The 57,671-nt window shown below is 51.7% G+C and carries 46 protein-coding genes, 1 tRNA gene and 2 pseudogenes (2 of these 49 running past the window's edge); 22 read left to right on the top strand and 27 right to left on the bottom strand.

What is annotated here, in order from left to right; all coding sequences use genetic code 11:
* Positions 1-262: the beginning of an amidohydrolase family protein gene (locus C233_RS0102760; protein ID WP_018665958.1), read on the bottom strand. It extends 662 nt beyond the left edge of the window; only the first 262 of its 924 coding nucleotides appear in the window; its start codon is at positions 260-262; its stop codon lies beyond the left edge, outside the window.
* 11 nt (positions 263-273) lie between these two features.
* Positions 274-1,206 (bottom strand): aldo/keto reductase, encoded by a 933-nt coding sequence (locus C233_RS0102755; RefSeq protein ID WP_018665957.1) that lies wholly within the window; start codon positions 1,204-1,206, stop codon positions 274-276.
* A 170-nt stretch (positions 1,207-1,376) separates the two neighbouring features.
* Between C233_RS0102755 and C233_RS0102750 the strand changes: the two genes are divergently transcribed.
* Positions 1,377-2,393 (top strand): LacI family DNA-binding transcriptional regulator, encoded by a 1,017-nt coding sequence (locus tag C233_RS0102750; RefSeq protein ID WP_018665956.1) that lies wholly within the window; start codon positions 1,377-1,379, stop codon positions 2,391-2,393.
* A gap of 6 nt (positions 2,394-2,399) precedes the next feature.
* Here the strand turns inward: C233_RS0102750 and C233_RS0102745 are convergent, their stop codons facing one another.
* The 3 genes from C233_RS0102745 to C233_RS0102735 form a co-directional block, all read right to left on the bottom strand.
* Positions 2,400-2,834 carry a Fur family transcriptional regulator gene (locus C233_RS0102745; protein WP_018665955.1) on the bottom strand — a complete coding sequence of 145 codons (435 nt, stop codon included), beginning with the start codon at positions 2,832-2,834 and terminating at the stop codon, positions 2,400-2,402.
* Positions 2,835-2,848: 14 nt separating this feature from the next.
* Positions 2,849-4,804: a heavy metal translocating P-type ATPase gene (locus C233_RS0102740; RefSeq protein ID WP_018665954.1), complete on the bottom strand. Its 1,956-nt coding sequence runs from the start codon at positions 4,802-4,804 to the stop codon at positions 2,849-2,851.
* A gap of 78 nt (positions 4,805-4,882) precedes the next feature.
* Positions 4,883-5,767, bottom strand: coding sequence for a hypothetical protein (locus C233_RS0102735; protein WP_018665953.1), 885 nt, complete (start codon positions 5,765-5,767; stop codon positions 4,883-4,885).
* Between the two features lie 199 nt (positions 5,768-5,966).
* Here C233_RS0102735 and C233_RS0102730 point away from each other — a divergent pair, with 199 nt between their 5' ends.
* The 8 genes from C233_RS0102730 (at position 5,967) to C233_RS0102695 (ending at position 14,694) form a co-directional block, all read left to right on the top strand.
* Positions 5,967-7,358 carry a DUF5690 family protein gene (locus C233_RS0102730; protein ID WP_018665952.1) on the top strand — a complete coding sequence of 464 codons (1,392 nt, stop codon included), beginning with the start codon at positions 5,967-5,969 and terminating at the stop codon, positions 7,356-7,358.
* Between the two features lie 111 nt (positions 7,359-7,469).
* The gene (phnX, locus tag C233_RS0102725) at positions 7,470-8,267 is read left to right on the top strand and encodes a phosphonoacetaldehyde hydrolase (RefSeq protein WP_018665951.1); all 798 of its coding nucleotides are present in this window, start codon (positions 7,470-7,472) and stop codon (positions 8,265-8,267) included.
* Positions 8,264-9,352 carry a 2-aminoethylphosphonate--pyruvate transaminase gene (locus C233_RS0102720; protein ID WP_018665950.1) on the top strand — a complete coding sequence of 363 codons (1,089 nt, stop codon included), beginning with the start codon at positions 8,264-8,266 and terminating at the stop codon, positions 9,350-9,352. The genes phnX and C233_RS0102720 overlap by 4 nt, the downstream gene beginning before the upstream one ends.
* A gap of 455 nt (positions 9,353-9,807) precedes the next feature.
* Positions 9,808-10,836 (top strand): L,D-transpeptidase, encoded by a 1,029-nt coding sequence (locus C233_RS0102715; RefSeq protein WP_025068605.1) that lies wholly within the window; start codon positions 9,808-9,810, stop codon positions 10,834-10,836.
* A 100-nt stretch (positions 10,837-10,936) separates the two neighbouring features.
* Positions 10,937-11,647 (top strand): murein L,D-transpeptidase catalytic domain family protein, encoded by a 711-nt coding sequence (locus C233_RS0102710; RefSeq protein WP_025068604.1) that lies wholly within the window; start codon positions 10,937-10,939, stop codon positions 11,645-11,647.
* A gap of 83 nt (positions 11,648-11,730) precedes the next feature.
* Positions 11,731-13,077, top strand: coding sequence for an MATE family efflux transporter (locus C233_RS0102705; RefSeq protein ID WP_025068603.1), 1,347 nt, complete (start codon positions 11,731-11,733; stop codon positions 13,075-13,077).
* A gap of 32 nt (positions 13,078-13,109) precedes the next feature.
* The gene (dinB, locus tag C233_RS0102700) at positions 13,110-14,207 is read left to right on the top strand and encodes a DNA polymerase IV (protein ID WP_025068602.1); all 1,098 of its coding nucleotides are present in this window, start codon (positions 13,110-13,112) and stop codon (positions 14,205-14,207) included.
* 112 nt (positions 14,208-14,319) lie between these two features.
* Positions 14,320-14,694, top strand: a complete 375-nt coding sequence (locus C233_RS0102695; protein WP_025068601.1) for a YccF domain-containing protein — start codon at positions 14,320-14,322, stop codon at positions 14,692-14,694.
* Positions 14,695-14,866: 172 nt separating this feature from the next.
* Here the strand turns inward: C233_RS0102695 and C233_RS24395 are convergent, their stop codons facing one another.
* Positions 14,867-15,007 carry a hypothetical protein gene (locus tag C233_RS24395; RefSeq protein WP_164835485.1) on the bottom strand — a complete coding sequence of 47 codons (141 nt, stop codon included), beginning with the start codon at positions 15,005-15,007 and terminating at the stop codon, positions 14,867-14,869.
* 311 nt (positions 15,008-15,318) lie between these two features.
* On the opposite strand from C233_RS24395, the gene C233_RS0102685 reads away from it, so the two are divergent.
* Positions 15,319-18,021: a transglutaminase-like domain-containing protein gene (locus C233_RS0102685; RefSeq protein ID WP_026314704.1), complete on the top strand. Its 2,703-nt coding sequence runs from the start codon at positions 15,319-15,321 to the stop codon at positions 18,019-18,021.
* A 19-nt stretch (positions 18,022-18,040) separates the two neighbouring features.
* On the opposite strand, the gene C233_RS0102680 is transcribed toward C233_RS0102685, so the two are convergent.
* The 5 genes from C233_RS0102680 to C233_RS24390 all read right to left on the bottom strand — a co-directional run bounded on the left by C233_RS0102680 (position 18,041) and on the right by C233_RS24390 (position 21,747).
* Positions 18,041-18,796, bottom strand: coding sequence for a copper homeostasis protein CutC (locus C233_RS0102680; protein WP_018665942.1), 756 nt, complete (start codon positions 18,794-18,796; stop codon positions 18,041-18,043).
* A 128-nt stretch (positions 18,797-18,924) separates the two neighbouring features.
* Positions 18,925-20,463 carry a ribonuclease Y gene (gene rny / locus C233_RS0102675; protein ID WP_018665941.1) on the bottom strand — a complete coding sequence of 513 codons (1,539 nt, stop codon included), beginning with the start codon at positions 20,461-20,463 and terminating at the stop codon, positions 18,925-18,927.
* Positions 20,464-20,590: 127 nt separating this feature from the next.
* Entirely contained in the window at positions 20,591-20,881 is a 291-nt protein-coding gene (locus tag C233_RS0102670; protein WP_018665940.1) for a cell division protein ZapA, read from the bottom strand.
* Positions 20,882-20,895: 14 nt separating this feature from the next.
* A complete protein-coding gene (locus C233_RS0102665; protein ID WP_018665939.1) occupies positions 20,896-21,189 on the bottom strand; it encodes a hypothetical protein in 294 nt (97 codons plus the stop codon).
* Positions 21,190-21,492: 303 nt separating this feature from the next.
* The gene (locus tag C233_RS24390; protein ID WP_018665938.1) at positions 21,493-21,747 is read right to left on the bottom strand and encodes a hypothetical protein; all 255 of its coding nucleotides are present in this window, start codon (positions 21,745-21,747) and stop codon (positions 21,493-21,495) included.
* A gap of 61 nt (positions 21,748-21,808) precedes the next feature.
* Here C233_RS24390 and C233_RS0102655 point away from each other — a divergent pair, with 61 nt between their 5' ends.
* Positions 21,809-22,393 (top strand): 5'-methylthioadenosine/S-adenosylhomocysteine nucleosidase family protein, encoded by a 585-nt coding sequence (locus tag C233_RS0102655; protein WP_018665937.1) that lies wholly within the window; start codon positions 21,809-21,811, stop codon positions 22,391-22,393.
* Positions 22,394-22,434: 41 nt separating this feature from the next.
* Here the strand turns inward: C233_RS0102655 and C233_RS0102650 are convergent, their stop codons facing one another.
* Positions 22,435-22,794 carry a YbaN family protein gene (locus tag C233_RS0102650; RefSeq protein ID WP_018665936.1) on the bottom strand — a complete coding sequence of 120 codons (360 nt, stop codon included), beginning with the start codon at positions 22,792-22,794 and terminating at the stop codon, positions 22,435-22,437.
* A 121-nt stretch (positions 22,795-22,915) separates the two neighbouring features.
* Between C233_RS0102650 and queD the strand changes: the two genes are divergently transcribed.
* From queD to C233_RS0102625, 5 genes and pseudogenes are all read left to right on the top strand, one after another.
* Entirely contained in the window at positions 22,916-23,248 is a 333-nt protein-coding gene (gene queD, locus C233_RS0102645; RefSeq protein ID WP_025068599.1) for a 6-carboxytetrahydropterin synthase QueD, read from the top strand.
* Positions 23,235-23,780, top strand: coding sequence for a 7-carboxy-7-deazaguanine synthase QueE (locus C233_RS0102640; protein ID WP_018665934.1), 546 nt, complete (start codon positions 23,235-23,237; stop codon positions 23,778-23,780). Before queD ends, C233_RS0102640 begins: the two co-directional genes overlap by 14 nt.
* 233 nt (positions 23,781-24,013) lie before the next feature.
* Positions 24,014-24,499: pseudogene (locus tag C233_RS0102635) on the top strand (cupin domain-containing protein); the annotation flags it as partial.
* A 62-nt stretch (positions 24,500-24,561) separates the two neighbouring features.
* Positions 24,562-25,122, top strand: a complete 561-nt coding sequence (locus C233_RS0102630) for a flavodoxin (RefSeq protein WP_018665932.1) — start codon at positions 24,562-24,564, stop codon at positions 25,120-25,122.
* Between the two features lie 22 nt (positions 25,123-25,144).
* A pseudogene (locus C233_RS0102625) lies at positions 25,145-25,972 on the top strand (carboxymuconolactone decarboxylase family protein); the annotation flags it as partial.
* A 289-nt stretch (positions 25,973-26,261) separates the two neighbouring features.
* On the opposite strand, the gene C233_RS0102620 reads toward C233_RS0102625, so the two are convergent.
* The 6 genes from C233_RS0102620 to C233_RS0102595 form a co-directional block, all read right to left on the bottom strand.
* Positions 26,262-26,334 (bottom strand) — tRNA-Trp (locus C233_RS0102620).
* Positions 26,335-26,408: 74 nt separating this feature from the next.
* Complete coding sequence (locus tag C233_RS0102615; RefSeq protein WP_025068597.1) at positions 26,409-26,984, bottom strand: uracil-DNA glycosylase family protein; 576 nt, start codon at positions 26,982-26,984, stop codon at positions 26,409-26,411.
* A 127-nt stretch (positions 26,985-27,111) separates the two neighbouring features.
* Positions 27,112-28,818, bottom strand: a complete 1,707-nt coding sequence (locus tag C233_RS0102610) for an acyl-CoA dehydrogenase family protein (protein ID WP_018665929.1) — start codon at positions 28,816-28,818, stop codon at positions 27,112-27,114.
* Positions 28,819-28,824: 6 nt separating this feature from the next.
* Positions 28,825-29,844 carry an electron transfer flavoprotein subunit alpha/FixB family protein gene (locus tag C233_RS0102605; RefSeq protein ID WP_018665928.1) on the bottom strand — a complete coding sequence of 340 codons (1,020 nt, stop codon included), beginning with the start codon at positions 29,842-29,844 and terminating at the stop codon, positions 28,825-28,827.
* Between the two features lie 4 nt (positions 29,845-29,848).
* Positions 29,849-30,742, bottom strand: a complete 894-nt coding sequence (locus C233_RS0102600; protein ID WP_018665927.1) for an electron transfer flavoprotein subunit beta/FixA family protein — start codon at positions 30,740-30,742, stop codon at positions 29,849-29,851.
* A gap of 462 nt (positions 30,743-31,204) precedes the next feature.
* The gene (locus C233_RS0102595) at positions 31,205-32,389 is read right to left on the bottom strand and encodes a C1 family peptidase (protein WP_025068596.1); all 1,185 of its coding nucleotides are present in this window, start codon (positions 32,387-32,389) and stop codon (positions 31,205-31,207) included.
* Positions 32,390-32,484: 95 nt separating this feature from the next.
* On the opposite strand from C233_RS0102595, the gene C233_RS0102590 reads away from it, so the two are divergent.
* Positions 32,485-33,357 carry a patatin-like phospholipase family protein gene (locus tag C233_RS0102590; protein ID WP_018665925.1) on the top strand — a complete coding sequence of 291 codons (873 nt, stop codon included), beginning with the start codon at positions 32,485-32,487 and terminating at the stop codon, positions 33,355-33,357.
* A gap of 324 nt (positions 33,358-33,681) precedes the next feature.
* Here the strand turns inward: C233_RS0102590 and C233_RS22185 are convergent, their stop codons facing one another.
* Genes C233_RS22185 through C233_RS0102565 form a run of 5 tightly spaced genes read right to left on the bottom strand, consistent with a single transcriptional unit; the run spans position 33,682 to position 43,206 of the window.
* Positions 33,682-35,307 carry a fimbrillin family protein gene (locus tag C233_RS22185; RefSeq protein WP_025068595.1) on the bottom strand — a complete coding sequence of 542 codons (1,626 nt, stop codon included), beginning with the start codon at positions 35,305-35,307 and terminating at the stop codon, positions 33,682-33,684.
* Positions 35,308-35,337: 30 nt separating this feature from the next.
* Complete coding sequence (locus C233_RS0102580; protein WP_018665923.1) at positions 35,338-36,942, bottom strand: glycoside hydrolase family 32 protein; 1,605 nt, start codon at positions 36,940-36,942, stop codon at positions 35,338-35,340.
* 10 nt (positions 36,943-36,952) lie between these two features.
* A complete protein-coding gene (locus C233_RS0102575) occupies positions 36,953-38,344 on the bottom strand; it encodes a DUF4960 domain-containing protein (RefSeq protein WP_026314703.1) in 1,392 nt (463 codons plus the stop codon).
* A 25-nt stretch (positions 38,345-38,369) separates the two neighbouring features.
* On the bottom strand, positions 38,370-40,103 hold the full coding sequence (locus C233_RS0102570) for a RagB/SusD family nutrient uptake outer membrane protein (RefSeq protein ID WP_025068594.1): 1,734 nt from the start codon (positions 40,101-40,103) through the stop codon (positions 38,370-38,372).
* Between the two features lie 22 nt (positions 40,104-40,125).
* Positions 40,126-43,206 (bottom strand): SusC/RagA family TonB-linked outer membrane protein, encoded by a 3,081-nt coding sequence (locus C233_RS0102565; protein WP_018665920.1) that lies wholly within the window; start codon positions 43,204-43,206, stop codon positions 40,126-40,128.
* 327 nt (positions 43,207-43,533) lie between these two features.
* Between C233_RS0102565 and C233_RS0102560 the strand changes: the two genes are divergently transcribed.
* From C233_RS0102560 to C233_RS0102545, 4 genes are all read left to right on the top strand, one after another.
* Positions 43,534-45,390, top strand: a complete 1,857-nt coding sequence (locus C233_RS0102560; protein ID WP_026314702.1) for a glycoside hydrolase family 32 protein — start codon at positions 43,534-43,536, stop codon at positions 45,388-45,390.
* A gap of 13 nt (positions 45,391-45,403) precedes the next feature.
* The gene (locus C233_RS0102555; protein ID WP_018665917.1) at positions 45,404-46,573 is read left to right on the top strand and encodes an MFS transporter; all 1,170 of its coding nucleotides are present in this window, start codon (positions 45,404-45,406) and stop codon (positions 46,571-46,573) included.
* Between the two features lie 155 nt (positions 46,574-46,728).
* Positions 46,729-47,616, top strand: a complete 888-nt coding sequence (locus C233_RS0102550) for a carbohydrate kinase family protein (RefSeq protein WP_025068593.1) — start codon at positions 46,729-46,731, stop codon at positions 47,614-47,616.
* Positions 47,617-47,664: 48 nt separating this feature from the next.
* Positions 47,665-50,403 (top strand): substrate-binding domain-containing protein, encoded by a 2,739-nt coding sequence (locus C233_RS0102545; RefSeq protein ID WP_018665915.1) that lies wholly within the window; start codon positions 47,665-47,667, stop codon positions 50,401-50,403.
* 227 nt (positions 50,404-50,630) lie between these two features.
* Here the strand turns inward: C233_RS0102545 and C233_RS0102540 are convergent, their stop codons facing one another.
* The 3 genes from C233_RS0102540 to C233_RS0102530 form a co-directional block, all read right to left on the bottom strand.
* Positions 50,631-50,822, bottom strand: coding sequence for a hypothetical protein (locus tag C233_RS0102540; protein WP_018665914.1), 192 nt, complete (start codon positions 50,820-50,822; stop codon positions 50,631-50,633).
* Between the two features lie 89 nt (positions 50,823-50,911).
* Positions 50,912-54,469 (bottom strand): pyruvate:ferredoxin (flavodoxin) oxidoreductase, encoded by a 3,558-nt coding sequence (gene nifJ, locus C233_RS0102535; RefSeq protein ID WP_018665913.1) that lies wholly within the window; start codon positions 54,467-54,469, stop codon positions 50,912-50,914.
* A 121-nt stretch (positions 54,470-54,590) separates the two neighbouring features.
* Positions 54,591-55,769 carry an ATP-binding protein gene (locus tag C233_RS0102530; protein ID WP_018665912.1) on the bottom strand — a complete coding sequence of 393 codons (1,179 nt, stop codon included), beginning with the start codon at positions 55,767-55,769 and terminating at the stop codon, positions 54,591-54,593.
* 160 nt (positions 55,770-55,929) lie between these two features.
* On the opposite strand from C233_RS0102530, the gene C233_RS0102525 reads away from it, so the two are divergent.
* Entirely contained in the window at positions 55,930-57,111 is a 1,182-nt protein-coding gene (locus C233_RS0102525) for a hypothetical protein (RefSeq protein ID WP_018665911.1), read from the top strand.
* Positions 57,112-57,189: 78 nt separating this feature from the next.
* Here C233_RS0102525 and C233_RS0102520 read toward each other — a convergent pair whose 3' ends face one another.
* Positions 57,190-57,671 carry the 3' end of a glycoside hydrolase family 10-like protein gene (locus C233_RS0102520; RefSeq protein ID WP_018665910.1) on the bottom strand. 994 nt of this gene lie beyond the right edge of the window, so only the last 482 of its 1,476 coding nucleotides appear in the window; its start codon lies beyond the right edge, outside the window; it ends in the stop codon at positions 57,190-57,192.

The raw sequence follows: 57,671 nt of genomic DNA, 5'->3' as shown, positions 1-57,671 counted from the left end.
CAACCTCTTTCAGGTATTCGTTCTGTATGCCGTCGATAAATTCTTGTGTGATTACTGCGGCAGATACTTGTGCGTAGTCCATGTTCGAGAGGAAAACCTCCGCACTGTTCACTCCGTCCACCATGAAAGGCGGAACCATTTGGCGTATTTCGCCCATGAACAAAGAGCGGCCGTTCTCCAGTGTCCGGATAGGCAGGCCGTCTACTGTCGTGTCCTGGCGTAGCCACAAATGGGCATGCGCATCGATGATTGTGTAGTTCATAAGGAGTCTGATTAAGAGTTTGCCCAGCTTACCCGTTGTTGGTCTCCGATAATTTCTCTGACTTCACGCACCAGTTCCTCGTCCATTGGAGCTTCGATGAATTCAATGTTGTTCTTTACGTTTTGAGGATTTGCCGTACTGAACAAAGTGGTGGCGATACGCGGATTGCTGACGGAGAACTGCATGGCAAGCTTTTCTATCGGATAATTCTTCGACTTGCAATGCAGCATCGCTTTACGGCAGGCGGCAGCCAGTGATTCGGGAGCAGGATGCCAGGCGGGTGCTCCACGCTCTGTCAGTAACCCCATGGATAGCGGAGAGGCATTGATTATACCTATTCCTTTTTCCTCGAAGTAATCCAGGAAGTCTGTTAATTTGTCATCGCAGAGGCAGTAATGGCAGAAATTGAGTACGGATTCTACCGTTCCTGCGGGAGAATGGTCGATAACCCATTTCAGGTTCTCCAGCTGTAAATCCGTGATGCCGACATGTCCCACAACTCCTTTTGCACGTAGTTCCACCAGTGCCGGCAGCGTTTCGTTGACTACCTGGTTCAGGTCGGCAAACTCGATATCGTGTACATTAATCAAATCGATGAAGTCGATATTCAGCCGCTCCATACTTTCGTAAACGCTTTCTGTGGCACGTTTGGCAGAATAATCCCAGGTATTGACACCGTCTTTTCCATAACGCCCTACTTTGGTAGAGAGGTAGTAGCGGTTGCGCGGAATTTCTTTCAGTGCCTTTCCCAAGACGGTTTCGGCCTTGTAATGTCCGTAGTAGGGCGATACATCGATGAAGTTGATTCCCGATTCGATAGCGGTGAATACAGATGCGATGCCTTCTTTTTCTTTGATGTCATGGAAAACCCCTCCTAAGGAAGAGGCTCCGAAACTGAGGGAAGAAACTTTCATTCCCGTTTTTCCGATTTCATGGTATTGCATAACTTTGTGTTTTAAGATTATACGGCAAATGTATGCAGCGGATGAGCCGGATTGTTCTTAAACGGCTCTGAAAAAGCACGTAACGGTTTACGTAAGAAATATTTCCCGGAATGCGTTTATTTGCGGGAAATATGCTTCCTTTGTAAAGTAAACCTAATGATAATCTTTGAATGGAACACAAAAAACATACTTCGCTGAAAGATATCGCCAGTGTACTGGGCGTTTCCATTCCAACCGTGTCGAGGGCTTTGAAAGACAGTCCGGAAATCAGCCGCGAGCTTTGTGCCAGAGCCAAGCAACTGGCAAAGGAGATGAACTACCGTCCCAATCCTTTTGCCATGAGCCTCCGGAAAAACGCTCCGCGCATCATTGGGGTGATTGTTCCGGATATCGTGACCCACTTCTTTTCTTCTATCCTGAGCGGTATAGAAGACATGGCTATAGCCAACGGGTATTTTGTGATTATCGCTACTTCGCACGAGTCCTACGAGCACGAAAAGAGGAATATCGAGAATTTGGTAAATATGCGTGTAGAGGGCATTATTGCCTGCCTGTCGCAAGAAACAACCGATTATCGCCATTTTACGGCCTTGTCCGACATCAATATGCCTGTCGTGCTGTTCGACCGCGTCTGCCTGCCGGAGCTTTTTTCCACAGTGGTTGCAGACGGGGCTTGTTCCGCCCAGAAAGCAACCCAGCATCTGTTGGATAATGGGAGCAAACGGGTGGCTTTCATCGGCGGAGCCAATCATCTGGATATAGTAAAGCGGAGGAAACACGGTTACCTGGAGGCACTGCGTGAAAATAAGATACCCATAGAAAGAGAGCTGGTGGTGTGCCGGAAGATTGATTATGAGGAAGGCAAAGTAGCGACGGAAATGTTGCTGTCCCTTGCCGAACCGCCCGATGCCATTCTTGCCATGAACGATACGCTGGCATTTGCAGCAATGGAGGTCATAAAAAGTCATGGTTACCGTATTCCGCAAGATATAGCCCTTATAGGATATACGGATGAGCGGCATGCCAATTATGTAGAACCCAAGCTTTCGGCAATATCCCACCAGACATACCTGATGGGGGAAACAGCCTGCCGCCTGTTAATCGAACAGATAAGAGGAGACAAGACTGTTAAACAAGTAGTCATTCCTACCCATTTGCAAATCAGGGAAAGCAGTATAAAGGGCTGATACGGTTCAGCCCCCTTTTCGTACCTTTGCGGCACATTCCGGGCAAAGCCCCTTCAGCACATAGTTGATGCTGTTCAATGTAAAACCCTCCGGCACTTGTACTACCGGTGTGGGAATATTCTTGAAACAGAACGTCTTGTTGCATTTCTCGCAATGGAAATGGGTGTGCAGGTCATTGACCTCACACGAACAGTTTGCACTGCACACTGCATATTTAAAAGACCCCGTCCCGTCGTCGATGCTGTGTATGAGGTGGTGGGAAAGGAAAAGGGTGATAGTACGGAAGATAGAAGACTTATCTACCGTATCCAGCATGTTTTCCAGGTCGAGCAGGGAGACAGAACGCCCTGCCTTCATCATAGCCTGCAATACCAGGATACGTATGGCGGTAGGCTGTATCTCCCTTTTTGCCAACAAGTCCAAATAATCCTTTTCTTCCATAAGATTTTGCCTTTCTATTTTATAAGTTTCTGTATGCGGACAGCATTCACTATGGCGATGAGGGCCACGCCCACGTCTGCAAAAACGGCTTCCCACAGCGTAGCCAGTCCGCCGGCGCCTAATATCAATACCAACAGTTTCACCCCGAAAGCCAGCGAAATATTTTGCCAGACAATCCGGCGGGTCTGCTTGCCGGCACGAATGGCAGTGGCTACCTTGGAGGGCTGGTCGGTCTGGATTACCACATCGGCGGTTTCGATAGCGGCATCGCTGCCCAGTCCGCCCATGGCAATCCCTACGTGGCTGAGGGCAAGGACAGGAGCATCGTTGATACCGTCGCCCACAAAGGCTATCCGGTTGGCGGCATTCCGCCGCAGCTCCTCTATATGCTCCACTTTCCCGTCGGGAAGTAGGTCGCCGTAGGCTTGTCTTACCCCCAATCGGTTTGCAAAGTTAGTTACAATCGCTTGTTTATCTCCCGATAATATCTGAATATTATTGATATTTAAAGCTTCCAAATCCTCTATCGCCTTGCGGGCATCGGCTTTCAGCGTATCGGACAGCAGCAGATAACCCGCGTAGGACTGACCTACGGCACAGACTACCGCCGTATCGGTGATTGCAGACAATTCCTGCGGATAGTCCACCCCGTATTTGGATAATAAGCGGGTGTTACCCACCAGGATACGCTGCCCCTCTATCGTGGTTTCGATACCGTGGCCTGCAATTTCCGTGACCTCCGTTGTCGGTACGGGAGCTATCCGCCTCTGTTCCGCATAGCCGGTAACCGCCTTTGCTATGGGGTGCGTGCTGTTGCGTTCTGCGGAAGCGATGATTTGTATCAGCTTTTCTTCGGATATGTCGGGGTGGGTATGACAGGACTGCACCTCGAACGTGCCTTTTGTCAACGTACCCGTTTTGTCGAATACTACCGTGTTGATTTTGGTTATGGCATCCAGGTAATTGCCTCCCTTGAACAATATTCCCAAGCGGGATGCAGCACCGATACCGCCGAAATATCCCAGCGGGATGCTTACCACTAAGGCGCAGGGACACGAAATAACCAGGAATACGAGCGCCCGGTACAGCCAGTCGTCGAAAACGAACTGAAACTGTGCATCCACCGATGAGTAGAGTAGGGGCAACAGCACTATCAGTACAGCCAGCCCGGTTACAATCGGCGTATAGATACGGGCGAACTTGCGGATGAACAATTCGGCGGGCGCCTTGCGTTCGGAGGCATCCTGCACCAGCTCCAAGATACGCGATAGGGCGCTCTTTTCGAAAGGCTTCGTAACTTCCACCCTGACCACCTTATCCGTGGCAATCATTCCGGCAAGCACTTCTTCGCCTTTCCGGATAGTGCGCGGCACACTTTCGCCTGTAAGGGCGGAGGTATTGAAGGCGGCGGCTTCACCCAGCATTCTCCCGTCCAGCGGAACCCGTTCGCCAGTCTTTACCTCGATGATGTCGCCAATCTGTACATTACGCGGAGATTCCGTAACGGCCTCGCCGCCTTTGATAACCGTTGCCGTTTCCGGACGGACGTCGAGTAGTGCGCCGATATTCCGCTTCGCCCTGCTTACGGCCTTGTCCTGGAATAATTCTCCCAACGAGTAGAACAGCATCACGGCTACGCCTTCCGGATATTCCTTGATGTAGAAAGCCCCCAATGTAGCGATAGACATCAGGGTGAATTCGCTGAAAATATCCTTTTGCAGCATGCTTTCCCATGCCTCTTTCAATACGGGCAGGCCTACGGGCAGGTAGGCTGCCAGATACCAGGCGAGCATAACGGTTCCGTCCGTGAAAAAGTCCGTGTGCATCGCCTTCATCGCTATCCCGCTGAAAAGGAAAAGGGCGGAAAGCAATATTCTTCCATATTCTTTCAGGAAACCGGGATTTTCCGGTGCGTGTGCGGTCTGTGCATTGCCATGCGCACAGCAACATGTACAACTGTGATGTCCCATACTATCTTTGTTTTGGGTACAAAGATAGGCGGCGGGAGATGCAACCAAGTTGCAAAGTTGCCTTACGATGAAAAATACTCAGATTTCCAGCATCTTCTTCTCCCTTTCCAAATCCTTTTCATTGAGCAGGGGAGAAGGAACGGAGCAGGTCTTGATATAGTCACCCGGCTGGCAAGTATAATTATAATAAGGTATCTGTTCTTCCGTCAGCTCCCCTTTGGGGATGATAGCGCCTTTCAGCTCCAGAAAATCATCCATGCTGGTACTGTCCGAGTGCTTGATGAAGATAATCCTCCGGGCTATCGGGTTGCGGTTGTAGTCCAGGCAGAGGTAAAGCCCCTTGAGCATGTGGGGAAAGTCGTACATGGGCAGTTGCAGGTAGATAGTGAACAGCGCCATTTGCGGAGACTCCCGTTCGTTGAACATGATGTAGGAGTTCTGGTGATTGCTGAAAATGCCCGCCCCGAAATGGGTGGTATTGTAGGCGCTCATATGTACCGCTTTCACGTAATTGCCGTTTTCGGAAGTAGCGATGAGGTAAGGCTCCACTTTCAGCGCATTGGACGAGGAAGAAAGGCTGTAACTGATGTATATGCCGCTGTAATTGTAGGCATCCTGTACCGAACGGAGCATTTCTTCCGACATCATTTCCAGGAACGGATTGTCTTTCTGCCCGGCGGCAGTGGCGGCGGGCTCCAGTCCGAACAGTTGTTCTTTCAGCTCTTTCAGATTGCCGAGGAGACGTTTTTTCGATACATTGTTTACTTGCGACAGGGCATAGTCCAATGCCTCTTCTTTACTGTTTCCTTTCTTGATACAAGTGATGTAGGTGGGCAGTACGCTCGAGTAGAGCGAGGAGAGCACACTTGCCGCCATGTTGGTATGGTCGGCTATCTCTTTCATTTTTATACCCTGGTTGCGCAGGTATTCGATGCGTTTGTATATTTCCGGCAGTTCGTCCATATCGTTATAAACCGATGATTGTTTTCTTAAAATGCTTGCAAAGAAAGCCACCCGATGTTATGCTTTCATTACATTAATATTGCATTAATGTTACATTATAAAAGGCTGGTTCCATGAATTTTATTAATAATGGAAATTCATTTTTGCTGTTGGAAAGCTGTTCTATTTTTGCCGCCGGAATTAAAAACGAGATAATGTCATGAATACGATAACCGGTAAAAAAAGAACTTTCATTTCCGACAACAAGAAACTGTCCGATATCCTGTTTATCCTTTGGGCGGGCGGTGCGGCGCTGCTTTCCTATTCTTTAGTATATGCCTTGCGCAAACCGTTTACTGCCGCCACCTTCGACGGGCTCGACTTTTTCGGCATGGACTATAAGACTGCAACCAGTATTATACAGATATCCGGCTACTTCATTTCCAAGCTGATAGGCATTAAGGTCATTTCCGAGTTGAAGAAAGAGAACCGGTTGAAGTTCATCATCCTTTCGGTGGCGGTTGCCGAGCTTTCCCTCGTCCTTTTCGGGGCGCTTCCGCAGCCTTTCAACGTATTCGCCCTATTCTTCAACGGACTTTCCCTGGGATGTATGTGGGGAGTGATTTTCAGCTTCCTCGAAGGACGCCGCGTAACGGATTTGCTGGCGAGCCTTATGGGTTTGAGTATCGCTATCAGCTCCGGAACGGCAAAATCTATCGGACTGTTTGTAATGGACAACCTGCATATCAGCGAATTCTGGATGCCAGCCTTCATCGGCGCGTTCGCTTTTCCGCTGCTCTCGTTCCTGGGGTGGCTGATGACGCGGATGCCCCAGCCTACGCAGGCGGATAAGGAGTTGCGCACGGAGCGCGTTACGCTGGACAGCAAGGCACGTATGAGCCTGTTCAAGAACTTCATGCCCGTACTGATAATGCTGTTCTTTGCCAATCTGTTCATCACGGTATTGCAGGACATCAAGGAAGATTTCCTGGTGAAGATACTCGATATCGAAGCCGCTGGACTCTCTTCCTGGGCATTTGCCAGGGTGGATGCAACGGTTACGCTGATAATCCTGTGCATGTTCGGGCTGATGTCGGTGGTACGGAGCAACATAAAGGTGCTGTGCCTCTTGCTGGGGCTGGTTACTTGCGGTACGGCTACGTTGAGTTTCGTGGCTTTCAACTATTCCGCACTGCAACTCCCGCCTATGACCTGGCTGTTTCTCCAAAGCCTGTCGCTCTACACGGTCTATCTCAGCTTCCAGACCCTCTTTTTCGAGCGCTTCATCGCTTGTTTCAAGATAAAGGGCAATGTGGGATTCTTCATCATCACCCTCGATTTCATCGGTTACACCGGTACGGTGGTCGTACTGGTATTCAAGGAATTCTTTAACCCCGGTATCAACTGGCTGGACTTCTATAACCTGATGTCCGGTTATGTGGGAATCGCTTGCAGCGTAGCCTTTGTAGGTTCGGCAGTTTACCTGATACAGCGTTATCGCCGTGAGAAATATATGACGGTTTCCGCCGGTATGCCCGATGCTCCTCGTGCTGCGAACGCCTTGTCCGGCGAGCGCGTTTCGTTGGGACTGGTTCCGGATATGGCGAAGTAACCGGAGGGGTGATTAAAGTAATCGGACAAGATAATAACAAAAAAGTAATCGGACAAAATAATAACAAAAGAGTAATCAGACAAGATAATAACAAATAAGATAATAGGTTGTATGAAAAAGATTGAATGCATCATTATGGATTGGGCAGGTACAGCGGTCGATTACGGCTGTTTTGCCCCGGTTGCCGCTTTTATCGAGAGTTTCAAGGCGATAGGCACTCCGGTAACCGCTGCCGAGACACGCGCCCACATGGGACTGACGAAGATAGAGGAAATACGCGCTTTGTTCAATATCGACCGCATAAAAAACGAGTTCGAGGCAAAATACGGACGCCCGTACAACGAAGACGATGTACAGGCACGCTATGCAGAGTTCCAGCGTGTGTTGTTCGCTTCCCTGGAAGACTATACGACACCCATTCCCGGTGTGGCCGAGACGATTGCCGCGTTGCGTGCGCAGGGCATCAAGGTAGGTTCCACCACCGGCTATACCCGCGCTATGATGGATGTCGTACTTCCGGCCGCCGCAGCCCGCGGATACATAGTCGATAACTGCGTAACGCCCGACGGACTTCCTGCCGGACGTCCCGCCCCCTATATGATATACCGCAATATGACGGAGCTTGCCGTACCTTCGGTAGACTGTGTGCTGAAATTCGGCGACACGATTGCCGACATCAAGGAAGGCGTGAATGCCAAAGTGTGGACGGTAGGCGTAGTGCTCGGCAGCAATGAGCTGGGACTGACGCAGGAAGAAGTGAATGCCCTGCCCGCTACCGAGTTGGCTGCCCGCAAGCAGGATGTCCGCGACCGTATGCTGGCTGCCGGAGCCCATTATGTGGTAGACTCCATTGAAGAGCTCCCCGCCGTGATAGAAGAAATCAATAACTTTAAAATACCAAGAATATGAAACCTTACATTTTGCTGACCCCCGGCCCCCTTACCACTTCCGATACCGTAAAAGAAGCCATGCTCACCGACTGGTGCACATGGGATGCGGATTACAACGTACATATTGTGGAGGAAATCCGCAAGTCCCTTGTAGCGCTCGCCACGAAGCAGACCGATGAATATACCTCCATTCTCCTGCAAGGCAGCGGAACATATTGTGTGGAAGCCGTTATCGGCAGCACTATCAAACCGGGCGACAAGCTTCTCATCCTGAGCAACGGAGCCTACGGCGACCGTATGGGCAATATAGCCGAATATCACGGTATCAACTACGATATGCTGGCTTTCGATGAGACGGAGCAGGTATCCGTTAACTATGTAGACGATTACCTGGCGCATAATGCGGAGATTACGCATGTATCGGTGGTACATTGCGAAACCACTACCGGCGTGCTGAACCCGTTGAAAGAGATTGCCCATATCGTGAAAATGCACGGTAAGAAACTGATTGTAGATGCTATGAGCAGTTTCGGCGGTGTACCTTTGGATGTACAGGAGCTGGGCATCGATTTCCTCATCAGCAGTGCCAACAAGTGTATTCAGGGCGTACCGGGATTCGGTTTCATCATTGCCCGCAAGTCGGAACTGATGCACTGTAAAGGAGTGTCCAAATCTCTTTCGCTCGATATTTACGACCAGTGGGAAACTATGGAGAACGGACATGGAAAGTGGCGTTTTACATCTCCTACCCATGTAGTGAGAGCCTTCAAGCAGGCTATGGACGAATTGGCGGAAGAAGGCGGGGTGGAAGCCCGTCACAAGAGGTATTGCAAAAACCACGACGTGCTGGTAAGCGGCATGCGTTCGCTCGGTTTCAAGACTTTGCTGCCGGATGAAATCCAGTCGCCCGTCATCACTTCCTTCCTTTATCCGAGTGCCGGTTTCGATTTCAAATCGTTCTATGCGCAGCTTAAAGAGAGAGGTTTTGTGATTTATCCGGGCAAGATTTCGCAGGCCGATACGTTCCGTATAGGTAATATCGGAGATGTATATCCGGAAGATTTCAGTAAACTCATTGAAGTTATCAAAGAGTGTAAATACTGATTGGGAGATATTTTGCAGGAGGGGTGTTGAAGTTCGCCGCGGATTACACAAATTCACACAGATTGAAATTAAATAATCGACTGTCGAGATAGACAATCTGTGTGGTCTCGTGTAATCTGCGGCGGGTTTTGATACCCCTCTTCGGGTATATATGGGGGTAATCTGTAACGGAGGCTATCTCAGTCGTATGCAGAGGCTACCTCAGTCGTATACAGAGACTACCTCAGTCCCATACAGAGGCTACCCCCGGCTGAATAGCGGGAAACGGTGTTTTACGGATGTATCTCCCCGTTCCGGACTCCGGTAACTGAAAAAGGGGGGACATCATGCTGCACGATGCAACAATTATAGGGCGGTAATCGTTGTTGAATTAAGAAAAAATTATATCTTTGTTCGTAGAATCAGGTATTCATGAAGATTCTGAACCCGATTACGAACCTCCTAAATTTATCTTTATGAAACGATTCTCCCTTTTTGCCGGTGCGGTTATATGCTCGATACTTGCCGGGTGCAACGGCCGCCAAGAGCATACCTTGCCTCCCGTATCCCGAGTGTCCGAACCTGCCGATACCCTTGTGCGCGCGGTGGAAACACCTTTCAGGGAGAAGCCGCTGGCTGCGGCCGATGTAACGCTCGCCAAAGATTTCCTTTACGATACCTATACGCTGGAAGATACCTATCCCTATAAGGATACGGTGCGCTCCTTCAAATGGGATATAATCCGCAACTGCCTGGCATACATTGAGAATATGCAGCGGGATACCGTGAGGTGGGTGGTATTGCAGAATTATAAGAACCTGAACCGTGAAGCCCCCTTGGTACGCAAGTTCGTGCGCAATGCCTACCGCCGTGTGGCGGATACGCTCGGGGTGGAGCGTTACCAGTCCGTGCCTTTGTACCTGCCGGGAGATACGCTGGTTCCCGAACGTTACGGCAGGGACGGGACTCTGGCATGCCTGCTGGGTACGGAGGGCAGCTTCGTCCGCATTCTTCCCGTTACCCTGGAGGAAGAGTGGCTGGCTCCCCGCCGTTATCTGAAACGGCTGGCAGACAGCACCGTTTTCAATCATGTCATCTTCGTAGACCGTTCAGACCAGAATATCGCCACGCTGGAACGTACGGGCAGGGGCGAATGGAAAATCCGCAGTATGAACCCCGCCACGACGGGACGGCATGCGCCGCCCTATGCGCAGGAAACGCCGCTGGGCATGTACCTGCTCCAGCAAAAGAAGCCGCGCATGGTCTTTCTGAAAGACGGTTCGGTGGCAACGGGAGGATACGCACCCTATGCCAGCCGCTTTACCAACGGGGCGTATATTCACGGAGTACCGGTGAATGTGCCGCGTACGGCAATGATAGAGTATAGCTGGTCGCTGGGTACTACGCCGCGTTCGCATATGTGCGTGCGCAATGCCACCTCGCATGCGAAGTTCGTATTCGACTGGGCGCCGGCGGAGCGCTCTTTGGTGGTGGTTATCGAATAGTACCTTCCTTTTTAACTATCTCCTTTTTAACTATCTGTATGATAAGCATATGGAGGAAAAGTACTAACTTTGCCGCCGTTATTTTTCAGTCCGGGTGCGTATGTTGCGATTTTACTTGTTCTTTTTACTCCTGTTTCTTCCCTGCTCCCTGTTTACAGGCGGTAGGTTTCCGGCGGGTGCAGCCGGAAAACCGGATGCTGCCTCGGTGGCGGAAGCGGCTGCGTATGCCGGCTTGTACCGTTCCATGCAGTTGGAGGGGGTAGTGGGCTGGAAGGCTTTCCGACAAGCAGTGGCAGGGTATTATAAGATTGCGGGGCGCAAGCGGGAGGTACTGACTTTGATAGATTTTTCCCGTCCTTCTACCGAAAAGCGTCTTTTCGTATTCGACATGAGGCAGCGTAAACTGCTTTTTTCTTCGGTCGTCTCCCACGGGAAGAACAGCGGCGGCATGTATGCCACTTCGTTTTCCAACGAATACGGTTCCTATAAAAGTTCCCTGGGCTTCTATCTGACGGAAACGACCTATCAGGGCAAAAACGGCTATTCCCTTATCCTGAACGGGTTGGAGAAAGGTATCAACGACCGTGCCCGCGAGCGTGCCATTGTGATGCACGGAGCCGCCTACGCCGACCCTTCGCTCGTGAGCCGGGGCGGACGCCTGGGGCGCAGTTTCGGCTGTCCGGCTGTTCCGCAGAAACTGGCACGTCCTATCATCGACGCTATCAAGGGAGGGAGCGTGATGTATATCTACGCAGGTACGCCCGATTACCTGGCTCGCAGTTCTGTCCTGAAAGAAGCAGGCCTGCTGTAAAACTACCGCATCTTTTGATATGCGTCAATTTCCGTACGCTTTTATTTTACTAATTTTGCCCCGGTTTTCGGGAGAACGATTGTATGGCGACATCAAGAGAAATGACGGAAGGGCGGGCGCTTCCGCTGATATTCAATTTTACCCTGCCCCTATTGCTGGGCAATCTGCTGCAACAGACCTATTCGTTGGTGGATGCTGCGATTGTCGGTAAGTTCCTGGGCATAAATGCGCTGGCTTCCGTCGGGGCAAGCACGTCGGTCATATTCCTGATACTCGGCTTTTGCAACGGCTGTTGCGGCGGGTTCGGCATTCCGGTGGCACAGAAGTTCGGGGCGAGAGATTACGTTACGATGCGCCGTTATGTGGCCGTCAGCCTGCAACTGGCCGCGGTGATGTCGGTGGTGATTGCCATAGTCACGAGCCTCTGCTGTGCAAGCATCCTGCACATGATGCGCACGCCCGGGAATATCTTCACCGGGGCTTATTACTATCTGCTCGTTACTTTCATAGGCGTTCCCTGCACTTTCTTCTATAACCTGCTTTCCAGCATCATACGCGCTTTGGGCGACAGCAAGACGCCGTTCTGGTTTCTGCTCTTTTCCACCGTACTCAATATCCTGCTCGACTTGTTCTGCATCCTCGTCTTGGACTGGGGCGTGGCGGGGGCGGCAATCGCCACGGTATTTTCGCAGGGCGTTTCGGCGGCGCTGTGCTACGTTTATATGATGAAACGTTTCGATATCCTGCGTACTACCCCTGCCGAGCGCAGGTTCGACGGTGCGCTGGCGCGGACACTGATGTATATCGGAGTGCCCATGGGGTTGCAGTTCTCCATTACCGCTATCGGCAGTATCATGTTGCAGAGTGCCAACAATGCGCTGGGTACGGCATGCGTGGCGGCTTTTACCGCTGCGATGCGCATAAAGATGTTCTTCATGTGCCCCTTCGAGAGCCTGGGCATGGCAATGGCTACTTATAGCGGGCAGAACTACGGTGCGGGCAAGCCCGAACGCATCTGGCAGGGCGTCAAGGCAAGCACGCTCATGATGATTGTGTACTGGGCGTTTACTTTTGTGGTGCTGATGCTCGGAGCCGGAACGTTCGCCCTGCTGTTCGTGGAGGCGTCGGAAGTGGAAATCCTGGAAGATACGGAACTGTTCCTGCATGCTTCCGTTTCCTTCTTCCCGGTGTTGGGGCTGCTCTGCATCTTGCGCTATACCATTCAGGGAGTGGGCTACACGAATTTGGCAATGCTCTCGGGCGTTTCCGAGATGATAGCGCGTATCCTGGTCAGCCTGCTGGCTGTCCCGGCATTCGGCTATATCGCGGTTTGCTTCGGCGACCCTACCGCCTGGGTTTTTGCAGACTTGTTCCTGATTCCGGCTTTTATATATGTATACCGCCGCATACTCCGGATGAACAAAAATTAGTGTATCTTTGTATCGGTGGTTAGTGTATGACGATGACCGAACGGAAGATTATACATATTGATATGGATGCTTTCTACGCTTCCGTAGAGCAGCGCGACAATCCGGCACTGCGTGGCAAGCCTGTGGCGGTAGGTCATGCCCAGGAACGGGGCGTGGTGGCTGCCGCCAGTTACGAAGCCCGCCGGTTCGGGGTGCGTTCGGCAATGCCGTCGCAGAAGGCCAAGCGGTTGTGCCCGCAGCTAATCTTCATTCCGGGGCGTATGGAGCTGTATAAGTCGGTATCCCGCCAGATACACGGTATTTTCCATGAATATACGGATATCGTAGAGCCTATCTCGCTGGATGAGGCTTTTCTGGATGTGACGGAAAACAAGCCGGGCATTCTCCTTGCCGTAGACATAGCCCGGGAAATCAAGCGGAAAGTGCGCGAAAGGCTGAACCTGATAGCCTCCGCCGGCGTTTCCTACAATAAGTTCCTCGCCAAGATAGCTTCCGACTACCGCAAGCCCGACGGCCTGTGCACCATTCATCCCGACCAGGCGTTGGAGTTCATAGCCCGCCTGCCGATAGAGAGCTTCTGGGGAGTAGGCCCGGTGACGGCAAAGAAGATGCACGCCCTGGGCATACACAATGGAGAACAACTGCGCGCCTGCTCGCAGGCGATGCTGCTGCGCGAGTTCGGGAAGGTGGGAAGCATCTATTACGATTTTGCCCGGGGGATAGACTTGCGCCCGGTGGAGGCGGTGCGTGTCCGCAAATCTATTGGGTGCGAGCATACGTTGGAAAAGGACATCAGCCGGCAGGCATCAGTCATTATCGAGCTTTATCATACCGCGGTGGAGTTGGTAGGCCGGCTGGAGCATAAGGGGTTCCGGGGGAATACGCTGACGCTGAAAATCAAGTTCCATGATTTCAGCCAGATAACCCGCAGCATTACGCAGTCCAGGGAGCTGACTACGCTCGACGTAATCCTTCCGCTGGCAAAGCAACTTTTGAAGGAGGTCGATTACGAGCATCATCCTATCCGTCTGATAGGGCTTTTCGTATCCAATCCCCGTGAGGAAAACGATGAAAGAGGTGTGTGGGAGCAGTTGAGTTTTGAATTTAGCGACTGGGAATTCGATAAATAAGATAAAAAGAATGTTATCTTTGCCTTTCGGAACGTATCTTTATCTTTCAGAGCGTATCTTTGTTTTTCAGAACATATCTTTATTTTTCGGAACATTAAAAAAATACAATGCAATGGGTTGTTTTATGAATATCTTGTGGCTGGTATTCGGCGGTATCTTTACTGCCGTGGAGTATATGATAGCCAGTCTGTTGATGATGATTACAATCGTGGGCATTCCTTTCGGCATGCAAACGATGAAAATGGCAGGGCTTGCCTTGTGGCCTTTCGGCAAAGAGGTGCGTAGCGGGGAGCGTTCGGGCGGCTGCCTGTATATACTGATGAACGTGCTGTGGATTTTCCTGGGCGGGATATGGATTTGCCTTTCGCATCTGGGATTCGGGATATTGCTGTGCATCACTGTCATAGGCATCCCCTTCGGCATGCAGCATTTCAAGCTCGCTGCTTTGGCATTGGCTCCTTTCGGAAAGGATATCGTGGTGGCGTAAGTACCTTATCCCGTACAGCGGGGCAGGCCGGTAAAAGAAAATGTGCCGGACTCACCACAGATTGCATGGATTAATACGGATTATTATCTTGGTAATCAGTTATCCTGATTTCAATCTGTTTAATCCGTGTAACCTGCGGTGAATTCGGCACACTCTTATTTAAAGCTGTAATTTACATGGTCATGGCAGCTTGCTTTGCAAGCAGTTTTTGCAGTTTGCCGTTTAAGGTCTGGCACATAGCACCGTTGCCCATTGCCTGATAGCGTTTGATACGGTACTGTAACATAAAAATTTCATTTGCATTCTTTTTCATAATCGTCTTCTTTTTTTGCCTTCCGCGTTTCGGAAAGCTGTTAAACATCTTTTCTTACTTTCTCTTTATTAACGCTGCAAAGATACGAAATGTTCATGGAAAATATGTTTTATAACATAGAAAAGTGCATTTCTTTCTTCTTTTTCCTATAAAAAGCCTTGTTTTGCTATCCGCGTATTACAAATATAAGACATATCTCCATGCCGCTTTCAGTGCAGGTGCTACGTTGAAGGTGCATTTGGAATAAATAAATTTCCTTTTCCCCGCTATTTATGCTATTTTTGTAAGACAACCCCAACCGTATGTATATTATGAAACGTGCAGCTACTTTATTTTCCGGAATTATCTGCCTGTTGTGCCTGCTGTGTGCCTGCGGCGAACCCCATTTTATGACAGATGCCGCCTACCGCTCGCGTGTGGAGCGGGACTTCCGGCAGAAGAAGGCTCTGATGCCGAAGGGAGACTTGTTTGCCATATTCGACACTTCTCTCACGGCCTACGAACGTGAGGCGTTGGAATTCCTTTACGCCTATATGCCCCTGGCGGATATTACGGATTATCCCGGAGAGTTTCACCTGATGAACGTACGCGCTTCCCGGCGTGCCGCCCGTGAGATGCCCTGGGGGAAAACGGTTCCCGAGGACGTATTCCGGCATTTTGTACTCCCCGTGCGGGTGAATAACGAACATCTGGACAGTGCGCGTATCGTATTTTACGAAGAGCTGAAAGACCGGGTGAAGGCGCTTTCCCTGCAAGACGCCATTCTGGAAGTGAACCACTGGTGTCATGAGAAAGCCGTTTACATGCCCTCCGATGCCCGCACGAGTTCGCCATTGGCGACGGTACGCACCGCTTACGGCCGTTGCGGTGAGGAATCTACGCTGTTGGTCGCCGCGCTCCGTTCGGTAGGCATCCCGGCACGGCAGGTCTATACGCCCCGCTGGGCGCATACCGACGACAACCATGCGTGGGTAGAGGCGTGGGCAGACGGCAAATGGCATTTCCTGGGAGCCTGCGAACCCGAACCGGTGCTGAACCTGGGGTGGTTCAACGCACCTGCCAGCCGGGGGATGCTGATGCATACGAAAGTTTTCGGGCGCTATGAGGGGACGGAGGAGGTGATGTCCGTTACGCCCAACTATACCGAAATCAATGTAATCGACAACTATGCGCCCACGGCGGAAGCCTCCGTAACCGTGGTGGGTACAGACGGCATGCCGGTAGATAATGCCTGCGTGGAATTCAAGCTTTATAACTATGCGGAGTTCTATACGGTAGCCACCAAATACACCTCTGCCGCCGGCACTTGCAGGCTGACCGCCGGAAAGGGGGATATGCTAGTGTGGGCATCGAAAGACGGACGTTTCGGCTTTGCCAAGCTCTCCTTCGGCAAGCAGCCGGAACTGACGGTGAAGCTCGATAAAAAGGAGGGCGACGCCTTTGCCGTGGATATAGACATCGTACCGCCGCCGGAAACGGCCTGCCTGCCCGAAGTGACGCCGGAACAGCGTGCTGCGAACGACCGGCGGTTGGCGCAGGAAGATTCCGTACGCAACGCTTATACGGCAACGTTTATGACGGAGGAAACGGCTGCGCATTTCGTCCGTTCCTTATCCGGCAGTTTGGAGGCTTATGAAACGGAGCAGGCGGTGAAATACCTGGTCGCCTCGCGTGGCAACCATGCCGTGATGCGGGAATTTCTGGAACATGCGGCTGCCACAGGCAAGGTAGAGCTTGCCTTGTCCCTGCTGGAACAACTTTCGGAAAAAGATTTGAGGGATGTGAGCAGGGAGGTGCTGGACGACCATTTCCGGAACACTCCCGCGGATATTCCCAGTTCCTATTATTGCAGCGCCCTGCTCAATCCCCGTATTGCGACGGAGGAGCTGACCGCATACAAGTCTTTCTTCCGCAGCGTACTGGATGCGGAGACTGCCGAAGCCTTCCGCCTGCATCCGCAGAAGCTGGTGGAGTGGTGTACGAAGCACATCGTGCCGAACGATTCGCTGAATTCGCAACGCATCCCGATGTCTCCTCAAGGGGTATGGAAGTCCGGGATAGCGGACAGGCGTTCGCGGGACATCTTTTTCGTGGCAATGGCGCGCAGCGTAGGTATCCCGGCATGGATAGACGAGGTAACGGGGAAAGTCCGCTACCAGGATTTAGCCAATCACCCGGAGCTGAAAGAGGGGGCTACCTATGATGTGGACTTTGAGAGCGAAGCTGCCGAAGTCCTTCCGCCCCTGGGCAGGGTGGGAGCCACCTACCGGCCTACGGCGGTGGTGGAAAATCCGAAGTACTATACCCATTTTACATTGTCGAAGTTCGACAACGGTACGCTCCGCCTGCAAAATTACAATGAGAAGAATACGACATGGGAAAACCTGCTGAAAGTAGGCAGGCGTATGCCTGCCGGATATTATGTGCTGGTTACCGGTACACGCCTGGCAAGCGGCGGCGTGCTGGCGCGGATAACATCTTTGAACGCCGTTGCGGACAAGTATGCCGAAACACAGTTGGTACTGCGCGAAAGCGAGGATGAGATACAGGTGATAGGCAATTTCGATTCCGAATCGCTCTTTACCCCGTGCAGTGCGGAAGCCGGGGCGGATGCCCTGCCGGCACAAAGCCTGTTGAAAGCATGCGGACGCGGTTATTTCGTAGTAGGGATATTGGGCGTCGGCCAGGAGCCCACGAACCATGCGCTGCGGGACATTGCCGCATTGAAAACGGAGCTGGAGAAATGGGGGCGCAAGATTGTCCTGCTTTTCCCGGATGAAGCCCGGTACAGGAGCTTCCGTCCGGAGGAGTTTCCCGGCTTGCCCTCTACCGTTATCTACGGCATAGATACGGACGGCATCTCCGCCCGGATAGCGGAAGGCATGGAGTTGAAGCATAAGGGTACGCTACCCGTATTTATCATTGCAGATACATTCAATAGGGTAGTATTCTTGTCGCAGGGCTATACAATAGGCTTGGGAGAACAGTTGTTGAGAACGATAAAGGGGATTTGAGGGATTGGAGGCTGAACTCTCAATTCCCAGCCCTCAGCTTACCGATAGTCTCCCTAACCCTTTTCTCGGTCGTTACATCCCGTGCGAATTCATCGACGCGTACGGTTGCTCCCATAGCAATCTGTTCTTTACGGTATTGCATACGGCTTGTTACAGTCTCCCTTGCCGAGAAATGAAACTCGCGTATGCCCGTTTCGCGGGCGATGCGTGCGATATTCCTTTCGTTTACGCCGCAACCGGCAAGCAAGATGATGCGTCCTGCCGCCTGCTGTCGGAGCTCCTTCAATAAAGGAATGCCCTGCTCGGCGGTGGGCTGCTGTCCGGAAGTCAGGATACGGCGGCAGCCTAAACCGATGATGTCCTCCAATGCTTTCCGGGGATTACGGCAAACATCGAAGGCGCGGTGGAAAGTTACCGGGATGTCCTGGGCAGCCTCCATGAATTGCTTCATCAGGGGGATATCCACCTCGCCGTCGGCCGTCAGACACCCTACGACAATGCTGTCCGCTCCCAGACGGCGGGCGTTGTCGATGTCCTTCAGCATGATGCGTTGTTCGATAGGCGAGTACAGGAAATCGCCCCCGCGGGGACGGATAATGACATGCAGCCCGGTGTTTTGCAACACCTCCCTTGCAATGGCGATATCGCCGTACGAAGGGGTGGTTCCTCCTTCGGGTATCCCGGCACACAATTCCACCCGGTCGGCTCCGCCGGCTTGGGCGGCGATGCAACTCTCCACGGAGTTGGCGCATACTTCAAACGAATATTCCTTCATGGCTTTGCTCTTTACCTGTTTTGCTCCGGCAAAAATAAGAAAAACCGGTGAATTCCGGAAGCATATAAAAAGAGGGTGAACCTCGGTACACCCTCCTATATTACTATCATTTTCCGATTATTCCCTATTTACTTGGCATAGCTTACCGCACGCGTTTCGCGGATAACGGTAATCTTCACCTGTCCCGGGTACGTCATTTCGTCCTGTATCTTCTTGGCTATTTCACCGGAAAGGCTTTCCGTAGCCTTGTCGTCGATTTTGTCCGCACCGACGATTACGCGCAACTCGCGTCCCGCCTGGATAGCATAGGTCTTGGTTACGCCGGGGTAGGACATTGCCAGTTGCTCCAGGTCGTTGAGGCGCTTGATGTAAGCTTCCACGATTTCGCGGCGTGCTCCCGGACGTGCGCCGGAGATAGCGTCGCACACCTGTACGATAGGAGCCAGCAGGCTGGTCATTTCCACCTCGTCGTGGTGGGCGCCGATAGCGTTGCATATGTCCGGTTTCTCCTTGAACTTCTCCGCTAACTTCATGCCGTAGAGTGCGTGCGGCAATTCCGGTTCTTCATCGGGCACTTTGCCAATGTCATGCAGCAGGCCGGCACGTTTCGCTTTCTTCGGGTTCAGCCCCAGCTCCGATGCCATTACAGCACAGAGGTTGGCTGTTTCGCGTGCGTGCTGCAACAGGTTCTGCCCGTAAGAAGAACGGTATTTCATCTTACCGATGATACGGATAAGCTCGGGGTGCAGCCCGTGGATACCCAGGTCTATGGTAGTGCGCTTGCCGGTTTCAATGATTTCTTCCTCTACCTGCTTGCGTACTTTGGCTACGACTTCCTCGATGCGTGCCGGGTGGATGCGTCCGTCCGTTACCAACTGGTGCAGTGCCAGACGGGCGATTTCACGGCGAACGGGGTCGAATGCCGACAGTACGATAGCTTCCGGCGTATCATCCACCACGATTTCCACACCGGTGGCTGCTTCCAGCGCACGGATGTTGCGTCCTTCGCGGCCGATGATGCGTCCCTTGATTTCATCCGATTCGATGTGGAATACGGTTACGGAGTTTTCGATAGCCGTTTCCGTTGCCACACGCTGTATGGACTGTATAACGATTCGCTTTGCCTCTTTGCTTGCAGTGAGCTTGGCATCGTCCATAATATCGTTGATGTAAGACTGTGCCTGGGTCTTGGCCTCCTCTTTCAGGGATTCTACCATGCGCTCTTTGGCTTCTTCGGCAGAAAGGCCGGAAATGGCTTCCAGTTTCTCTATTTCCTGGCGTTGCAGGTGTTCCAGTTCCTCTTTCTTCTTGTCTACGATAGCCAGTTGGGCTTCCAGGTTCTCCCTGACAGCCTCGGCTTCCAGCTTCTTGCGTTGGATTTCTTCCTGGCGCTGGTTCAGTACCAGCTCGCGTTGTTTCAGCTTGTTTTCAGCCTGCTGTATCTTTTGGTTGCGAAGCGATACTTCTTTCTCCAAATCAGCCTTCTTGTTCAGGAATTTTTCCTTTACTTCCAGCAACTTATTCTTTTTAATCACTTCCGCTTCCGTCTCGGCCTCTTTGAGGATGCTGTCGTATTTATTCTTCAGCCCATGCTTGAAGAACATGTACGAAGCAAATCCGCCGACAATGAAACAGGCAATGGATACCACTATTGTAACTACTGTCATTTTATTAATTTGTTTTAAGTATATAAATAAAAAGCACTGCATAAAAGCCCGCCTTTTTACAGGCGGGGCTTTTGTACAGTGCGCGATATTTTTCTCTCGTAAAAGACGGGACAGAGGATAGCTTTCTTTATTCTTCCTTGAAATACGTTTCCAATACTTCCGTCAGTTCCTTTATCTTGGCTGTATAGGGCTCGGTATCGTTGCGGTCTTTCAACCGGAGGTTCTCCAGAGCGAATTGATAGGCTGCCATAGCTATAATCCTCTCCGAGGCTATGTTCTGATAACGTTCCCGATACGCATTGACCCGGATATTTACCTGTTTGGCAGCTTCCCTTACTATTTCCTCGTCCTCGCGGCTGATTGTGAGGGGGTAGGTGGCTCCTGCCATTTGCAGGTTTATCTTTATCTTATCGTTCATACATCCTCTTTCTTCTATTCATTCAACAAAGCGATGCATTTATCGACTTCACGCACTAATTTGGACAATCGCAGCTTCGTCTCTTTTACGTCGCTGCCGTTAAGGCTGATTGTCGTAGCTGTTTTTAGGTTCATGTAGTTGGTTTCCAGCTCTTTGTATTCGGCACGTACTTTCTCGCATTCTTCTTCTTTGGCTTCGAGAAGTTGCTTAAGTTCAGCTTTTTCGCGTTTTAATTCATCGTGCAGATAGATTAAATGCCGCAGCCTGGCTTCAAAAGTACTTAATAGCTTCTTTTCTTCGTCTGTCATTACTACACCAAAATTGTACACAAAAATACAATTTACTTGGAGATTACAAAAGCTTTTCAAAGAAAAATGTTCCGTATGTACCGAAATAAGGAAAAAATGGGGCTGTTGCGGTACGATAAGGGGGGGGATTGCGCACGGTCAAATCCTTCCGTTCCTAAAATCCGTATGCCTGGTTGCCGTAAACTGATTTTCCGTTACTGGATTTTAATCGTCCGACATATGTTTTATTTTCGTCCCACATATATCGGACGAAAATAAAACATATGTCGGACGATATGAAGATAGCTATCGGACGCTAAATTTTCAGTAAGATACGCTTAGTCCGTTGCGGCAGGCGAAACTGCCTTGTACGCGTGCAGGATTATCCTGTAAGGTATTGCGTGCGGCCGTTTCCTTGAAACCCGATAAAATGTACCGTTTATTAGGTGCATTGGGCGGCATTTTCCTATCTTTGCGGATAGCTCCGGTAGGATATATCGGCAAGACAGGCGGATAAAATAATCCGGTAAAACGGTCTGGTAACCGGACAATCCGGCAACGGGGGCTGAAAAGGGGCATCTGCCGGTAATCCGGAGAGCCGGTTATATATTATTAGTATTAAATATAAGAATAAGGCAATATGAAGATTTTAGTTACTTACGCCGTTCAGGGTGAATTTACGGAATTGAGGTTTCCCGGTTTGATAGGGGAGGAAGAGGTGCAGGTGGGGTATCTCCGCACCGGAGTGGGAAAGGTGAAATCTGCTTTTTATCTTTCGGAGGCGATTGCCCGTGCGCAACCGGATTTGGTAGTCAATATGGGTACGGCGGGTACTGTCCGCCACCGGGTAGGGGATATCTTTGTATGCCGTCATTTTGTAGACCGCGACATGCAGAAGTTGTCCGCCCTCGGTGTGGAATGCGAAATAGATTCGGCGGAGCTGTTGGCGCAAAAAGGGTATTGCCTGCATTGGCAGGGTGAGGGGGTGTGTAATACGGGCGATACGTTCCTGACGGAATTATCGGACGTAAAAGGCGATGTGGTGGATATGGAGGCATATGCCCAGGCATTGGTGTGCCGCGCCAAGAATACCCCGTTCATCGCCGTGAAGTACGTTACGGATATCATCGGACAGAACTCCGTGAAGCACTGGGAAGATAAGCTCGGGGATGCCCGTAAGGGATTGGGCGGGTTCTTCGAGGAGGTAGGGGGAGCGGTGAGGTGATAGGTGGATGCTGTATCCTCTGTGGTGAAAGTCCCCTTCTCTTATTTCAGCGTTTTAAAAGAGAGAATATGGTAGCTCGTCCCCACCGCAACCAGCAGTAACAGTATGTTCAGCCACCAGTAGGGCACTATGAAGATTACGCAGTTGAGGATAGTAATCCATATCAGCGATACCGAGATGATTTTGGCCTTTAGCGGGATAGCTCTGTTTTCGCGGAAGTTGCGGATGTAGTTTCCCAGGTGTTTCTGGCGTAGCAGCCAGTTGTATAGACGGGGAGAGCTGCGTGTGTAAAGGGTGGCGGTGAGTAATAAAAACGGGGTGGTAGGCAGCAGCGGGAGGAAGATGCCGATGATGCCGAGTGCCAAGGAGAGTGTGCCGAGCAGGATATAGAGGGATTTCATGCCGCAAAAATAGGATAAATAACGGTTAGTTCCAGCGCTTTTTTGTATTTTTGCCGCTGCATCGAGGTGACATTAGATGCATAGGTTCTATAAACGATATTTTAATTAGCGTATTAATAGTATGTACACAGTCATTAAACGAATGGAGGTGTCGGCTGCCCACAGCCTGAGGCTTTCCTATCAGAGTAAATGTGAGAATCTGCATGGTCACAATTGGATAATCACAGTCTATTGCCGTTCCAAGGAGCTGAATGAGGACGGAATGGTGGTGGATTTCAGCCACATCAAGCAAGCGGTGCAAGAAAAGTTAGACCACCGGAATATCAATGAGGTACTTCCCTTCAATCCCACAGCCGAGAATATTGCACGCTGGATATGCGACCGGATACCGGCATGCTTTAAGGTGGAGGTACAGGAGTCCGAATCGAATGTGGCAATTTATGAGAAAGATTAACGAGATATTTTACAGCTTGCAGGGAGAGGGGTTCCATACGGGTACTCCCGCCGTCTTTATCCGCTTTTCCGGCTGTAACCTGAAGTGCTCTTTCTGCGATACGCAGCACGAGGAGGGTGTCGGGATGTCCGATGAGGAGATTTTGGCGGAAGTGGGGAAATATCCCGCAACGACGGTGATACTGACGGGTGGAGAGCCGTCGCTCTGGATTGACTGGGAGTTCGTAGACCGCTTGCACCGCATGGGGAAGTTTGTCTGCATCGAAACTAACGGAACACGTCCGCTGCCGGATAATATAGACTGGGTAACCTGTTCGCCCAAGCAGGGGGCGGAGCTGCGTATCTCGCGCATGGATGAGGTGAAGGTGGTGTACGAGGGGCAGGACATTGCTGTGTACGAGCCGCTTCCTGCCAGGTATTTCTTCCTGCAACCTTGTTCCTGCAACAATATCGGCGAGACTGTGGACTGCGTGATGCGGCATCCGAAGTGGAGGTTGAGCTTGCAAACGCATAAGCTGATAGATATCCGGTAAATCCGCTTACGAGGTTTACCACGGATTAGTACAGATTAAAACAAAATAGTTGATTATCAGTATGATAATCTGCGCTAATCCGTGTAATCTGCGGTAAACCTCGATATACCTTCATTGCTTTTGTAGGGACGCCGGCTACTATAAACCGTAATCTTGGTACATATCTCAGTAATCGGTGTACAGTATTTGGGAATGAACCCTGCTATATTTGCAGGGTAAAAACGTACTGTACTATGAATATAAAGAAAATGCTTGTCGCTGTGCCGTTTATAGTAGGCGGTATGGCGGATATCGATGCGCAGAGTGTGAAAACGGAAGTACCGGAAATCAGTGTTTTTCCGACGGGCAGCGAAAACACCGGGTTCGGGAAGTTCTTCTCCGGCAAGTCCTGGCTGGCTCCGCTGACGGGCAATAAGGAATTGAATGTGCCCATGTCCAATGTAACTTTCGAGCCGGGTTGCCGCAACAACTGGCATAGTCATACGGGCGGACAGATTCTTATCGCCGTCGGCGGAACGGGGTATTACCAGGAACGCGGACAGGCCGCCCGTCGTCTGCTGCCGGGGGATGTGGTGGAGATTGCTCCTGGCGTGGAGCATTGGCACGGGGCGGCGCCCGACAGTTGGTTTTCGCATATAGCGGTGGAGTGCAATCTGCAAATCAATAAGAACACATGGTTGGAGCCTGTGAGCGACGAGGAATATGCGAGGGCGGTGAAGTGAGAGTTTCCTGCGTTTTTGCATTCGAGAATTACTACTTCTAATCATAAAGAATTACTGCGATGAAACGACTGACATTTGTATTAACCGCATTCCTGCTCCTTGCATGCGGAGGGGCGGATGCACAAAAAAAGAGTGAACCTATGAAGATATTAGTGGCTTATTTTTCCCATAGCGGCAATACCCGTGCCATGGCGGAGCAGATTCGGGAGGCTACGGGAGCGGATATTTTTGAGATTGAACCCGGCGAACCTTATTCCTCGGTTTACCAGGAGGTGCTGGAACGCGGCAAGAGAGAGATTAAGGGTAATGTAAAACCGCCTTTGAAGTCCATGCCCGGTAACCTGGCGCAATATGATGTGATTTTTGTGGGCTCTCCGAACTGGTGGAGTACTATCGCTCCGCCGGTGGCAACTTTCCTTGCCAATGAAGGCCTTGCGGGTAAGACTGTCGTGCCTTTTGTAACCCACGGTGGCGGTGGCATGGCGGGATGCGAAGCGGCTGTCAAAGGTCTTTGCCCCCAGTCCCGGATGTTGAAGGGGCTGGCTGTCAACGGGAGTTCTGTCAAAGGCGCTGCTCCCCAGGTGAGGAAATGGCTGAAGGAGATAGGTATTGTAAAGTAAGCGAGAGAAGTAAACGAGAGAGATGAAAAAGATATTGTTAACGGGCGTTTTGGCGCTGTGGGGAGCGCTATCGGCATCCGGACAACCGGATACGATACCGGGTAAGGAAAAGAATATGGACAGAATAGAATTGTGCAAAAAGAACTATGCCGCCTTGTTCAGCGGCGAGGCGCTGACGGGGCAGGGTACAGACCCTGAGCTGATGAATATGCTTCAGAAATATATTTTCGGCGAGGTATTCCGTACCGGAGAGCTCGATATGAAAACCCGTGAGATGATTACTTGTATCACGCTGACAACCATGCAGACGTTGCCTCAATTGAAAGCGCATGCTGCTGCCGCCCTGAATGTCGGCGTTACGCCCGTCGAATTGAGGGAGCTTATATATCTGTGCGCTCCTTTTATCGGCTTTCCAAAGACTTTGAATGCGCTGACGGTTGTAAACGAGGTGTTTAAGGAGTGCGGCATAGCCCTCCCCTTGGAGGAGCAGGGTACGGTGACGGAAGAAAACCGGTATGAGAAAGGGGCGGCTATCCAGAAGCCGTTGTACGGGGATGAGATTGCCGAGGCATTGAAGGATGTGCCCGGAGGATTGGGAAGCGAGGCGGCTCGTTTCCTTACCGCCTTCTGCTTCGGGGAGATTTACACCCGTAACGGGCTGGATGTAAAGACGCGGGAGCTGCTGGTGTATTGCATCCTTACGACCCTGGGTGCGGACAGCCAGTTGGTTTCGCATGGAATGGGGAATATAAAGCTGGGTAACGGCAAGGAAACGCTTGCAGCGGCTGTGATACAATGCTTGCCGTACATCGGTTTTCCACCGGCGATAAAGGCGTTGAAGATTATTCAGGGGTTATAAGTCAGGTCAGATTAAACTGATAGATATACATAATTGGGAGCATGTGGTTTTGCATGTAATCGCGAAGCACACACAAACGTTTATTGTAATCAAATGAATGTATTGGGTTTGATGCTGCCGGTCGTTTTCAGCTTAACAAGGTACTTAGCATACTTTTCTACATTTTCCAGATATGAAAATGTAGGACGTTAAACTATTGCGATTGTTATTTGTCCGACTTTTGTCCGACCTAAATGAGATAAGACCATGTAAACTGTTAATTTACATGGTCTTATCTCTGCACGGGAGGAGAGGCTCGAACTCCCGACACCCGGTTTTGGAGACCGGTGCTCTACCAACTGAGCTACTCCCGTATTGCGGTTGCAAAGGTAATGGAAACTTTCAAATCTGCAAGCCCTTTGTCGCTTTATTTTAAGGCGAAATTTGCTTATAGCATTTGTAAGTCCTGATACATAATGCGATACGCCGCCGCTTTTTTTTCTAAGGCGAGCGGATAAGCTCTTGAGGAGGACGGCATACGGTAAAGGCGCATAGGACGGCCTTCGAAAAGGAATTCTGCAAAGTCGCTCACTTTGGGCTCTTTCAGCGAGAATTGCGTACAAAGCGTGTCCGTGGCTTTCTGCCCGGTAGTAACGATTGCTTTACATTGCGGCAGTTGCCGTAGCAGCGATGCCGTATCGGTAGGCTGTACTACTTCGAGGAATTTGTCGGAGGCGTTGTCCTGCAACCGTCGGATAGCGGTGGCCGTATCGAACAGGGCGATGCCTTTCTCGTTCAGGAAGTCGATGATGCACTCTTTGCAGAATGCTTTTCGGGATTTTTCTACGAAACGGTCTTTGTCACCGAAGAACAGGTAGCCCACGATGCGCCACATGTCGTTGTTCCAGTTCGGGTAGTAGAACTCCATAGACCACCGTTTCTTCTGCGGCGGAAAGCTGCCCAGCATCAGCAGACGCGCATTGGCGGGGAGAAAGGGTTCTAAAGGGTGCTGCTCTATTTCCATAGGATAGAATTTATGAAATGAAGAAGGGAAGGCGTAGGTTGAATACATCTTCCCTTCTCGTATGGTTTCGGAATTGCCTTTTGCCTCTTCCGGCATGTTTGCCGTTATGGAAGGGGCGCAGGACTTGTTATTTACGGTAGCTTTCCAACTCCTCGGCTTTGATTTTGCAGATGAAGTTGAAGTGCTTCTCTATTTCCGATTCTGCATAGTTCACATAGACCCGTGCGGACTTGGCGAACATCTCGGGCGCTTTGGTTGCATCCTGAATCAGCAGGTGGGACATCACGCATACGGCAGCCATTTCGTAAAGGCGGCGGGCTACGAAGTCCAGCAGTTCCTGGTTGCCGCTTTCCTTAACGGCATTGGTGCAGGCGTCGAACTTGTTCGTCATCTCTTTTACGCGCTCCAACAGCGGCTGCATTTCCTCGCTGCACGGAATCAGCTCGTAGTCGCGCAGGGTGGCGGCATATGCGCCGTTGGTAACGTAGCGGATAGCGGCTACGGTTTGCAACTGTGTAGTGCCTTCGTAAATGGAGGTGATACGTGCGTCGCGGTAGATGCGTTGGCAGGCGTATTCCAGCATGAAGCCCGAACCGCCGTGTATCTGGATGCTGTCGTAAGCATTCTGATTGGCATATTCGGAGTTCATACCTTTAGCCAGCGGAGTGAAGGCGTCGGCCAGCTTGGCATATCTCTTTTGCTCCTGGCGTTCTTCCGGAGTGAGCTTGCGTTCGCGGGCGATGTCGTCCAGTGCCTTGTAGATGTCTACGTAGCGCGAGGTCTGGTACAGCAGGGCGCGGCCGGCATCCAGCTTGGCTTTCATAATGGACAGCATGTCGTACACTGCCGGGAATTCGATGATAGCCTTGCCGAACTGCTTGCGGTCTTTGGCATAGGCGAGTCCTTCGTTGTAGGCGGCTTGCGACAGGCCTACGGACTGTGCGGCGATACCCAGGCGGGCGCCGTTCATCAATGCCATTACGTATTTAATCAAGCCGAGCTTGCGCTCGCCGCAAAGTTCGCATTTGGCGTTCTTGTAAACCAGCTCGCAGGTGGGAGAGCCGTGGATACCCAGCTTGTTCTCGATGCGGCGGACGTTTACGCCGCCGTCGCGCTTGTCGTAGATGAACATGGAGAGGCCGCGGCCGTCTTTTGTCCCTTCTTCCGAGCGCGCCAGCACGAGATGCAGGTCGGCATCACCGTTGGTGATGAAACGTTTCACTCCGTTCAGGCGCCAACAGTTATTGGCTTCGTCGTAGGTGGCTTTCAGCATCACGCTCTGGAGGTCGGAGCCGGCATCCGGTTCGGTTAAGTCCATCGACATGGTTTCACCGGCGCAGATACGGGGGATGAAGCGGCTGTGCTGGTCTTCGTTGCCGAACTCGTAAAGGGTTTCGATACAGTCCTGCAAAGACCAGATGTTGCCGAAACCGGCATCGGCGGCGGCCACGATTTCCGCACACATGGTATACGGGGTAATCGGGAAGTTCAATCCGCCGAAACGACGGGGCATGGTCATGCCGTTCAGTCCGGCTTTTACCATGGCGTCGAGGTTCTGTTTAGTGCCGCTGGCATACTCTACACGGCCGTTGGCGCAATGGGGACCTTCTTCGTCTACGCCCTCGGCGTTGGGGGCGATGATTTCGGCAGTGATTTCGCCTGTGATTTCGAGTACTTTATCGTAGGAGTCGATAGCATCCGCATAGTCCTGCGGGGCATAGTCGAACTTGTCTTTGTCTTCGTAGCCGCGTTCTTTCAGCTCGCAGATACGCTGCATCATCGGATTGTTCAAGTGATACTTGAGTTCCGGAATATCTGTATAAAAATTAGCCATGGTTTCTTACTTGCTATTCTGTTTGTAATACTTAATCATCTTCGGGATAACTTCCTCTACCGTGCCGTTGATTACGTAGTCGGCAATGGCGTTGATAGGAGCGTTTTCGTCGTTGTTGATAGAGATGATGATGCCGCTCTCCTGCATTCCGGCGATGTGCTGGATTTGTCCGCTGATGCCGCAGGCGATATAGAGTTTCGGACGTACGGTCACACCTGTCTGGCCTATCTGGCGGTCATGGTCGGCATAACCGGCGTCTACGGCAGCGCGGCTGGCGCCTACCTCGGCGTGAAGCTCTTTTGCCAGGTCGAACAGCATGTCGAAGTTCTCGCGGCTGCCCATGCCGTAACCGCCGGCAACGACAATGGGAGCGCCTTTCAGGTTGTGCTTGGCTTTTTCTACATGGCGGTCGATGACTTTTACCACATAGTCCGTTTCGGGAACGTACTTGGCAACGTCGTGGCGGATTACTTCACCCTTGTAATCGGCATCCAGGATTTCTTTCTTCATCACGCCCTCGCGTACGGTCGCCATTTGCGGGCGGTGTTCGGGGTTGACAATCGTGGCTACGATGTTGCCGCCGAATGCGGGACGGATTTGGTACAACAGATTCTTGTAGACTTTGCCTTCTTTCTTGTCCTCATGGTCGCCGATTTCGAGGGAGGTACAGTCGGCGGTCAGTCCGCTGGTCAGGGCGGAAGATACGCGCGGGCCGAGGTCGCGGCCGATAACGGTCGCTCCCATCAGGCAGATTTGCGGCTGCTCCTCCTTGAACAGGTTGATAAGGACAGAGGAGTGGGGGAGGGAGGTGTATGGGAACAAGCCCGGAGCATCGAATACATGGAGTTTGTCGACGCCGAAGGGCAATACTTGTTTTTCGATACCTGCCAGGTTGTTTCCGGCAGCAACTGCTTCCAGTTGGCAGCCCAGTTGATTAGCCAATTTACGACCTTTGGTCAGGAGTTCGAGACTGACATCGGCAACCGTAGTGCCTTCTATCTCTAAATATACAAATACATTATTCATAATCTTATCCTATCGTGTGGTTAGCTAACAGTTCGACAATCAAATCTTCTACATCCTGGTCGCTGCCTGTCAGTGTCTTGCTTTCTTTGGCCTGGAATGAAATGTTCTGAATGGTTTTCACCTTCGTTGGCGAACCGCTCAGGCCGCATTGTACGAGGTCGCCGTTCACGTCGGCTACGCTCCATTCGGTGATGTTCAGATAGGGGTATTTCTCGTAGAGGGCTGCATAAGGCAGTGCTGCGCCTTCTTTTTCAATGGCGGCTTTCTCCTGCGCACCGAGGGCGCGTTTGTATTTCTGCACCAGCTTGGCGTTGCGCGGACGGCAGGGGGCGGCGCTTCCGTTAACGGTGATAACGATAGGCAGCGGGCCTTCTACCGTTTCCACACCGCCGTCGATATGGCGTTTTACGGTAATCTTTCCGGCGGCTTTGTCTACGTTCAGGATTTCTTCGGCATAGGTAACTTGTGTCAGTCCCAGCTTTTCGGCCACTTGGGGACCTACCTGCGCCGTATCGCCGTCGATAGCCTGGCGGCCGCCGATGATGATGTCGCAGTCGCCTATTTTTCTGATTGCCGTGGCAAGGGCGTATGAGGTGGCGAGTGTGTCGGCTCCGGCAAAAGCGCGGTCGGTCAGCAGATAGCCGTTGTCGGCGCCGCGGTAAAGTCCTTCACGAATGATTTCGGCTGCGCGTCCCGGTCCCATGGTCAGAATGGTTACGGTGGAGCCCGGATGTGCATCTTTCAGTCGGAGAGCTTGCTCAAGGGCATTCAGGTCTTCGGGGTTGAAGATGGCAGGGAGTGCCGCACGGTTAATGGTTCCGTCGGCTTTCATGGCATCTTTCCCGACGTTGCGTGTGTCGGGAACTTGTTTTGCCAATACAACAATTTTCAAACTCATGCTATTAATTATTAGTATTAGTATTTTTCTACATGTCAGTGCCGGGAATAGGAGTAGTAGAACCTGCTACTGAAATTATCCGGTTAACTATCAGCATGCAAATTTACGCAAAGAGTTGGGTTTGACAAGAAAACAAAGTAAAAAATGCACATCCGGGAAGAATTTGAGCAAAAACATGAAACGTAAAAATGGTAATTCAGACCGTAATCCTCCTGCTTTTCTCTTCGTGCATTTGCAGTGCAGGGAGGAATAATTAATGAAAGAACGGTGGGGCGGGGAGGGATGAAATGGGGAGGGCGGTGAGTTGCCGGATGTAAAAAGGATATATAAATGGTATATGAAAGATGTATAAAGGATATATAGAAGATGTATAAAGGATGTATAAAAGGAAAGGCGGTGAATTTACCGCCTTCTGTGTGTGCAGTAAACTCGCCGCCTTGTCCGGAGTATATGGCTCGCTTTTTATTTAAGACCCAGTTTCTTTGCGATATCTTTGGGCAGCGCGTCCTTATGAATGAGGATATTCATCGTTTTATAAGCTACGAAAGCTTTGGAAGCGTACCAGATGCCTTTGTACTTGCCGCTCAATCCCCAGGAATTCTTTACCATGAAGTATTCTTTTCCGTTCTGGTCTTTGGCGATGCCGTAGATAACCATGCCGTGGTCATCGGTCGTTTCCCAGTTATCGAAAGCTGTCTGGCGCATTTCCTGGGTAACGTTGACTTCGGGCAGCGGCTTACTGGTAAGCTCCTTGCGCTTGTCGGCGGCGGTAAGTCCGGTCCAGCGTGCCATGTCCGAGCCTGTCAGTTCGGCGCCGCGTGCTGCATCCGGCATTACGGCGATGCCGTCGCGGGTAAAGCCTTGCTCGCTCACGTCGCTACCCCATGCAAAGGTGTATCCGTTTCTGACTGCGTAGTCCATTACTGCCATGAGTTCGTCTATCGGCAGGTTCCAGGAAAGGCTGTTGCGCCAGTTGTCCTGAATTTCAATGGCGAATTGGGTGTGGAACGGGTGGTGCGTGTACGAAGTCAGCGATACGTAATCGTCCGGATTGATACCGAGCGATTCGCCGAAGGTTTTCGGGGTGTATTCCTTTCCTTTATAAGTAAACTTCTCGGGGCATTTGCCGAGGTAGGTGTCGTAGATAGCGCTCAGTCCTTTTTTCCATACCGGTGTCAGCTTGGTGAGTCTGCCTTTGGCGATAGCGTCCACGTAGGCGCCTGCTACGGCATCCAGCTCGTTGTGTACGGGCAACGTATCGCCGTACATGATGCCCGGCATGGCTTCTTGCGGAACGAGTCCGTAGTTCTTCAAACAGAACATGATGTCGTAGAAGCTGCCGCCCGGGGAGAAGGAGCTGTCGCCGTGGTAGCGTACGTAGTTCTGTGCACGGTCTACCATGGTGTGGTGTACGACGAACATTTCGGACAGGTCGTATTCGCCTTTGCCCATGCGGAGCAATTCGCTTTCCAGGAAACCGAGGCTCGAGAAGCTCCAGCACGTGCTGGAACGGTTCTGGTTCTTAATGGAAGTAATGGGGTTCTCTTTTACTGTGGTAAAGACGAAGCCTTCTTCTTTCGGGGCGTCTTGTGCCACCATGTTCAGGCTGAACATGCCTAAAGCGGCAATTAATATGGACTTTTTCATCATGATTAATTTGTTATTAATTTATAGTTGTAGCCGCAAATATAATTAGAATATCGTAAACAAAAGCTATCTTTGGTGCGTTAATTCTGACACTTATGGATAAATTTATATGTATAGACAGTCGGAGCGGGCTGGTGCTCGAGGGCGGCGGCATGCGCGGTGTCTTCACTTGCGGCGTGTTGGATAACTTTATGGACCGGGGCATCCGCTTTCCTTATACGATTGGCGTCAGTGCAGGGGCTTGCAACGGGTTGTCGTATATGTCGGGACAGCGGGGACGTGCCAAGTACAGTAATATCGACTTGTTGGAGAAGTATAATTATATCGGGCTGAAATATCTGTTGAAGAAGCGCAATATCATGGATTTCGATTTATTGTTCCGTGAATTTCCCGAACATATCCTGCCGTACGATTACGATGCGTATTTCCGGTGTCCGGAGCGTTTTGTAATGGTTACGACTAATTGCCTGACGGGAGAAGCGAATTATTTCGAGGAAAAGCAGAGTAGGGAACGCGTTATCGACATTGTCCGTGCTTCGAGCAGCCTGCCTTTTGTCTGCCCCATTACTTATGTGGATGATATTCCTATGCTGGACGGCGGCATCGTGGACAGCATTCCCCTGATGCGTGCCCGCCGGGACGGATATACCCGCAATGTGGTGGTGCTGACGCGTAACAGGGGGTATCGTAAAGAAATTAAAGGGACTAAAGTGCCTCCGTTCATCTATAAGAAATATCCTCGTTTGCGCGAAGCTATCAACCGGCGCAGCAGCGTTTACAATGAGTTGCTGGAATTGGTGGAGCAGTTGGAAGATGCGGGGGAGATTACCGTTATACGCCCGCAGAAGCCGATAGTGGTAGACCGTATCGAGAGGGATATAAAGAAACTGACCGACCTTTATGAGGAGGGGTATGCGTGTGCGGCGGAGTTCCGGTTCGGGGAAAATGAACCCGATAAGGCATTATAAGGGATGCCGTAAGCCAGTTCTGATTTTCTTAGGAAAGATTTATTATTTCCTTATATCGATGTATGTTTTCGCATTGGGAGCAGGTATTTCTTGCCAGTCATGAAAGAAAGTAATGTACCGGGTGTCTATATCCGGGTACTGTGAAATCATAGAAAGGAAAAAGAAGCGAAGCATCTCTCCTCCCGACACATACAAGGAGGAGAGATGCTTCGACTGTGTTCAGCCCGGCGGGATGATAATTTTGCCAGCCTGCCGGCATACTTCTCAGATTCTTACGAATTACAGACTATTTTTGTTGGAAAGAAGAATCTGATACATCTGATGCTATCGGGCGGATTGGCTGATTAGGTAATCGATAGCATTAGTAGTAAAGGTATACAGATTACTAAGTTCGGAATTTTCCTCAGTCGAATCGTACCACTCGAATACCGGGTCGCCGATGACGATAGCGCATCCGTGACTGTCCGTTTTATATATTTCGGCAATGGTGATAGAATTTTCTTTTCCACCGTCGCGTGCCAGTCTTTTTGCTCCGGTTGTTTGTTCCCAAGCCGTCAGATTTTCCGGTGTATAATTTTCACCCCAACCGCGCATCTTTCTGATGCAGAGATATACTTTTTTATGGATTGCTATATAACCGGAAGGCAAGTTTTTGAATAAGGCGTGCTCTTGAACGGTAACTGTAAATCCTTGTGTGGTATTCTCATCTCCCCAATCGATAGGCTTTCTTTCGTCGCCATTTGTTCCCCATTCCCAATTTATCTGGTTGTCTTCCGCTACAACTCCCCATGCAGCGAGACTTTTCATAGCTTCACGTGAAGCCAATACAGCACCACCGTTTTCATAGTAGGCTTTAATGGCATTATGGAGAGTTCCGTCGGTATTTTCATAATCGAAGTGTGCCCAAAGCATTTTATAGGCATCCAGATTTGTAGTGTTTTCGGCAGTTACGGGCAGATAGGTAACGTTGTATTTCCCGTTACTGCTGAGCCAATTATAGGCAGCTTTTTCTTCATCGCAACAGGCATCGGCACTTGCAGCAGTGCCGATAAATGCTATTTCCGCAACAGCACCGTCTTTCCAATCCTCAATCGTATTACCGTCAATCGTAATCTGAGCGTTTATCTTTCCGTCTTTAACTGTTGCCTTTAATGTGTATTTAAATCCGGCGTCGAACTTTCCGATGCTTCCCAGGTTAAGGGTCGCTTTTAAATTATCGCTCTCATTGCCTACTTTCAGCGTTATGTTATTGGCGTTCTGCGGATAGATAAGTCCGATATAGGTAAATCCTTGAGTGTCGGCAGTTCCGATAGTCCAATCCTCAGGCTGTGCATTTGGCTCCGGAGCTGCTATACCGGTTTGCGTATTGAAGCTGCCTTCGTGCTTCAAGCCGCTTATTACGACTGTTTTCCCGCTTATGTCATTGCTGGCGTCCGATGTAATCTCTACATTGATTTGCGCCATTTTATGCTGGAACGAAAAGGTTACTTGGGGATTCTCCTCATAGGCTTTATTCTCCTTGGTGGCCCATAAGAAGTCCACCTTGTCCTGGATGTGGGCTGTGTTTCGGAGTATTTTACCTTCGGACATTTCACTTTCTTCCGCATACGGGTAATAGGCGCTGAACGACATGGAATTCTCGGAGGTGTAGCAGATAGGAGATTCCCCCTCCGCTACGTTGAAGGTGGCGGATGCTCCGCTTTCCGCTACCGTATATTTTACATTCGTATAGTTCCCGTCTGCTCCGTCCGTTACGGAGATGCCAACTGCATCTTTGGCTTCCCATTGGTTCCCGCTTACACGGGTGGCGATACCGGCGGAGAAATCTACTGCGACGGGGTTGTCCAACGTCTTTTTGTCCCCGTTCTTGATAATCTGTTCTTCGTCTTCACTTGTACATGCTGCAAAAACCATTGCCAATGCAGCCATTGCTAAGATAGATGTCTTCATGGTTGTCGTTTTGATATTAAACGGTTCTGTTTATTCTTGATGACTTACTTTTAAGCTGCCGACCTCGATGTTGCTTTCCGGATAAGAGTTGATAGACCAGCAGTTTTTCTGTATTCCGTAGATGCGGTTGGTATAGGCCACATTGTCGTTGATGTAGACTACGCAAACGGAGTTGTCCGTGCAGATAGTGATGTCGTACACATTGTCGGCGGGAGTATCGAACAGATAACCGTCTATGCCGGCAATGAAACCCTTGCCTTCCTCGCCCTCTTCCTCGAAGTTGATTTTCCGCTTATTGCCGTTATCTTCCGGGTTGACGATAATCGTGTAGTACTTCTTGGAATCCGTACCGCGTACGAAGGAGATGCCGAACTTGCCTTGGTTGCCGGTAGCCTTTACGGTAAAGGAGATTTTGTTATGCGTGCCCAACCGGTTGAAAAGCACGTAGGCTTCTTCGTTCAGCGTATAGTTGCCGTTGCCTTGGGTTACTTCCCCGCCTTGTTCCATTACTTCGACATCGGATTCGGCAGTGTATTTCCCGCCGATGCTTTCCGCCAAACCTAAAGAGAGCGTACCGTCCTGGTGCTGGACTACTTTGTGGGCAACCAGGTTGCCGCCCCATTCGGGTTCGTTGTCGGCGCTTACCTCGGTATTGTCGTTACCGGCGCGGGTGGGACACCAGCCCCAGATATACCGGTCTGTTCCATTGGATGCCGTCTTGCCGGCATAGAAAGCACGGGAGTCCAGTACGCCTTCCTTGCTGTCAGGCCAGATACCGGCGTCGTTGGCTGTGGCGGCTTTCAACTCGTCCAGCGTGCGGCCTTTGAAGTATTGTACTTTCCGCATGAATGAGGATATTTCCGAGTAGACCAGATACCACCAGTCGCCCATTTTGAATACATCGGGGCATTCGTAGAAACGGTCCCACATCATTGTCATGAACACTCCCTGGTGTTCCCACTCCTTCAGGTCGGCCGAGGTATATTCCGCCAGTACCCCCTTGCCGTTTTGCTTGGTGGATACGAGCATGTGATACTTGCCGTCCTCCCCTTCGAATACGAACGGGTCGCGGAAATCGTTCTTGCTGTATCCCTCGGCATCGCCTTTCAGGTAGAAAGTACGGCTTTTGCTCCACGTCTTGAAGTCGGGAGAAGTAGCCAGCATCACCACCTGGGCGTTGTCGGAGGAGGTGGGCTGGTATTTGTTGCCCGTATAGAATGTGTAATACAGCTTGTCCTGCGGATTGTAAATGGTGCTTCCCGTTCCGATAGCGGCGTCCTGCTCATCGATGCCCCCGCACGGAACCAGCTCGCCCAGGGAGGTATAAGATGCCGCATCTTTTGTACTTACCCCCCAGATAGGGTGGTAAGTACCGGCTTGGTTGGGGCGGTAGTCTTGCAGGTAAAGCACCTTGAAGTCCTGCCCTACCGGGTCGTAGAAGGGCATCGGGTCGCCTACGTAGCCCACATAAGGTTTGTAGTAAGTGCCGAATGCGCTTTCGTCGGTCGAGGCGAAATAGGTTGCCGTTCCGTCCCAGTCTTTCTGGGTAAGGACGGGGTCGTTGTCATCGCTGCAACTGCAAAAAGAAGCGAACAGCATTGCAGTGAATGTAAGTGATGTTATCATTGTTTTCATATATTAGTCTTTATTTTCCGGTTAAATAATCGATTGCATTTTCCGTCATCTTGGCTACGTTGCCGTGGTACTGGTCGCCCGATACATCCACGCCGTAAGAATACCAGTCGTAGCATCCCGAACCGATACATACGATGCCGCCTTCGGTTCCTTCTGACGGATATTCCCATACTACGATAGCATCATCGTTGTAGCTTAAAATTTTGCCGCCATGTTGCGTTTCCCAATTTTCTTTTGTACCGTAGTCAGCCCAGCCCATTTTCCATTGCGCCGTACTGTTGGTTATTCTATAACCGACGTCGCATGTATATACTCTGTTTGCATCATTATTATTTAAGATTAAATCCTTATAAATAGGATGGTCTGCATATCCTTGGATAGAGAAACTCCATGCACCGGTTGTAATTTCGCCTGTTTCTTCCGCCTGCCCCCAGCAGTTGTTCGGAACGTTACCGTCTTTGGTCGCACCCAATTTGGCTGCGTAGAAAGTGGCGTAACGCGTAAGCAGCAGGTTCATGCCGTTGTTATAAAGCTCCTTCATCTGTACCAGTGCATCGACTGCTGCCGGGGCGGCATTCTCGAATTTTTCCATATTGTCTATGCCGCCGTCTATGTGCAGATGCCACCACATCAGCTTGCATTTGCTCAAATCCACTCTGCCCGCCTGAACATCGGTGAAGGAGATGTATTGCGAGTTGGGAATATTCCCCAACATCCACGTAGCCGCAGCCTTTTCTTCCTCATTCAGGTCGTCCATTTGTGCGGCAAGGCCTACGTACACGGCGTCGGGAGCATCGGACGGTATAACCGTTACCGTATAGACGGCGGATGCCGTATTGTATGAAACGATGAAGTCCACAGGATTCGTAAAGTCGATAGCCTGCCCCGATGCCGGTGTAACGATAGCCCCCTCCGAAGTGGTGATAGTCGGGATGAGGTTGGTAACATCGGTCGTGGTCGGCACGCGTACGCTGATGTTCCGGTTTTCCTGGTCGATGATGCCGCTATACGTATCGTTCAGCTTGAAAGACAATATTTTGGCTTCGTCATGCTTAATGGCAACGGTATAGTCCAGGTAAGTATTTCCATTGGTAACCTTAATCATCTGCGTGCACGAGAAGTTGAGCACGTCGCCCGCCTTGACCGAAGCTTCGGCGCCTTCCGATACTTCGATAGCGGTAACGGTCATGGCATCGGTGTCGTACGTTTCCGGGAGCGCCACCGTTATGGTTTTGCCGGCACGGTCTATCACTCCGGCATACTGGTCTAATTCGAAGGCCGTAATCCATGCATCTCCGTCGAGCTGCAATGCCGACCGGTTGTCATCGCCGCATCCGGACAGTGCAGTCAGCAGTACCATGCTCCAAAGCAGCGAACTAATTCTTTTTATTCTTGGTTTCATAGTGTCACTTATTAAGATTCGTTTATTACCAGTTACCGCAGTTTTGCGTATAGTTGCCGTTGCTGGCGCTCATTTGCGCAAACGGTATCGGCAAGTACTCGTTCTTATTCTTGGTGAACGAGGCGTTGGAGTAGATAGCACAGTCGTCGGCTTCTCCCGCATAATACTTGTTCAGCACCTCGGCAGCCTCTCCCCAGCGTACCAGGTCGAAGAAGCGGTCGCACTCCATAGCCAGCTCTACGCGGCGTTCGAATTTCAGCATCTTCAAGGCTTCTTCCTGTGTATAAGTGCCGTTGTAAGGCTGCACGTTGATATGAACCCCGTAAGTCATTTCGTAATCGCTAATCATGGCAGTACTTTGCTTGGCACGGTTGCGCAGGCGGTTTATCAGGCTGATTGCCTCGTCTATGCGTCCGTCGTTCAGTTGTATCAGGGCTTCGGCGCGCATCAGCAATACGTCGGCATAGCGCAGCACGATGTGGTTCATGGGAGTACCCCACCAGGAGCCTTTTATCAGGTAATCCCCGTCGGGGTCTACATTCTGTTTCAGGGTTACGTAATAACCGTATAAACCGTTGCTGCGGCTCCATGTAGACGACTCGTCCATGATGTAATTAGGATTGAACTCATAAGGCAGTCCCGGCATGCCCACAGTCAGGAACAGGCGGGGGTCGGCATAATCCGTGCTCTTGTCGTAATCCTCATTGTTGAATGTATCCAGCAGGGGCAGCCCGTCGGCATCCGTCTGGAACGCATTTACGAGGTTCTGGCTCGGTTTGTAGAAGTCGCAGCCGCCGTCGGTTACTCCGGGGATATTCGGAACAATCAACCCGTTAGACCAGTTGCAGTTACCGTTGGTCGTACCGTCGTTCATGGAATACTGCATCGCCCACAGGGACTCCACACCGTTCTCGTATTCGGGTTCGGGGCGGAAGTTATTATGGAAATCCGATTCCAGGTTGTATCCGCCTGCCGTCATAATGGAACTCTCGGTGTATTGCACCACTTTCTTCAAGTCGTCCGCATTAATGCCCGTTACCTCGTTGTTGTCGGCATTGTCCTGGCGGTAAGCCTTGTACAGGTAGGTCTTGGCAAGGTAAGCCGCTGCCGCCGCACGGGTGGGGCGCCCCTTGTCCGCCTGCGTGTCGGGCAGGTGGTCGTAGGCAAACTGGAAATCGTCTGCAATCAGTTGCCAGCCCTCGTCGTTGGTGTAAGTGGTGTTGGACAGGTTATTGTATTCCTCGGGCGAGAGGTTCTCGTCGTTGGCGAATACGATTTTCTTATACAACTGTTTCAGCAGGAAATGCCCGTGCCCGCGCAGGAACTTCATTTCGGCGATACGTTGCTGTTTCAGCGGATAAGCCGCCTCGTCCGTCTGGTTCAGCAGTTGCAGCGCGGTGTTGGCGCGCGAGATGCAGTTGTACAGCCGCTGCCACATGTCACTGATATTCCATGCGGTAGTCATGATGCCCTGCGAGATTTCCAGCGAGTGGAATACATCGCCGTCCTCCGTTCCGTTTCCGCCTTTGTAGGCATCGTCCGAACGCACGTCGTAGTTCCACATGGAGAAGGAAGAGTTGATATCCTCGGCGGTAATCCATACGGCATAGGCGGAGATAATCAGGTTATCCACGTATGCGGGGTCTTTCAGTTGCTCGTCGCTCATGGTTCCCTGCGGAGTTTGCTGCTCCAGGAAGTCGGTGCAACCGCTGCATATCCATGCAAGCCCTAAGATGATTGTATATGCTATATTTTTCATTGTTTTCATTTTTATGTTCTGGTTAAAAGCTTACGTTGATGCCGAAGGTCAGGTTCATCGGAATAGGATAGCCGTAGTTGGCATTCTCCGGGTCTACCCCGGTGAACTCCTTACTTTTTATTGTAAACAGGTTCTGTGCGCTCAGGTAGAGGCGCAGACGTTCCATTTTCATTTTCTGTGCGAAAGTCTTCGGTACGTTGTAGCCCAGTTGTATGTTGCGCAGTTTCAGGAACGAGCCGTTCTCCACGAAGTAAGTGGATACCCGCTTCTCGTTATTGTTGTCGCTGCGCGACAGCGCCGGGATGTCGGAACCCGGATTGGTGGGCGACCAGGCGTCGAGCACCCGTTTCCCCTTGTTCAGGAAGCCGATGTTCAGCCCGCTCCACAAGTCGGTTTCTTTTTTCAGGTCGCTGATTACATCCACACCCTGCACGCCTTGCCAGAACATGGTGAGGTCGAAATCCTTGTATTCGAGGTAGATGTTCAAGCCATAGCTGAAAGCCGGGGTAGGGTCGTAAATCCATTGCTGGTCTTTCTCGTTGATAACCCCGTTATTGTCCAGGTCGCGCCAGCGGATACGCCCCAGGTCTGCCCCTTCCTGGGTGGCATGGTTGTCTATCTCCTCCTGGGACTTGAAAATGCCGTCGGCCACGTAGCCCACCTGCGCCCCGTTGGGGTGACCTATCACACTCTCCACGCCGTTACCGCCGAACGTGCCGTTGGCAGCTACCGTGGCGGGCAGTGCGGTGATTTTATTGCGGTAGGCGGATAAGTTGGCGTTGATGTCGTACTTCAACCCGAACCTGGTAGTATTGCGGTAGCCGAGGTTCAGCTCGAAACCCTTGTTCTCCATTTCGCCGGCGTTAATCCACTGCTTGCTGCCTTCACCCATGGCGGCGATGCCTGCCATTTCCAGTAGGATGTCGGTGGTTTTCTTGTAATACCAGTCGAACGAGCCGTACAGGGATTGGCCGAACAGCGAGAAGTCGAGTCCGACGTTGGTTTGCGTGGTCGTTTCCCATTTGATGTCGTCGTTGCCTATCTGGTTGCGCTTGAAGCCGGATTGCAGGATGCTGCCGCCGTTGGTTCCGGCAATGTCGTAGGAAGTACCGTAGCTCTGGCCGCCCGATTCCGTAACCCCGTAGTTGGGCACGTAGATTGTATAGCGCGATATGTTCGAAATCTCCTGGTTACCGGTCTGTCCCCACGAGGCGCGGAGCTTCAGGTCGTCCAGCCAGCGGGCTTCCTTCATGAAATTCTCTTGGCTGATGCGCCAACCGGCGGAAACGGAGGGGAAAGTGGCATAACGGTTGTTCTTGCCGAAGCGCGAGGAACCGTCGCGGCGTACCGTGAGCGAAAGCAGGTACTTTTCATCGTACGTATAGTTCAGCTTGCCGAAGAACGAAACCAGCGAATAACCCTCGCCCGTGCCGTAAGCCTGCGCCGTGCCCGCTCCGGCATCCGGCCACATGAAGTCGGGGGTAAGGATAGAGAAATCCTCCTTGTAACCGGAGAAGTGCACATCGTCCTCGCGGTTCAGCTCCATGCCCGCCATGACGTCGCCGCGGTGCTTGCCTATCTCCAGGTTATAGGTAGCAATGGCATTCCACATCCATTTGGTCCAGTGTTCCTGCTTGGCCTCCACCGCATTCTTGTCGTTGGCTACATTGCCCTCGGTAACGGGGTAGGTAAACACCCGCTGTTGCTTCTGCGAGTAGTCGATACCGAAAGTAGAGCGCAGGTTGAGCCCCTTCAGCGGATTCAGGTTTACGTAAGCATCGCCGAACATACGCCAGTACGTATAGCGGTTGTCCGCATTGCGCTCCAGGCGTGCTACCGGGTTTTCGCGGTCGGGATAGCCCCCTACCGGACCTGCATACTTGCCCTCGGTGGTATATACGGGCAGCGACGGGTTGAATTGCAGCACGTTCTGCAAGAAGCCGTCCGGCGCCTGCACCTCCGAGGTACGGTTTACGGTGAAGTGCTGCCCTATGGTAAGAAACTTGCCTATCAGGTTATAGTCGGAGTTCATACGGGCGGAGATACGCTCGAAGTCGGTGGTCTTGATGATACCCAGGTTCTTGTAATACCCCAGGGAGAAGAAAGACGAGCCTTTCTCGGAACCGTTGCTTACCGATACGTTGTATTGCTGCACGACGCCCGTACGGGTCGTCTCGTCGAACCAGTCCGTATCGGCTGCCGGCGTCGTATTGGCGGAATCCAGGTACTTGGACATGCTGATGCCGTTCAGTTGCGGATACCCGCCGGCATCGTAGCCCCAGTCGTACTTGTATCCGAGTCCGTTCGTGTTGGAGTCTTGCCCCTCGTTAACGTACGCCTGCCACATGGCGCGGCCGTACTCCTCGGCATTGAGCACCTCCATTTTGTTGGTGTACATGGAGGCGGAGACGGAAGCGTCGAAGTTGATTTTCAACTGTCCCTCTTTTCCTTTCTTGGTGGTGACGATAATGACGCCGTTGGCCGCGCGCGAGCCGTAGATAGAAGCCGAAGCGGCATCCTTCAATACCTGGATAGACTCGATGTCGTTTCCGTTCAGCTCGTGCATGCCGCCTTTGGTGGGCACGCCGTCGATGATGTAAAGCGGGTCGTTGTTGTTCAGCGTGCCGATACCGCGGATGCGGATAGTAGTGCTGCCGCTGGGATTACCGTCGGCGGTGATGTTCATGCCCGGTACGCGTCCTTGCAGGGCTTTCATCGGGTTATTCTCGTTCTGCTTGGCTATCTCGTCTATGCTCACTACGGAGATAGAACCGGTAAGGTCGGCCTTGCGCTGTGTGGTATAGCCCGTAACCACTACCTCCTGCAACATCTCGGCATCTTCTTCCAGCAGGATGTTCAGCGTGCCTTTGGCTTTCAAGGTTTGCGATTTGAAACCGATATAAGATACGGTGATTTCCGCACCGGACTTAACGGTCAGGGAGAATTCCCCGTTGAAGTCGGTTATCGTACCGTTGGTTTTGTTGCCTTCCTCGACGACCGAGGCGCCGATAATGGGCTCTCCGTCGGCGGCATACTTTACTGTTCCTTTTATACGGATGTCCTGTGCACAGACAAAACTGCACAGTCCGATAAGGAACATCATAATGCTAAGTTTTCTCATACATTATAAATTTACTGTTAACAAATTGTTTTCCGAATTCTCAAAACAGCTTTCCCGACCATGTTTTGATATCGCAAAGTAAATGGATTGTATCGAAACAGACTGGCACAAATGATACGAATGCTGCAAAATTTGTTTCATGGGATAGGATTGGACTGCCCCCAGGCATGCCCCGGTATCAATTTTGGCAGCATTTGTAACATTTGTGTTAGCCCCTTTCGCTTTTATTCCTTTTCTTTGCAATGTGCTTTCCCGAGCATCGAGCGAGTTCGTAAAGTTAAACATTAAATTTAATACCCGATTTAGAAAATGAAGCATTACTCTCATGGAACCTTTCTTCCTTTTTACGGAAAGACAATAGCGGCTTTTCTTATTATACTAATGAATATCGGTATTTGCGCGGCGCAGTCCACCGGATTGAAAATCCATTATCTGGGTGCAAACCACAGCCTGGTGCAAGTGCGTGAACCGCAGAAGTACCTCCTGCTACCGGTAGAGGAGGCAGCCCCCGAAGCCACCGTTAACGTATTGGTGAACAACAAGACCGACCAGACTTTCCAGGTACGCCTGGCAGTTAACCGGACAGATTACCTCGTACCCTTCGCTCTGGAGCAGTACCGGGGCAAGGCGGTAACCTTCGACATCCATACCGGCAACAGCCGCACCAATGTACGCGACGCCATGGCAGACGCCTGCTGGAAAGAACTGCGGTTGTCCGATACCTTCGACGATACCAACCGCGAGTCATTCCGCCCCCTTTTCCACCACTCTCCCCTTTACGGCTGGATGAACGACCCCAACGGCATGTTCTACAAAGACGGCGAATACCACCTGTACTACCAGTGGAACCCCTACGGCTCCATGTGGGGCAATATGAACTGGGGGCACTCCTCCAGCAAAGACCTGGTAAACTGGGAGCATCATCCGGTGGCGATACGCCCCAACGGGCTGGGCACAGTGTTCAGCGGCAGCAGCGTGGTGGATAAGGACAATACGGCAGGCTTCGGTAAAGGCGCCGTGGTTGCCATTTACACCTCGGCGGGCGCCAGCCAGATGCAAAGCCTGGCATACAGCCTGGATAACGGAATGACATTCCATGTGTACGAAAACAACCCTATCATCACTGCCGATAAGGAGTGCCGCGACCCCAATATGTTCTGGCACGAAAAGAGCGGCAAGTGGATTCTTATCCTGGCGGCTGCGTTGGAAAAAGAGATGTGGATATATTCCTCTCCCGACCTGAAGAACTGGACGAAGGAGAGCAGCTTCGGCCACGGCTACGGCGCACAGGACGGCGTATGGGAGTGTCCCGACCTTATGGAGCTGCCCGTACGCGGCACAGACCGCACGAAGTGGGTGCTGATTTGTAACATCAATCCCGGCGGACCTTTCGGCGGCAGTGCGGCACAGTATTTCGTGGGCGACTTCGACGGGAAAACCTTTACCTGCGACACCGCCCCTCAGGTAACCAAGTGGATGGACTACGGCAAAGACCATTATGCAGCCGTGTCCTGGAGCAATGCGCCCGAGAAGCGGCACACCGTGATTGCCTGGATGAGCAACTGGCAGTATGCCAACAACGTGCCCACCAAGCAGTTCCGTAGCGCCAACACATTGCCGCGCGACATCGAACTGTACGAGGGCGGCGACGGCGAACTATACCTGGCGGTGACCCCTGCGCCGGAAGTCGATGCACTGCGTACGGGTAAGGCGCTGAAGTACGGCTCTTTCTCCGCCGGCACGAAGAAGGTATCCCGGAAACTGCCTGCCGGTAACAGCGGCATTTGCGAGATTGACCTCGAACTGGTTCCCCGCTCGGCAGGCAAGGTGTACATCACCCTCTCCAACGACAAAGGCGAGCAGGCTGTAATGACTTACGACCTGGACAACTCCACATTCAGCATAGACCGTACTGCAAGCGGGCTTACCGACTTCAATAAGGATTTCCCCGCCGTAACCGTAGCTCCCTGCCCGGCAGAAGCCCGGCAACACCTGCGCCTGTTCGTAGACCGTTGCAGTATCGAGGCTTTCGAGGGCGCCGGACGCTTTGCCATGACCAACCTCGTGTTCCCGCAGCAGCCTTACACCACCATTTCCATTGCCGTAGACAAGGGGCGTTGCAAAGTAAACCGCCTTACTGTAAATCCTTTAAAACCAAACAACTAAATTCCGGTATCTTATGAACAATAAAAATAATTCGCTTGCAAAGCTGCTTCCCATGATGCTTTGCTTCTTCGCCATGGGATTCGTAGACCTTGTGGGCATCGCTTCCAACTATGTAAAGGCCGATTTGAACCTGACAGACTCCCAGGCAAACATATTCCCCTCCCTTGTATTCTTCTGGTTCCTTATCTTCTCCGTGCCTACGGGTATGCTGATGAGCCGCATCGGACGCAAGAAAACGGTGCTTCTCAGCCTGGCGGTGACTTTTGCATCCCTGCTGCTGCCGGTTTTCGGAGACGGGTATGCGCTGATGCTGATTTCGTTCTCGCTATTGGGCATCGGCAATGCGCTGATGCAGACATCGCTCAATCCGCTGCTCTCCAATGTGGTAAGCGGCGAGCGGCTGGCAAGCTCACTTACTTTCGGGCAGTTCGTAAAGGCAATCGCTTCGTTCCTCGCCCCTTATATCGCCATGTGGGGCGCTACGCAGGCGATACCCTCGCTGGGCATGGGCTGGAGGGTGCTGTTCCCCATTTATATGGTGATAGCGGTTATCGCCATTCTGTGGCTGGGCACTACATCCATTCGTGAAGAGAAGGAAGAAGGCCGCCCCTCTACTTTCGGCGAATGCCTCGCCTTGCTGGGGAAGCCGTTCATACTGCTCTGTTTCCTGGGCATTATGTGCCATGTGGGTATCGATGTAGGTACGAACACTACTGCGCCCAAGATATTGATAGAGCGCCTGGGCATGTCGCTCTCCGATGCGGGGTTTGCTACCAGCCTTTATTTCATATTCCGTACGGCGGGCTGTTTCCTGGGGGCCTTCATCCTGCAAAAGTTGTCGGCGCGAACTTTCTTCGGAATCAGCGTGTTGTGTATGTTGGTGGCAATGGCAGGGCTGTTTGTTTTCCATGAAATGACGATGATATACGTATGTATCGCCCTGATTGGTTTCGGCAACTCGAATATCTTCCCGATTATCTTCTCGCAAGCGTTGCTGGCTATGCCGCAAAAGAAGAACGAGGTCAGCGGGCTGATGATTATGGGACTGTTCGGCGGCACGATATTCCCGCTCGCTATGGGCGTAGCAAGCGATGCCGTAGGCCAAAGCGGTGCGGTGGCAGTGATGACGGTGGGAGTGCTGTACTTATTTTTCTATACAACGAAAATCAGGAGAGGTTACTGATAAAAACGGCTCTGCAATAGCTTCCGGGAGGGGGTAATTCAGTATACGACTGAGATAGGTTCAGTATACGACTGAATAGGGTTCACTATACGACCCAACCGCCCTTACCTGGAAATGCAGGTGATAAAAATGTCAATTTATAAATTATAATTACCATGAATCAGATTGTAGTAGGAATGGGTGAGGCGCTTTGGGATTGCCTGCCCGAAGGAAAGAAAATAGGCGGCGCTCCGGCAAACTTTGCCTATCATGTGTCGCAATTCGGCTTCGACAGCCGTGTAGTCAGCGCGGTAGGCGCCGATGCCGACGGCGACGAAATACTGGAGGTCTTTGCACAGAAAGGCTTGCGCACGCAGATTGAACGCGTGCCTTACCCTACGGGTACGGTGCAGGTAACGCTCGATGCGGTAGGCGTGCCCTGTTACGAGATAAAGGAGGGGGTTGCCTGGGACAATATACCTTTTACGGACGAGCTGAAACGCCTGGCGCTGAACACGCGCGCCGTATGCTTCGGCTCGCTGGCGCAGCGCAATGAGGCCAGCCGCATTACGATAAACCGTTTTCTCGATACCATGCCCGGTGACGGGGCGGAGCAGTTGAAGATATTCGACATCAACCTGCGCCAGGGCTTTTATACGAAAGAGATACTCTGCGACTCCATGCGCCGTTGCAATGTGCTTAAAATCAACGATGAGGAGCTGGTTACAATCAGCCGTATCTTCGGCTATCCGGGCATCGACCTGCAAGACAAGTGCTGGATTCTGCTTGCCAAGTACAACCTGAAGATGCTTATCCTTACTTGCGGCACGAACGGCAGTTATGTGTTTACGCCGGGCGTGGTGTCGTTCCAGGAAACGCCGCGCGTGCCCGTTGCCGATACGGTGGGGGCGGGCGACTCGTTTACCGCCGCCTTTACCGCCGCCGTCCTCAGCGGCAAGTCCGTACAGGAGGCTCATAAACTGGCGGTGGAGGTATCCGCATATGTGTGCACGCAGAGCGGGGCGATGCCGGAATTACCGCAGATATTGAAAGACAGAATATAATTTTTCTTATCTTTGCTCATCTGCAATCACTTAAACCAGCGAAAGAAGATGAGACGGTATTTGTTTCTGTTGCTGCTCGGCCTGTGGGTGGCCGGTGGCGTAATGACCTCCTGTTCCCGGCGCGAAGTGCGTTTCCGCATCGGCGTGTCACAATGTAGCGACGATGAGTGGCGCCACCAGATGAACAGCGAGATGCTGCGCGAGGCTCTTTTCTACGACGGCGTAGAGGTGGAGATACGCACGGTGAAGGACGACAACGAACGGCAGGCGGAGGATATCCGGCATTTTATAAGTGAGGGGGTGGATTTGCTAATTGTCGCCCCTAACGAAGCCGAACCGATAACCCCGGTGGTAGAAGAGGCCTACGACCGGGGTATTCCCGTTATCGTGGTAGACCGCCGGATTCTTTCCGATAAATATACCGCCTACGTGGGTGCGGACAACTACGAGATAGGCAAGGCGGTGGGCAGGTACGTAGCCAATATGCTCCGTGGCAAGGGTACGGTGGTGGAGATAGCCGGGCTGGCAGGCTCTACCCCCGCCATAGACCGCCACGAGGGGTTTATGAGTGTCATATCCGCCTATCCGGACATCCGCCTGCTGGCGAAGGAGGACGGGGCATGGCTGCGCTTGCGGGCGGAGGAGAGAATGGATACGTTGCTCGGCCGCTTTCCGCAGATAGATGTGGTATATGCCCAGAACGACCGCATGGCCGCCGGCGCTTATGCAGCCGCCATGCGCCGGCACAGGGCGAAGGAGATGCGTTTCGTGGGCACGGATGCTATTCCCGGCGAAGGTTACGGGGTGGAGCAGGTGCTCTCGGGCGAGCTGGATGCCACTTTTATCTATCCTACGGGGGGCGACCGTGTAATGCAGATAGCAATGGATATTCTGCTTGGGCGCGGCTTTCCCCGCGAAACAATCTTGAATACTTCGGTGGTAGACCGCGACAATGCGCTTATCATGAAGATGCAGACCGCCCACATCAGTACGCTCGACGAAAAGATTGAGACCTTGAATGGGAAAATCAACCAGTACCTGGCGCGTTATGCCACGCAGCAGGTTATCTTGTATGGCAGTTTGCTGGTGTTGTTGCTGCTGGTGGGGCTGTTGGTTGCCGTTTACCTCTCCTTGCGTGCCAAGAACCGGCTGAACCGGGAGCTTTCCCGTCGGAAGGAGCAACTGGAACAGCAGAAAGACCAGTTGGAGCAGCAGAAGGAGCAGTTGGAACGGTTGTCGCGCGAGTTGGAGGCGGCCACTCATGCCAAGCTGGTGTTCTTTACCAACGTGTCGCACGACTTCCGTACGCCGCTGACCTTGATTGCCGACCCGGTGGAGCAGCTTCTTGCCGACCCTTCTATCAGCGAACCGTCGCACCAGTTGCTGGAGCTGATGAAGAAAAACGTGCATATCCTCCTGCGCCTTGTCAACCAGATTCTCGACTTCCGTAAGGTGGAGAACGGACGCATGGAGCTACATCTCGAGCCGTTCGACCTGTTGGAGAGTTTCGGGGGGTGGAACGATTCGTTCCGCGTGGCGCTGTTGAAGAAACATATCGCTTTCAGCTTCGAACCCGCTCCCGGTGCGGATTACCGCATGCTGGCGGATGCGGAGAAAATGGAGCGTATCTACTTCAACCTTCTTTCCAATGCGGTGAAGTACACGCAGGAGAACGGGAAGATTGTGGTACGCCTCGAGGCGGAAGACCGGCATTTCCGCCTGTCGGTATTCAACTCGGGCAGTTATATTTCCACCACCGATGTCGAGGCTATCTTCGAGCGTTTCTACCAGGTAGGCGGGCATCAGGCGGGCACGGGCATCGGGCTTGCGCTGGTGCGGGCTTTCGTAGAGATGCACGGGGGCAATATCATGGCGCACAGCAACGAGAAGGGGACTACTTTTACCGTTATTTTCCCGAAACAGGATGTGTCGCAGTGTCGTCCTGCCGCGATTGCCTTGCCTGCCGGCGAAAAAGAGATTGCGTCCACGCTGGTGGATGCGGAGATTCCGGCGGAAGGCGGTGCTGCGGAGGAGGACTGTCCTACGGTGCTCGTTATCGACGATAATGCCGACATACGCAATTATATAAAGGCGTTGTTGTCCAGGGAGTACCGTGTGCTGGATGCGGCGGATGGGGCGGCGGGCATCCGCCTTGCCATGAAATATGTGCCGGATGTCGTCATTTCCGATGTCATGATGCCCGGTATGGACGGCGTGGAGTGTTGCCGCCGCTTGAAGGGGGAGTTGCAGACGTGTCATATCCCGGTGGTGTTGCTCACCGCCTGCTCGCTCGACGAGCAGCGTATACAAGGATACGACGGTGGTGCGGACTCGTATATTTCCAAGCCTTTCAGCTCGCAACTGCTGTTGTCGCGCATCAGGAATCTTATTGCCAACCACCGGCAGTTGAGGCAGTTCTTCGGCGACAGCCAGTCCATTGAGAAGGCGCCTATCAGCGACCTCGATAAGGATTTCGTAACCCGCTTCAAGTCCCTGGTGGGCGAGAAGATGAAGGAACCGGAACTGAATGTCGAGGATTTGGGGCATGATATGGGGATGAGCCGCGTACAGCTTTACCGTAAGCTGAAATCGCTCACTAACTATTCGCCCAACGAGCTGTTGCGCCAGATGCGTCTGAAGAAGGCGGCTTCCTTGCTCGCTTCTTCCGATATGACGGTTGCCGAGGTTGCCTATGAGGTGGGTTTCTCGTCGCCTTCTTATTTTACGAAATGCTATAAGGAACAGTTCGGCGAGAGTCCTACGGATTTCTTGAAACGTAAGGGGTAGCGTATATCCTGCCGAGATGAGAAGGGAGGTATATTAGAACTCTTTTCCACCACGGATTATACAGATTGACACAGATTTTTAATTTCTTGGCAGGTGATATGGGGGTGGTTAGACATAAGAACAAAAGAATATATTTCTCTTTTGTCTTTTTGTTCTTCTGTCCGAATACCTGTTCTTTTGTCTGAAAAATTAAAATCTGTGTCAATCTGTGCAATCTAAGCAGGCTTCTATTTCAGCATTTGGGGTAAGTTGTCCCTGCCCCAGAAGTAGTATACGGCAAGACCAATCCAACTGGTCAGTATCACGAGTATGATTGCTATCAACTTCTTTTCGGTGGCGATGCCTCTCCATTGCCACATTTCCATTGCCGCCCTGATTGTCAAAATGACGCCGATTATCCAAATAATAAATCCAATCATGATATTTTCTTTTCCCTGTAAACAAATAGAGACTGCATCCGGTTCACGGAGCAGTCTCTATTTTAATGTATTATCTCAGGTATCTGAAATTATTCGGCAACTTCAGCGCCCCAGTTTTCTTTGGACAGACGCTTGTAGCTATTGTAACGCCATTTAGCGTTTTCTTCGGCAGCCTTGAACAGTTCGTCGGCTTCCTGCGGGTATTGCTTCATTACGGAGGCGTAACGGACTTCGCCCTTCAGGAAGTCTTGGAAGCCTGTCCAATCCGGTTCTTTGCTATCCAGCGTGAACGGGTTCTTGCCTTCTGCTTCCAGAGCCGGGTTGTAACGCCACAAGTGCCAGTAACCGCACTTAACGGCCTTTTCTTCTTCTGCCTGGCTCTTACCCATACCTGCCTTCAAGCCGTGGTTGATACACGGAGCGTAAGCGATGATGAGCGACGGACCGGGATATGCTTCTGCCTCGCGGATAGCCTTCAAGGTCTGGGCTTGGTCGGCTCCCATAGCGATTTGGGCAACATATACGTAGCCGTAAGTAGTAGCCATTAAACCGAGGTCTTTCTTGCGCACGCGCTTGCCGGCAGCGGCGAACTTGGCGATAGCGCCCACCGGAGTAGCTTTGGACGACTGGCCGCCCGTGTTGGAGTAAACTTCGGTATCCAGAACGAGGATATTGACGTCCTTGCCGCTGGCGATTACGTGGTCTAAACCGCCGTAGCCGATGTCGTAGGAAGCACCGTCGCCACCGATAATCCACTGGCTGCGTTTAACCAGGTATTGGGACAGGCCGGCGATAGTCTTGCAGTTGTCGCACTTGTCTTTGGCGGCTTCTACCATAGGAATGATTTTCTCTGCCAGTTCCTTGGTCTTGTCTGCATCGTACATATTGTCTATCCAAGCCTGGAATACTTCCTTGTATTCTGCTGGAGTGGCTTCTGCTGCGATAGCTTCTTCCATTGCCTTTACGATACGTGCACGCATCTTTTCGTTGGCGAGTTCCATACCCAGACCGAATTCGCAGAAGTCCTCGAACAATGAGTTAGCCCATGCAGGACCGTGTCCCTTTTCGTTCTTGGTATAAGGAGTGGAGGGTACGGAACCGGAGTAGATAGAAGAACATCCGGTAGCGTTGGCTACCATTTCGCGGTCGCCGAACAACTGGGAAATCAGTTTTACATACGGAGTTTCGCCGCAGCCGGAGCAAGCGCCGGAGAACTCGAACAACGGAGTGGCGAACTGTGAGTTCTTGACGTTGGCCTTGATGTCTACCAGGTGTTGTTTGCTCTTCACGTTCTCTACGCAGTATGTCCAGTTGGCTGCTTCCGACAGTTGGCTTTCGAGGTGTTTCATGGCAAGAGCTTTGCCGCCTTTCTTCGGGTTGCCCGGACAAACATCCACGCAGTTGCCGCAGCCCAGACAGTCGAGGACGTCTACCTGCATGCGGAATGTCATGCCGTCGAATACTTTGCCTACGGCTTTCAATTGGGCGAATTCAGCGCCTTTCTGTTCTTCGGCGTCGAGCACGAACGGACGGATAGAAGCGTGAGGACAAACGTAGGCGCACTTGTTGCACTGGATACAGTTTTCGGGGTTCCATTCGGGAACGAAAGCTGCTACACCGCGTTTTTCGTACTTAGCCGTACCTTGTTCCCAAGTACCGTCTTCGATACCTTTGAATGCGGATACTTTCAGCAGGTCGCCGTCCTGTGCGTTGATAGGACGAACCACTTCGTTGATGAAGGCTGGGTCGTTGTTCTCTGCTTTGGCGTCATCAGCGAGGTTAGCCCAAGCCGGGTCTACGGCGAGCTGTTTGTATTCACCGCCACGGTCTACGGCAGCATAGTTCTTGTTCACTACGTCTTCACCTTTCTTGCCGTAAGACTTAACGATGAATTTCTTCATCTGCTCTACAGCCTGCTCTACGGGGATTACGCCCGTGATGCGGAAGAATGCGGATTGGAGAATCGTGTTGGTACGGTTGCCCAAGCCGATTTCCTGTGCAATCTGGGTGGCGTTGATGTAGTATACGGAGATGTTGTTCTGTGCAAAATATTTCTTTACTCTGTTGGGCAGGTTCTTAGCCAGTTCCTCGCCTTCCCAGATAGTGTTCAGCAGGAATGAGCCGTTCTTGCGCAGACCGCGGGTTACGTCGTACATATGCAGGTAGGCCTGAACGTGGCAAGCCACGAAGTTCGGGGTGTTTACCAGATAGGTAGAGCGGATAGGCGTATCGCCGAAGCGCAGGTGGGAGCAGGTGAAACCGCCTGATTTCTTGGAGTCGTAAGAGAAGTAAGCCTGGCAGTGTTTGTCGGTGTTGTCGCCGATAATCTTTACGGAGTTCTTGTTGGCGCCTACCGTACCGTCGGCTCCAAGACCGTAGAATTTGGCTTCGAACATGCCTTCGCCGCCCAATGCGATTTCTTCTTCTTGCGGGAGAGAGGTGAAGGTTACGTCGTCCACGATACCGATAGTGAAGTGGTTCTTCGGCATCGGCATAGCCAGGTTCTTGAATACTGCGATGATTTGTGCCGGAGTGGTGTCCTTAGAACCCAGACCGTAACGGCCGCCTACGATAACCGGAGCGTTTTCTGCACCGTAGAAGCAGTCTTTTACATCGAGGTACAACGGCTCGCCGTTAGCACCCGGTTCTTTCGTACGGTCGAGTACGGCAATCTTCTTGGCTGTCTTGGGAACAGCGGCAAGGAAATGCTTGGCAGAGAACGGACGGTACAGGTGAACGGCAACCAGACCTACCTTTTCGCCGTTGGCAACGAGGTGGTCGATAGCTTCACGGGCAGCTTCCGTTACGGAACCCATAGCGATGATTACGCGTTCGGCGTCTTCCGCACCGTAGTAATCGAACAAACCGTACTTACGGCCTGTAATCTTGGAAATTTCATTCATGTACTCTTCGACGATAGCGGGAACTGCGTCGTAGTAGTTGTTGCAGGATTCGCGGTGCTGGAAGAAGTGGTCGGGGTTCTCGGCCATACCGCGGGCAACCGGGTTCATCGGGTTCAGTGCACGTGCACGGAATTCTGCCAATGCTTTCTGGTCGATAAGCGGAGCGAGGTCTTCGTTTTCCAGCATTTCAATCTTCTGGATTTCGTGGGATGTACGGAAACCGTCGAAGAAGTTGATGAAGGGCACGCGGCTCTTGATAGTGGAAAGGTGGGCGACGCCTGCCAGGTCCATGACTTCCTGTACGGAGCCTTCGGCAAGCATGGCGAAACCTGTCTGGCGTGCGGACATTACGTCCTGGTGGTCGCCGAAGATACACAGTGCATGGCTTGCCAGGGTACGTGCGGATACGTGGAACACGCAAGGCAGGAACTCACCGGCAATCTTGTACATGTTCGGTATCATCAGCAACAGACCTTGTGAAGCGGTGTACGTAGTAGTAAGCGCACCAGCTTGCAGGGAGCCGTGAACGGCGCCGGCAGCACCGCCTTCGGATTGCATTTCCTGTACCAATACTGTTTCGCCGAAGATGTTTTTGCGACCTGCGGCAGCCCATTCGTCTACGTATTCAGCCATCGTAGAAGAGGGAGTGATAGGATAGATAGCTGCTACTTCGGAGAACATATACGAGATATGTGCAGCAGCCTGGTTACCATCACAAGTAATGAATTTCTTCTGTTTAGTCATAACTAAATGAATTTATTAAGTAAAAAAATCTCTTTCTCTATGTTATATCCTATTTTAGTCATACGGACATAAGTGCGGGTTCGGGAATCATTCTTCTTTTCCTTTCCTTTTGTCTGCTGGCTCAATACAGGAACCCGAACAGCCAGAGCGGTATCTGGTTGCCCCGGCCTATCTCTGCCTTATGCAGCGCATATGTCACGCCCGGGTTGTTTTTAATCCTCATCCCTTCCTGGCAAATCTTGAAGGGCATCACTTCGTCTACCATGAACGAGATGTTCTTGTCGCCTCTGTTTACCTTATGGTCTTTCCACATGGTGTTTACGAAGAATGTTTCCAGTACGTCCTGTTCTTCCACCTTTACGGGATAAATGGAGTACATCAGGTTGGAGTTGTGCATCATTATCTTCGAAGGTTTCTTGGGGAATTCTTCTCCTTTGGGGTACACCATGTTGATAAGGCGCGCATCTGCCAGGTACTTGATGTAGTTCATCACCGTGGCTCTGGATGTCTGTATGTCGTTGGCAAGCTGGCTCACATTGGGAGCTTTCGGCCCGTCCACCGCCAACAAATATAGTAATTTTTTTATCTTGGACAGATATTTCAGTTCTATTTGTTTGATTAATAGGATATCTACCTCTACCATCATGTTCATCGTTTTCAGCAGGTTCTCCGAGAAATTGCGTTTCTCGAGGAAGAACGGGTAGAAGCCGTGGTGCATATAGTCCTGGAAATAGTCCAGCGGATGCACTTTCGACAGGATGCCTTTGGCTATCTGCTCGTGGTTGCTCAGGAGCTCCTCCAGGGAGTAGGCATGGAATTTCATGCCGGTTTGCAGGTTCAGGTACTCGCGAAAAGAGAAGCCGCGCAGGTTGTAGCTTTTTACGATGTCCCGCAGTTCCAGGTTCTCCTCTTTCAGGCGCATCACGGACGAGCCGGTGAATACAATCTTCAGGTTGGGAAAACGGTCGTAGCACAGACGCAGCTCTTTGCTCCAGTCCGGATGCTTGAATACCTGGTCTATCAGTAATACTTTTCCGCCGCGGCGCTGGAATTCGTAGGCGAAGTCCACGATGCTGTGGCCGGAGAAGTAGAAGTTGTTCATGTTGATAAAGAGACAGGAACGGTCGGTTCCGAATTTTTCTTTGGCATATTGCAGCAGGAATGTGGTCTTACCTACGCCCCGCGTACCTTTGATGCCGATAAGACGGTCGTTCCAGTCTATCTCGTCCATGAGGTCGCGGCGAACGGGGGCATTTGTATGCTCTACCAGATAAGCGTGTGTTCGGTAAAATGCTTCCATGCTTTAAATTCGGTTTATCGGGCGACAAATATACAGCTTTTTTATAGATTTGCAAAGTAGAGATAGCAAAATATCTTTTTCATAGTTAAGTTTTATATATTTGTATGCTGTTCTTTTTCTCCGTAAGTTTGCAGTGACGAATAATCAGGAACTATAACCGATGAGACTGTACTTTTTCAATCCCGACTCCGACCTTGCGCTTGCCGATAACGGAACCAACTACATAGCCCCGGCTTCCGCCCGCCGTATGGCGCAGGATTTGGCCTTGCTGCCGGTATGGTATGCCGGTGCGGACAGTGCGGTGCTGGCGCCTTCCGCCTACAATGCGGACTTCCTGCGACAGATGCGTGAGCTCTTTCCGTTGCAGGCGGTGCTGGCTACCGAACCCGAACTGCCGGATTATGCCGGGGCGGAGGTACTGCCCTGGGGGTGGAACCCTGCCGTCCGCAGTTATTTACTGAGGGGCGGCATATGTGAAAGCCGGCTTCCTGCCCCCCGGCTTCTCGCTGCGTACCGCCCGCTCTCCTCCCGCCTCCGGGCTGTGGAGGTAACACGGCGTATAAGGAATTGTTATCCCCGGTACACCTGTGGCGAGCATTACCTCATAGACAATGTGGCAGATTGCGGGCGGATAGTGGATGCGATGCACGTATGCCTGCTCAAGACGCCCTGGTCGGGTAGCGGCAAGGGGTTGAACTGGTGTCTGCACGGATTTACGGAACCGGTGTCCCGCTGGTGCGGGCGTGTCCTGAGAGAGCAGGGCTGCCTTACGGCGGAGCTTATATATAATAAGGTGGAAGATTTCGCCCTCGAATTTTACTCCGACGGGCAGGGCGAGGTGCATTTTGCGGGTTATTCCCTGTTTTCCACCAATGAGCACGGGGCGTATGCGGGCAATCTGCTGGCTTCCGACGGGCAGATAGAAGCTGTTATCGCACGCTATATCCCCCTCGATGTGCTGATGCGTATACGGGCGTCTCTCCGTACGGAGCTGGCTGCAATCTACGGTGGCATCTATACCGGTTATTTAGGCGTTGATATGATGATTTGCCGGCGGGAGGGGGTGGAGGAATATGCCGTCCACCCTTGTGTGGAGATAAATATGCGCATGAATATGGGAGTCGTGGCACGTTTGTTTTACGATAACTTCGTTGCTTCCGGTAGTACGGGGCGGTTCTGTATCGAGTATTTTCCTATCAACGAGGCGTTGCGTGCACGGCACGGGCAGGATATGCGGGATTATCCGCTGGTTGTGGAAAACGGCCGGGTTGTTTCCGGCTATCTGCCGTTAGTACCGGTGACGGCAAGGAATTTCTACCGGGCGTATGTACTTATCCGGTAGTATCTTCTTATCCGTTCCGCCGTGAGGGGGGGCTTGTGCCGTTGTGGGAGGGATTGGTATTGGCGATGCCCCGCACGGTTATTCCCGGTACAGGGTTTGGTTGCAGGCTTCGCTTTCGTTGCCGCAGCGGTCTATGGCGGTAACGGCAAAGTATTTCCGCGTGTCCCAGGGGAGTATGGGGGCGTATGTGTATTCCGTTCCTTGTATGCGCTGTGCCAGTATGTTTTCCGGGTTGGCGGTATCTACGGGGTAGGTGTCGGAACCGTAAAGTACATAGGTGGGGGCATTCCGCTTGTCGTTGTCGGTGGCGGGCTGCCAGCGTATTTTCCAATATCCCGTAGCTTCTTTTTCTACGGTGAGCTGTGCCGGGGCGGTGGGCGGAACGTTGTCTATCCACGGTATGGCGGGTTGCAGGGCGGGAGCGGTGTAGTACTTCTCGCCGAGAATTTCGTAAATTCCCTGCGTATTGTCCATAAGGTATTTCACACGGTAGTGGCCTTCGCCTGCCATACCGTGTGTGCGGACGAAGTTTATCTGGCGCTCTATCTCGTCTACCGTCC

This window comes from Bacteroides gallinarum DSM 18171 = JCM 13658, from assembly GCF_000374365.1.
Taxonomy (GTDB): Bacteria; Bacteroidota; Bacteroidia; order Bacteroidales; family Bacteroidaceae; genus Bacteroides; species Bacteroides gallinarum.
This window is presented reverse-complemented; position numbering and strand designations above follow the sequence as displayed.

Excerpts from the sequence above, each read along its gene's own strand:
- C233_RS0102730 (WP_018665952.1), top strand. The coding sequence starts at position 5,967 with ATGAATACGATAACCGGTAAAAAAAGAACTTTCATTTCCGACAACAAG.
- rny (WP_018665941.1), bottom strand. The coding sequence starts at position 20,463 with ATGACAGTAGTTACAATAGTGGTATCCATTGCCTGTTTCATTGTCGGC.
- C233_RS0102525 (WP_018665911.1), top strand. The coding sequence starts at position 55,930 with ATGAGACTGTACTTTTTCAATCCCGACTCCGACCTTGCGCTTGCCGAT.
- C233_RS0102665 (WP_018665939.1), bottom strand. The coding sequence starts at position 21,189 with ATGACAGACGAAGAAAAGAAGCTATTAAGTACTTTTGAAGCCAGGCTG.
- C233_RS0102640 (WP_018665934.1), top strand. The coding sequence starts at position 23,235 with ATGAGAAAGATTAACGAGATATTTTACAGCTTGCAGGGAGAGGGGTTC.
- C233_RS0102755 (WP_018665957.1), bottom strand. The coding sequence starts at position 1,206 with ATGCAATACCATGAAATCGGAAAAACGGGAATGAAAGTTTCTTCCCTC.
- C233_RS0102580 (WP_018665923.1), bottom strand. The coding sequence starts at position 36,942 with ATGAAAACAATGATAACATCACTTACATTCACTGCAATGCTGTTCGCT.
- phnX (WP_018665951.1), top strand. The coding sequence starts at position 7,470 with ATGAAAAAGATTGAATGCATCATTATGGATTGGGCAGGTACAGCGGTC.
- C233_RS0102655 (WP_018665937.1), top strand. The coding sequence starts at position 21,809 with ATGAAGATTTTAGTTACTTACGCCGTTCAGGGTGAATTTACGGAATTG.
- C233_RS0102680 (WP_018665942.1), bottom strand. The coding sequence starts at position 18,796 with ATGAAGGAATATTCGTTTGAAGTATGCGCCAACTCCGTGGAGAGTTGC.
- C233_RS0102600 (WP_018665927.1), bottom strand. The coding sequence starts at position 30,742 with ATGAGTTTGAAAATTGTTGTATTGGCAAAACAAGTTCCCGACACACGC.
- C233_RS0102650 (WP_018665936.1), bottom strand. The coding sequence starts at position 22,794 with ATGAAATCCCTCTATATCCTGCTCGGCACACTCTCCTTGGCACTCGGC.
- C233_RS0102630 (WP_018665932.1), top strand. The coding sequence starts at position 24,562 with ATGAAACGACTGACATTTGTATTAACCGCATTCCTGCTCCTTGCATGC.
- C233_RS0102605 (WP_018665928.1), bottom strand. The coding sequence starts at position 29,844 with ATGAATAATGTATTTGTATATTTAGAGATAGAAGGCACTACGGTTGCC.
- C233_RS0102540 (WP_018665914.1), bottom strand. The coding sequence starts at position 50,822 with ATGATTGGATTTATTATTTGGATAATCGGCGTCATTTTGACAATCAGG.
- C233_RS0102720 (WP_018665950.1), top strand. The coding sequence starts at position 8,264 with ATGAAACCTTACATTTTGCTGACCCCCGGCCCCCTTACCACTTCCGAT.
- C233_RS0102575 (WP_026314703.1), bottom strand. The coding sequence starts at position 38,344 with ATGAAACCAAGAATAAAAAGAATTAGTTCGCTGCTTTGGAGCATGGTA.
- dinB (WP_025068602.1), top strand. The coding sequence starts at position 13,110 with ATGACCGAACGGAAGATTATACATATTGATATGGATGCTTTCTACGCT.
- C233_RS22185 (WP_025068595.1), bottom strand. The coding sequence starts at position 35,307 with ATGAAGACATCTATCTTAGCAATGGCTGCATTGGCAATGGTTTTTGCA.
- C233_RS0102715 (WP_025068605.1), top strand. The coding sequence starts at position 9,808 with ATGAAACGATTCTCCCTTTTTGCCGGTGCGGTTATATGCTCGATACTT.
- C233_RS0102695 (WP_025068601.1), top strand. The coding sequence starts at position 14,320 with ATGGGTTGTTTTATGAATATCTTGTGGCTGGTATTCGGCGGTATCTTT.
- C233_RS0102705 (WP_025068603.1), top strand. The coding sequence starts at position 11,731 with ATGGCGACATCAAGAGAAATGACGGAAGGGCGGGCGCTTCCGCTGATA.
- C233_RS0102685 (WP_026314704.1), top strand. The coding sequence starts at position 15,319 with ATGAAACGTGCAGCTACTTTATTTTCCGGAATTATCTGCCTGTTGTGC.
- C233_RS0102595 (WP_025068596.1), bottom strand. The coding sequence starts at position 32,389 with ATGAAAAAGTCCATATTAATTGCCGCTTTAGGCATGTTCAGCCTGAAC.
- C233_RS0102560 (WP_026314702.1), top strand. The coding sequence starts at position 43,534 with ATGAAGCATTACTCTCATGGAACCTTTCTTCCTTTTTACGGAAAGACA.
- nifJ (WP_018665913.1), bottom strand. The coding sequence starts at position 54,469 with ATGACTAAACAGAAGAAATTCATTACTTGTGATGGTAACCAGGCTGCT.
- C233_RS24395 (WP_164835485.1), bottom strand. The coding sequence starts at position 15,007 with ATGAAAAAGAATGCAAATGAAATTTTTATGTTACAGTACCGTATCAAA.
- C233_RS0102570 (WP_025068594.1), bottom strand. The coding sequence starts at position 40,103 with ATGAAAAATATAGCATATACAATCATCTTAGGGCTTGCATGGATATGC.
- C233_RS0102710 (WP_025068604.1), top strand. The coding sequence starts at position 10,937 with ATGTTGCGATTTTACTTGTTCTTTTTACTCCTGTTTCTTCCCTGCTCC.
- C233_RS0102615 (WP_025068597.1), bottom strand. The coding sequence starts at position 26,984 with ATGGAAATAGAGCAGCACCCTTTAGAACCCTTTCTCCCCGCCAATGCG.
- C233_RS0102750 (WP_018665956.1), top strand. The coding sequence starts at position 1,377 with ATGGAACACAAAAAACATACTTCGCTGAAAGATATCGCCAGTGTACTG.
- C233_RS0102740 (WP_018665954.1), bottom strand. The coding sequence starts at position 4,804 with ATGGGACATCACAGTTGTACATGTTGCTGTGCGCATGGCAATGCACAG.
- C233_RS0102735 (WP_018665953.1), bottom strand. The coding sequence starts at position 5,767 with ATGGACGAACTGCCGGAAATATACAAACGCATCGAATACCTGCGCAAC.
- C233_RS0102550 (WP_025068593.1), top strand. The coding sequence starts at position 46,729 with ATGAATCAGATTGTAGTAGGAATGGGTGAGGCGCTTTGGGATTGCCTG.
- C233_RS0102745 (WP_018665955.1), bottom strand. The coding sequence starts at position 2,834 with ATGGAAGAAAAGGATTATTTGGACTTGTTGGCAAAAAGGGAGATACAG.
- C233_RS0102670 (WP_018665940.1), bottom strand. The coding sequence starts at position 20,881 with ATGAACGATAAGATAAAGATAAACCTGCAAATGGCAGGAGCCACCTAC.
- C233_RS24390 (WP_018665938.1), bottom strand. The coding sequence starts at position 21,747 with ATGCCCCTTTTCAGCCCCCGTTGCCGGATTGTCCGGTTACCAGACCGT.
- C233_RS0102610 (WP_018665929.1), bottom strand. The coding sequence starts at position 28,818 with ATGGCTAATTTTTATACAGATATTCCGGAACTCAAGTATCACTTGAAC.
- C233_RS0102590 (WP_018665925.1), top strand. The coding sequence starts at position 32,485 with ATGGATAAATTTATATGTATAGACAGTCGGAGCGGGCTGGTGCTCGAG.
- queD (WP_025068599.1), top strand. The coding sequence starts at position 22,916 with ATGTACACAGTCATTAAACGAATGGAGGTGTCGGCTGCCCACAGCCTG.
- C233_RS0102545 (WP_018665915.1), top strand. The coding sequence starts at position 47,665 with ATGAGACGGTATTTGTTTCTGTTGCTGCTCGGCCTGTGGGTGGCCGGT.
- C233_RS0102565 (WP_018665920.1), bottom strand. The coding sequence starts at position 43,206 with ATGATGTTCCTTATCGGACTGTGCAGTTTTGTCTGTGCACAGGACATC.
- C233_RS0102555 (WP_018665917.1), top strand. The coding sequence starts at position 45,404 with ATGAACAATAAAAATAATTCGCTTGCAAAGCTGCTTCCCATGATGCTT.
- C233_RS0102530 (WP_018665912.1), bottom strand. The coding sequence starts at position 55,769 with ATGGAAGCATTTTACCGAACACACGCTTATCTGGTAGAGCATACAAAT.